59 protein-coding genes (2 of these 59 running past the window's edge) are annotated in these 56381 nt (G+C 55.1%); 27 read left to right on the top strand and 32 right to left on the bottom strand.

Going from position 1 to position 56381, the window contains the following annotated elements; translation table 11 throughout:
- The 3 genes from BUC32_RS02330 to BUC32_RS02320 all read right to left on the bottom strand — a co-directional run.
- Positions 1-331, bottom strand: partial view of an ABC transporter permease gene (locus BUC32_RS02330; RefSeq protein WP_073248983.1) — the 5' end (the start) only. The gene continues 2033 nt to the left of window position 1, outside the view; only the first 331 of its 2364 coding nucleotides appear in the window; it begins with the start codon at positions 329-331; the stop codon falls past the left edge of the window.
- Between the two features lie 4 nt (positions 332-335).
- Positions 336-1052 (bottom strand): ABC transporter ATP-binding protein, encoded by a 717-nt coding sequence (locus tag BUC32_RS02325; protein WP_073248981.1) that lies wholly within the window; start codon positions 1050-1052, stop codon positions 336-338.
- A 150-nt stretch (positions 1053-1202) separates the two neighbouring features.
- Positions 1203-1442 carry an accessory factor UbiK family protein gene (locus tag BUC32_RS02320; RefSeq protein WP_073248979.1) on the bottom strand — a complete coding sequence of 80 codons (240 nt, stop codon included), beginning with the start codon at positions 1440-1442 and terminating at the stop codon, positions 1203-1205.
- 95 nt (positions 1443-1537) lie between these two features.
- Between BUC32_RS02320 and lgt the strand changes: the two genes are divergently transcribed.
- The 4 genes from lgt to BUC32_RS20570 all read left to right on the top strand — a co-directional run bounded on the left by lgt (position 1538) and on the right by BUC32_RS20570 (position 4519).
- A complete protein-coding gene (gene lgt, locus BUC32_RS02315; protein ID WP_073249251.1) occupies positions 1538-2422 on the top strand; it encodes a prolipoprotein diacylglyceryl transferase in 885 nt (294 codons plus the stop codon).
- A complete protein-coding gene (locus BUC32_RS02310) occupies positions 2415-3476 on the top strand; it encodes a class I SAM-dependent methyltransferase (RefSeq protein ID WP_073248977.1) in 1062 nt (353 codons plus the stop codon). Before lgt ends, BUC32_RS02310 begins: the two co-directional genes overlap by 8 nt.
- Positions 3473-4231, top strand: coding sequence for a peptidoglycan editing factor PgeF (pgeF, locus tag BUC32_RS02305; protein WP_073248975.1), 759 nt, complete (start codon positions 3473-3475; stop codon positions 4229-4231). The genes BUC32_RS02310 and pgeF overlap by 4 nt, the downstream gene beginning before the upstream one ends.
- A gap of 144 nt (positions 4232-4375) precedes the next feature.
- Positions 4376-4519, top strand: coding sequence for a hypothetical protein (locus tag BUC32_RS20570; RefSeq protein WP_175556875.1), 144 nt, complete (start codon positions 4376-4378; stop codon positions 4517-4519).
- A gap of 83 nt (positions 4520-4602) precedes the next feature.
- On the opposite strand, the gene BUC32_RS02300 is transcribed toward BUC32_RS20570, so the two are convergent.
- A complete protein-coding gene (locus BUC32_RS02300) occupies positions 4603-5103 on the bottom strand; it encodes an Lrp/AsnC family transcriptional regulator (RefSeq protein WP_073248973.1) in 501 nt (166 codons plus the stop codon).
- A gap of 211 nt (positions 5104-5314) precedes the next feature.
- On the opposite strand from BUC32_RS02300, the gene trxB reads away from it, so the two are divergent.
- The 3 genes from trxB to BUC32_RS02285 all read left to right on the top strand — a co-directional run bounded on the left by trxB (position 5315) and on the right by BUC32_RS02285 (position 10290).
- On the top strand, positions 5315-6256 hold the full coding sequence (trxB, locus tag BUC32_RS02295) for a thioredoxin-disulfide reductase (RefSeq protein WP_073248971.1): 942 nt from the start codon (positions 5315-5317) through the stop codon (positions 6254-6256).
- Between the two features lie 106 nt (positions 6257-6362).
- The gene (locus BUC32_RS02290) at positions 6363-8051 is read left to right on the top strand and encodes an adenylate/guanylate cyclase domain-containing protein (RefSeq protein WP_073248969.1); all 1689 of its coding nucleotides are present in this window, start codon (positions 6363-6365) and stop codon (positions 8049-8051) included.
- Positions 8052-8214: 163 nt separating this feature from the next.
- A complete protein-coding gene (locus BUC32_RS02285) occupies positions 8215-10290 on the top strand; it encodes a bifunctional sulfate adenylyltransferase/adenylylsulfate kinase (RefSeq protein ID WP_073248967.1) in 2076 nt (691 codons plus the stop codon).
- A gap of 49 nt (positions 10291-10339) precedes the next feature.
- Here the strand turns inward: BUC32_RS02285 and BUC32_RS02280 are convergent, their stop codons facing one another.
- The 3 genes from BUC32_RS02280 to BUC32_RS02270 form a co-directional block, all read right to left on the bottom strand.
- Positions 10340-11215, bottom strand: coding sequence for a glycosyltransferase family 10 domain-containing protein (locus BUC32_RS02280; protein ID WP_073249249.1), 876 nt, complete (start codon positions 11213-11215; stop codon positions 10340-10342).
- Between the two features lie 118 nt (positions 11216-11333).
- Complete coding sequence (locus tag BUC32_RS02275; protein WP_073248964.1) at positions 11334-11561, bottom strand: DUF1150 family protein; 228 nt, start codon at positions 11559-11561, stop codon at positions 11334-11336.
- Positions 11562-11564: 3 nt separating this feature from the next.
- The gene (locus BUC32_RS02270; RefSeq protein ID WP_073248962.1) at positions 11565-11978 is read right to left on the bottom strand and encodes an Hsp20 family protein; all 414 of its coding nucleotides are present in this window, start codon (positions 11976-11978) and stop codon (positions 11565-11567) included.
- Positions 11979-12138: 160 nt separating this feature from the next.
- Between BUC32_RS02270 and BUC32_RS02265 the strand changes: the two genes are divergently transcribed.
- From BUC32_RS02265 to BUC32_RS02255, 3 genes are read left to right on the top strand one after another with little or no spacing between them, the layout of a single operon-like run.
- A complete protein-coding gene (locus tag BUC32_RS02265; protein ID WP_073249248.1) occupies positions 12139-12363 on the top strand; it encodes a YdcH family protein in 225 nt (74 codons plus the stop codon).
- A 45-nt stretch (positions 12364-12408) separates the two neighbouring features.
- A complete protein-coding gene (gene purE, locus BUC32_RS02260; protein WP_073249246.1) occupies positions 12409-12897 on the top strand; it encodes a 5-(carboxyamino)imidazole ribonucleotide mutase in 489 nt (162 codons plus the stop codon).
- The gene (locus BUC32_RS02255) at positions 12890-13966 is read left to right on the top strand and encodes a 5-(carboxyamino)imidazole ribonucleotide synthase (RefSeq protein ID WP_073249244.1); all 1077 of its coding nucleotides are present in this window, start codon (positions 12890-12892) and stop codon (positions 13964-13966) included. The genes purE and BUC32_RS02255 overlap by 8 nt, the downstream gene beginning before the upstream one ends.
- A 99-nt stretch (positions 13967-14065) precedes the next feature.
- On the opposite strand, the gene BUC32_RS02250 is transcribed toward BUC32_RS02255, so the two are convergent.
- From BUC32_RS02250 to BUC32_RS02225, 6 genes are all read right to left on the bottom strand, one after another.
- A complete protein-coding gene (locus BUC32_RS02250) occupies positions 14066-14785 on the bottom strand; it encodes an alpha/beta fold hydrolase (protein ID WP_073249243.1) in 720 nt (239 codons plus the stop codon).
- A 140-nt stretch (positions 14786-14925) separates the two neighbouring features.
- On the bottom strand, positions 14926-15393 hold the full coding sequence (locus BUC32_RS02245; RefSeq protein WP_073248960.1) for a GNAT family N-acetyltransferase: 468 nt from the start codon (positions 15391-15393) through the stop codon (positions 14926-14928).
- Between the two features lie 36 nt (positions 15394-15429).
- Entirely contained in the window at positions 15430-16260 is an 831-nt protein-coding gene (locus BUC32_RS02240; protein WP_073248958.1) for a DMT family transporter, read from the bottom strand.
- Between the two features lie 59 nt (positions 16261-16319).
- Complete coding sequence (locus tag BUC32_RS21170) at positions 16320-16730, bottom strand: phage tail protein (protein WP_073248956.1); 411 nt, start codon at positions 16728-16730, stop codon at positions 16320-16322.
- 142 nt (positions 16731-16872) lie between these two features.
- Entirely contained in the window at positions 16873-18522 is a 1650-nt protein-coding gene (gene groL, locus BUC32_RS02230; protein WP_073248954.1) for a chaperonin GroEL, read from the bottom strand.
- A gap of 78 nt (positions 18523-18600) precedes the next feature.
- Positions 18601-18888 carry a co-chaperone GroES gene (locus tag BUC32_RS02225; protein WP_073248952.1) on the bottom strand — a complete coding sequence of 96 codons (288 nt, stop codon included), beginning with the start codon at positions 18886-18888 and terminating at the stop codon, positions 18601-18603.
- A 242-nt stretch (positions 18889-19130) separates the two neighbouring features.
- On the opposite strand from BUC32_RS02225, the gene BUC32_RS02220 reads away from it, so the two are divergent.
- Complete coding sequence (locus BUC32_RS02220) at positions 19131-20015, top strand: alpha/beta fold hydrolase (RefSeq protein WP_139280610.1); 885 nt, start codon at positions 19131-19133, stop codon at positions 20013-20015.
- Between the two features lie 17 nt (positions 20016-20032).
- Here BUC32_RS02220 and BUC32_RS02215 read toward each other — a convergent pair whose 3' ends face one another.
- The gene (locus BUC32_RS02215; RefSeq protein ID WP_245815123.1) at positions 20033-20686 is read right to left on the bottom strand and encodes a DUF2161 domain-containing phosphodiesterase; all 654 of its coding nucleotides are present in this window, start codon (positions 20684-20686) and stop codon (positions 20033-20035) included.
- Between the two features lie 116 nt (positions 20687-20802).
- On the opposite strand from BUC32_RS02215, the gene BUC32_RS02210 reads away from it, so the two are divergent.
- From BUC32_RS02210 to BUC32_RS02175, 8 genes are all read left to right on the top strand, one after another.
- Entirely contained in the window at positions 20803-21804 is a 1002-nt protein-coding gene (locus BUC32_RS02210; protein WP_073248948.1) for a TraB/GumN family protein, read from the top strand.
- Positions 21805-21955: 151 nt separating this feature from the next.
- Entirely contained in the window at positions 21956-22876 is a 921-nt protein-coding gene (locus tag BUC32_RS02205; RefSeq protein WP_073248946.1) for a manganese-dependent inorganic pyrophosphatase, read from the top strand.
- 112 nt (positions 22877-22988) lie between these two features.
- The gene (locus BUC32_RS02200) at positions 22989-23864 is read left to right on the top strand and encodes a TIGR01459 family HAD-type hydrolase (RefSeq protein WP_073249240.1); all 876 of its coding nucleotides are present in this window, start codon (positions 22989-22991) and stop codon (positions 23862-23864) included.
- A 103-nt stretch (positions 23865-23967) separates the two neighbouring features.
- Positions 23968-24411, top strand: coding sequence for a MaoC family dehydratase (locus BUC32_RS02195; protein WP_073248944.1), 444 nt, complete (start codon positions 23968-23970; stop codon positions 24409-24411).
- Between the two features lie 121 nt (positions 24412-24532).
- On the top strand, positions 24533-24721 hold the full coding sequence (locus BUC32_RS02190) for a hypothetical protein (protein WP_073248942.1): 189 nt from the start codon (positions 24533-24535) through the stop codon (positions 24719-24721).
- Positions 24722-24836: 115 nt separating this feature from the next.
- On the top strand, positions 24837-25769 hold the full coding sequence (locus tag BUC32_RS02185; RefSeq protein WP_073248941.1) for a bifunctional riboflavin kinase/FAD synthetase: 933 nt from the start codon (positions 24837-24839) through the stop codon (positions 25767-25769).
- The gene (locus BUC32_RS02180) at positions 25766-26242 is read left to right on the top strand and encodes a YcgN family cysteine cluster protein (protein WP_073248940.1); all 477 of its coding nucleotides are present in this window, start codon (positions 25766-25768) and stop codon (positions 26240-26242) included. Before BUC32_RS02185 ends, BUC32_RS02180 begins: the two co-directional genes overlap by 4 nt.
- Positions 26242-27288, top strand: a complete 1047-nt coding sequence (locus BUC32_RS02175; protein ID WP_073248939.1) for a threonine aldolase family protein — start codon at positions 26242-26244, stop codon at positions 27286-27288. The genes BUC32_RS02180 and BUC32_RS02175 overlap by 1 nt, the downstream gene beginning before the upstream one ends.
- A gap of 80 nt (positions 27289-27368) precedes the next feature.
- Here BUC32_RS02175 and BUC32_RS02170 read toward each other — a convergent pair whose 3' ends face one another.
- Both BUC32_RS02170 and BUC32_RS02165 read right to left on the bottom strand, forming a co-directional pair.
- Entirely contained in the window at positions 27369-28157 is a 789-nt protein-coding gene (locus BUC32_RS02170) for an alpha/beta fold hydrolase (RefSeq protein WP_073248938.1), read from the bottom strand.
- A gap of 1 nt (position 28158) precedes the next feature.
- Positions 28159-28758 carry a 2-hydroxychromene-2-carboxylate isomerase gene (locus BUC32_RS02165; protein ID WP_073248936.1) on the bottom strand — a complete coding sequence of 200 codons (600 nt, stop codon included), beginning with the start codon at positions 28756-28758 and terminating at the stop codon, positions 28159-28161.
- Positions 28759-28875: 117 nt separating this feature from the next.
- On the opposite strand from BUC32_RS02165, the gene BUC32_RS02160 reads away from it, so the two are divergent.
- Positions 28876-29895: a ribose-phosphate pyrophosphokinase gene (locus tag BUC32_RS02160; protein WP_073249238.1), complete on the top strand. Its 1020-nt coding sequence runs from the start codon at positions 28876-28878 to the stop codon at positions 29893-29895.
- Between the two features lie 134 nt (positions 29896-30029).
- Positions 30030-31700, top strand: a complete 1671-nt coding sequence (locus tag BUC32_RS02155; RefSeq protein ID WP_073249236.1) for an alkaline phosphatase family protein — start codon at positions 30030-30032, stop codon at positions 31698-31700.
- Positions 31701-31716: 16 nt separating this feature from the next.
- Here the strand turns inward: BUC32_RS02155 and BUC32_RS02150 are convergent, their stop codons facing one another.
- From BUC32_RS02150 to BUC32_RS02120, 7 genes are all read right to left on the bottom strand, one after another.
- Positions 31717-32067, bottom strand: coding sequence for an H-type lectin domain-containing protein (locus tag BUC32_RS02150; protein WP_073248934.1), 351 nt, complete (start codon positions 32065-32067; stop codon positions 31717-31719).
- 158 nt (positions 32068-32225) lie between these two features.
- Positions 32226-32624, bottom strand: a complete 399-nt coding sequence (locus tag BUC32_RS02145; RefSeq protein ID WP_073248932.1) for a F0F1 ATP synthase subunit epsilon — start codon at positions 32622-32624, stop codon at positions 32226-32228.
- 11 nt (positions 32625-32635) lie between these two features.
- On the bottom strand, positions 32636-34060 hold the full coding sequence (gene atpD / locus BUC32_RS02140; RefSeq protein WP_073248930.1) for a F0F1 ATP synthase subunit beta: 1425 nt from the start codon (positions 34058-34060) through the stop codon (positions 32636-32638).
- Between the two features lie 16 nt (positions 34061-34076).
- Positions 34077-34952 carry a F0F1 ATP synthase subunit gamma gene (locus BUC32_RS02135; protein ID WP_073248928.1) on the bottom strand — a complete coding sequence of 292 codons (876 nt, stop codon included), beginning with the start codon at positions 34950-34952 and terminating at the stop codon, positions 34077-34079.
- A gap of 12 nt (positions 34953-34964) precedes the next feature.
- Positions 34965-36503, bottom strand: a complete 1539-nt coding sequence (gene atpA / locus BUC32_RS02130) for a F0F1 ATP synthase subunit alpha (RefSeq protein WP_073248926.1) — start codon at positions 36501-36503, stop codon at positions 34965-34967.
- Complete coding sequence (locus BUC32_RS02125) at positions 36503-37063, bottom strand: F0F1 ATP synthase subunit delta (RefSeq protein WP_073249233.1); 561 nt, start codon at positions 37061-37063, stop codon at positions 36503-36505. Before BUC32_RS02125 ends, atpA begins: the two co-directional genes overlap by 1 nt.
- A gap of 380 nt (positions 37064-37443) precedes the next feature.
- On the bottom strand, positions 37444-38184 hold the full coding sequence (locus BUC32_RS02120) for a class I SAM-dependent methyltransferase (protein ID WP_073248924.1): 741 nt from the start codon (positions 38182-38184) through the stop codon (positions 37444-37446).
- A 61-nt stretch (positions 38185-38245) separates the two neighbouring features.
- On the opposite strand from BUC32_RS02120, the gene gloB reads away from it, so the two are divergent.
- The 4 genes from gloB to BUC32_RS02100 all read left to right on the top strand — a co-directional run bounded on the left by gloB (position 38246) and on the right by BUC32_RS02100 (position 43939).
- Positions 38246-39013, top strand: coding sequence for a hydroxyacylglutathione hydrolase (gloB, locus tag BUC32_RS02115; protein ID WP_083599227.1), 768 nt, complete (start codon positions 38246-38248; stop codon positions 39011-39013).
- A gap of 167 nt (positions 39014-39180) precedes the next feature.
- On the top strand, positions 39181-41502 hold the full coding sequence (gene clpA / locus BUC32_RS02110) for an ATP-dependent Clp protease ATP-binding subunit ClpA (RefSeq protein ID WP_073248920.1): 2322 nt from the start codon (positions 39181-39183) through the stop codon (positions 41500-41502).
- A gap of 86 nt (positions 41503-41588) precedes the next feature.
- Positions 41589-42467 carry a M23 family metallopeptidase gene (locus BUC32_RS02105; protein WP_245815122.1) on the top strand — a complete coding sequence of 293 codons (879 nt, stop codon included), beginning with the start codon at positions 41589-41591 and terminating at the stop codon, positions 42465-42467.
- Positions 42468-42529: 62 nt separating this feature from the next.
- Positions 42530-43939, top strand: coding sequence for an FAD-binding oxidoreductase (locus tag BUC32_RS02100; RefSeq protein WP_073248916.1), 1410 nt, complete (start codon positions 42530-42532; stop codon positions 43937-43939).
- Here BUC32_RS02100 and BUC32_RS02095 read toward each other — a convergent pair.
- From BUC32_RS02095 to BUC32_RS02085, 3 genes are all read right to left on the bottom strand, one after another.
- Positions 43936-45945 (bottom strand): peptidoglycan -binding protein, encoded by a 2010-nt coding sequence (locus tag BUC32_RS02095; protein ID WP_073248914.1) that lies wholly within the window; start codon positions 45943-45945, stop codon positions 43936-43938. The genes BUC32_RS02100 and BUC32_RS02095 overlap by 4 nt on opposite strands.
- Before the next feature lie 3 nt (positions 45946-45948).
- Positions 45949-47145, bottom strand: coding sequence for a biopolymer transporter ExbB (locus BUC32_RS02090; RefSeq protein WP_073248912.1), 1197 nt, complete (start codon positions 47143-47145; stop codon positions 45949-45951).
- A gap of 108 nt (positions 47146-47253) precedes the next feature.
- Positions 47254-47784, bottom strand: a complete 531-nt coding sequence (locus BUC32_RS02085; protein ID WP_073248910.1) for a gamma-glutamylcyclotransferase — start codon at positions 47782-47784, stop codon at positions 47254-47256.
- Positions 47785-47850: 66 nt separating this feature from the next.
- Between BUC32_RS02085 and BUC32_RS02080 the strand changes: the two genes are divergently transcribed.
- Complete coding sequence (locus tag BUC32_RS02080) at positions 47851-48846, top strand: DUF2125 domain-containing protein (protein WP_073248908.1); 996 nt, start codon at positions 47851-47853, stop codon at positions 48844-48846.
- Here the strand turns inward: BUC32_RS02080 and BUC32_RS02075 are convergent.
- From BUC32_RS02075 to hisC, 3 genes are read right to left on the bottom strand one after another with little or no spacing between them, the layout of a single operon-like run.
- The gene (locus BUC32_RS02075) at positions 48843-49715 is read right to left on the bottom strand and encodes an extensin-like domain-containing protein (RefSeq protein ID WP_245815121.1); all 873 of its coding nucleotides are present in this window, start codon (positions 49713-49715) and stop codon (positions 48843-48845) included. The genes BUC32_RS02080 and BUC32_RS02075 overlap by 4 nt on opposite strands.
- Positions 49712-50638: a prephenate/arogenate dehydrogenase family protein gene (locus tag BUC32_RS02070; protein ID WP_073248906.1), complete on the bottom strand. Its 927-nt coding sequence runs from the start codon at positions 50636-50638 to the stop codon at positions 49712-49714. Before BUC32_RS02070 ends, BUC32_RS02075 begins: the two co-directional genes overlap by 4 nt.
- A complete protein-coding gene (gene hisC / locus BUC32_RS02065; protein WP_073248904.1) occupies positions 50635-51720 on the bottom strand; it encodes a histidinol-phosphate transaminase in 1086 nt (361 codons plus the stop codon). Before hisC ends, BUC32_RS02070 begins: the two co-directional genes overlap by 4 nt.
- Before the next feature lie 277 nt (positions 51721-51997).
- Between hisC and BUC32_RS02060 the strand changes: the two genes are divergently transcribed.
- On the top strand, positions 51998-52750 hold the full coding sequence (locus BUC32_RS02060) for a L,D-transpeptidase (RefSeq protein ID WP_083599208.1): 753 nt from the start codon (positions 51998-52000) through the stop codon (positions 52748-52750).
- Positions 52751-52819: 69 nt separating this feature from the next.
- Here BUC32_RS02060 and rpsD read toward each other — a convergent pair whose 3' ends face one another.
- From rpsD to BUC32_RS02045, 3 genes are all read right to left on the bottom strand, one after another.
- Positions 52820-53440 (bottom strand): 30S ribosomal protein S4, encoded by a 621-nt coding sequence (rpsD, locus tag BUC32_RS02055; protein ID WP_073248902.1) that lies wholly within the window; start codon positions 53438-53440, stop codon positions 52820-52822.
- 368 nt (positions 53441-53808) lie between these two features.
- The gene (locus BUC32_RS02050) at positions 53809-56220 is read right to left on the bottom strand and encodes an FAD-dependent oxidoreductase (RefSeq protein WP_073248901.1); all 2412 of its coding nucleotides are present in this window, start codon (positions 56218-56220) and stop codon (positions 53809-53811) included.
- Between the two features lie 24 nt (positions 56221-56244).
- A protein-coding gene (locus BUC32_RS02045) for a trimethylamine methyltransferase family protein (protein ID WP_073248899.1) crosses the window boundary here: on the bottom strand, positions 56245-56381 show its 3' portion. The gene runs 1417 nt beyond the window's last position; only the last 137 of its 1554 coding nucleotides appear in the window; its start codon lies beyond the right edge, outside the window — the gene reads right to left on this strand; the stop codon is at positions 56245-56247.

The following is a 56381-nucleotide window of genomic DNA, read 5'->3' as shown; positions in this document are numbered from 1 at the left end:
GCGGCAAGGACAACGCCTGGGCACGCACCGGCAAAGCCTGGCCCTTAATATCCAAAAGCGCACCGCCCTGAATGCGTCCTTCGACAGAAGCCACGCCAGGGATAACGGCAAGTCTTTCCAGCATATTCAACGGCGCGCGGGTCACAGGTGCGAAAATGTCTGCCAATCGGTAGCGTTCGTAATAAGTGTCGCGCGTCTCAGTCAGCGATGTCAGCATGCCCGACATCATTACCAGCAAGGCCACACCAACCGCCACGACCAGCGCAATCGCCCCTGCCTGGCCTTTTATGCGCCAGAGGTCTCGCCAAAGTTTGCGGTCAAGCGGGCTCATGAACTCACCATGCAATCTCGTCCGGGCTGAGACGGGTCTCATTTGTCTCGACACGACGGATTGCGCCATCTGCAAAATGGATGACCCTGTGCGCCATCGCCGCTGTCGCTGCCGCGTGGGTCACGATCATCACCGTCGCACCCAGTTTGGCATTCACATCGTTCAAAACGTGCAAAACTGCGCGCCCGGTCTTGGAATCAAGCGCACCTGTGGGTTCGTCGCAGAACAGTACGGTTGGGTTTTTGGCCACGGCGCGGGCAATGGCAACGCGCTGTTGTTCACCACCCGACATCTGAGCCGGAAAGTGATCCATCCGTTCACCCAGCCCTACCAATCGCAGCGCCTCGTCCACGTCCATCGGATCATCTGCAATCTCTGTCACCAGTTCGACGTTTTCGCGCGCCGTCAAAGACGGCATCAGGTTGTAGAACTGAAACACAAAGCCAACATGATCGCGCCGATAGCGGGTTAAGGCCCGATCCGACATGGCGGTGAGGTCTTGATCTTCGAACAGGGCCACTCCGTCGCTAGCGCGATCCAGACCACCGATAATATTGAGAAGTGTAGATTTTCCCGACCCGGAAGGCCCTAGCAGCACGACGATTTCACCTCTGGGAATCTCTAGGTCAACACCCCGCAGCGCATGTACGGCTGCAGGCCCTTCACCATAAACTTTGGTCAGGCCCTTGGTAACGAAAGTGTTTGGAATATCTTCGTTCATAAACCTAACTCCACTGACGGCTCACACTATAGAGCCACAGGGGAACCAGTCCATGATGCGCATGAGGGGCATTGCCCCTCACGCTGTAAGGCGCTCACCCCGGGATATCTCGAGCCAGATAGAAAGGGGCGTGGCAACGCCCCTCAAGCTCTATTTGCCTTCCAGCGCCTCGATGCGCGCCTTCAGTGCTTCGTTTTCTTCGCGCGCTTTTTGCGCCATTGCCCGCACGGCGTCGAATTCTTCCCGAGTCACGAAATCGCGGTCCGCCAACCAGCGATCCATCAGCGATTTCATTGCATTTTCTGCTTCGTCTTTGGCACCCTGTGCCACGCCCATGGCGTTGGTCATCAGCTGCGAAACATCGTCCATAATTTTGTTGCGGGTCTGCATGGGTCTCTCCGGCGGTTTCTGTGGCCTTTATATGGGGTGCAATTGGTCGCGGCACAATGGTTGACTTTGCCCCAGCAGCGCGGCCATTTGGGACCATGCAAGCGATGATCCCATTTCCCGATGTTTCGCCTGAGATTTTCTCGGTTGATCTGTTCGGATTCGTATTTGCCCTGCGCTGGTATGCGTTGGCGTATATTGTTGGTATTGTGATTGGCTGGCGCATTGTCGTTGCAACGCTCAAGCGCCCCAAATTTTGGGGGCCAGCTGGCGCGCCAATGACTCCTCGTCAATGCGAAGACTTGCTGACCTGGGTCATCCTGGGCGTCATTTTGGGCGGGCGATTGGGCTATGTTCTGTTTTACAAGCCGGATGAATACCTCGCGAACCCCGCTGATGTCCTGAAGATCTGGCAAGGTGGCATGGCCTTTCATGGCGGCCTTTTGGGCGTCATCATCGCCGCTTGGCTAGTGGCCCGGAAGGAAAAACTGCCCAAACTGTCGACGGCCGACGCAATGGCGTTGGGGATATGGCCGGGCCTTTTGCTGGGACGTATTGCCAATTTCATCAATGCCGAACTGTGGGGCCGCCCAACCGACCTGCCATGGGGCGTTGTCTTTCCCGGCTATTATGCGCAGGAATGCGGGTTGGCGACCGATGCGTACTGCGCGCGCCACCCTTCGCAGCTTTATGAAGCGTTACTCGAAGGTGTGGTTCTTGGTGGTATTCTGCTGTGGATGGCCTGGAAGCGTGGCGATTTGAAGTATCCGGGGCGCGTTTCGGGCATGTTCTTTGCGGGCTATGGTCTTGCACGATTTGTGGTGGAATTTGCCCGCCAGCCAGACGCGCAATTTGTGACCGAAGGCAATCCGCTGGGGCTAGCGTATCACATCGGTGGATTTGGCCTCACTATGGGACAGGTTCTGTCACTGCCAATGATCATAGGTGGCCTGTGGTTGATGAAGCGTGCACGACATGTCTGATTTGACCGAGGTTCTGCTAACCCGCATTGCATCAGATGGCCCAATGACCATGGCCGACTATATGGCCGAGTGCCTGCTGAACCCAAGATTTGGCTACTACACGACCAAAGACCCGTTGGGGGCCACCGGGGACTTCACCACGGCACCGGAAATCTCGCAGATGTTTGGCGAAATGGTGGGGCTTGCGCTGGCGCAGGCGTGGATAGATCAGGGCGCGCCTTTTTCTTTTGTTTTGGCCGAGATCGGACCGGGACGCGGCACGCTAATGGCCGATATATTGCGAGCAACTCGGGCTGTGCCCGGCTTTGGTGACGCTGCAGAGGTGCATCTGGTTGAAGCTTCGCCAGTTCTGCGAGGCAAACAACACGACGCTTTAGGGAACCGTCCAGTGTGGCACGCCACCATTGATACTCTTCCAGAAGACAAACCGATGTATCTGGTGGCCAACGAATTCTTCGATGCGCTGCCAATCCGACAATTCCAACGCGAAGGCGACGGCTGGTGCGAGCGGTTGGTGAGCCAACAGGATCGCAGTTTACATGCTGGTCTTGGTGGCAACGCCCCGGTGCCGGTGCTTTCGCATCGCCTTGAGGACACCGAAGATGGCGATGTGGTCGAAATCTGTCCTGCCGCGGCCCCAATCGCATCCACCATCGGCCAGCGAATCGAACAGAACGGCGGCGTGGCTCTGATCATCGACTATGGCGATTGGCGATCCCAGGGTGACACTCTGCAGGCGTTAAAGGCCCACGAGCATGTGTCGCCGTTTGAGACTCCGGGCAAGGCAGACCTGACGGCCCATGTGGATTTTGAAGCCTTGGCGCTGGCGACTCCTTCAGCCCATAGCAAGCTGACCCCGCAGGGAGTTTTCCTTGAGCGCCTGGGCATCACAGGACGTGCACAAGCTTTGGCAACTGGGCTGATTGGCGACAGACTTGACTCGCACATCGCAGCACATCGCCGCTTGACGCATCCACGTGAAATGGGAAATCTGTTCAAAGTGCTGGCGTTGTTTCCAACTGACGCGCCCCCTCCACCGGGATGCGAGATATGACACTTGAGATACTCACTTCAGACATGCTTACCCCGTTTCGCCACGGTTTTTTTACGCGCAAGGGCGGGGCCTCTTCCGGAGTTTTTGAGGGTCTGAACTGCGGCACAGGGTCATCAGACCAAAGTGAAATCGTGCAAATCAACCGTGAGCGTGTGGCCGATGCGATGAACGCGCCAGTGTCACATTTGGTGAACGTGTATCAGGTACACTCACCGGACGTTGTCATTGTAGATGCCCCAATTCGAGGCGACCGCCCCAAAGCAGATGCTTTGGTCACGGCCACACCCGGGCTTGTGTTGTCGATCCTCACCGCCGATTGTCAGCCCGTATTGTTCGCCGATCGCGAGGCCGGCGTGGTGGCCGGAGCTCATGCCGGTTGGCGTGGTGCCCGTGATGGTGTGCTTGAGGCCACCCTTGATGCCATGGAGAGTATTGGCGCGCGCCGAGACCGCACAGTGGCGGTGATTGGACCGTCGATCAGCCAGCGGGCCTATGAGGTCGGACCAGAGTTTTTTGACGACTTTATTACGGACAACCCCGAAAACAGCCAATTCTTTGCAGGCGGCGAAGGCGACCGCATGATGTTTGACTTGCCATCCTATGGGCTGCATCGTTTGCGCCGTGCGGGGGTACGGGACGCAGAATGGGTCCGCCATTGCACTTACAACGATCCTGAGCGGTTTTTTTCCTATCGCAGGGCAACCCACGCTGGCGACGCCGACTATGGCCGCTTGATTTCAGCGATCCGCCTTTAAAGACATTTGCCCGAAAAAGATCAGAGTAATTTCCTGAAATCTGACGTTTCTTGCCCAACCCTCGCCCCAATTCAGGACGAGATTAGTTTCCAAGCAAGAAACAAAGTGTTCCGAAAACAGGACACAACATTCAGGAGAAAAACAATGTCGAGCAAACAGCGTTTCATCAAATCCGTCGTCGCCACTGCAAAAGCAGATGCACCAGCCATGCCATGGGCTCGTGGTGCACGCCGCGCGGCTTTTATTGCCAAGCGCAGCGGCGTCGAAATGGATAAAAAAGCCGCCTAAAGCTTAAGGCCATATGCCCAAGCAAACAGGGTCGCTCCGGTTACTCCAGAGCGGCCCTGTTGCATTTTTGGGAAACAATTACCTCAGGCGTCGCGGGTCAAACGGTCTTCAAGTACATCAAAAGGCACGCCTGGATCGTCTTTGGCACCACGGATCACCAGCGATGTCTTCACACTGGCAACATTGTCGGCCTTGAGCAATTCTTCGGTCAGGAAAGTTTGGAACGTCGACAGGTCCGGCGCGACGCACTTCAGGATAAAATCCACTTCGCCGTTCAGCATGTGACATTCGCGAACCAGCGACCAGCTGCGGCAACGCCCCTCAAAGATGGAAAGGTCGGCCTCTGCCTGACTAACCAACCCGACCATTGCAAAAACCTGCACTTCAAAACCCAACTCCCGGGCATCGACCTCGGCGTGATAACCGCGAATAAATCCTGATTCTTCCAGCGTACGAACGCGGCGCAAACAAGGAGGCGCAGAAATGCCGACTCGCTTAGCCAGTTCTACATTGGTCATACGACCGTCTGCCTGCAATTCGGCCAGAATTTTTCGGTCAATTGGATCGAGACGCGAGGCTGGCATAGCAATATTCCCTGTAGAATTTGCGGTTCTTATAGCATCACCCACTGGACGCGCAATAATATTTCGCGTTAGCGCAACATCATTTTGCGACAATTTCGGCCATTGCCCATTTCAATCACTGGATGTTTGCTGCGCGGGCGGGGTTTTCCCTCGTACAAGGGATGGCTATATCCCCTAACTGAAGAAAGCTCGCAACACGGAAGGTGCCCTAATGGCCGACACGAAACATACCAAGGTTCTGATCATCGGCTCCGGCCCCGCGGGTTACACTGCCGGCGTTTATGCCGCGCGCGCCATGCTGGAGCCTGTTCTGGTGCAGGGCATTGAACCCGGTGGGCAGTTGACCACCACAACCGAGGTCGAAAACTATCCGGGCTTCACCGAGGTGCAGGGCCCCGATCTGATGATCAAGATGCAGGAACATGCCGCCGCTATGGGCTGCGAAATCATTGGCGATATCATCACTGAATTGGACATGTCCAAGCGCCCGTTTGCTGCCAAAGGGGACAGTGGCACCCTCTATACGGCTGATGCTGTGATCCTTGCTACAGGCGCACGCGCCAAATGGTTGGGCCTTGAGAGCGAAGAGAAATTCAAAGGGTTTGGTGTGTCTGCCTGCGCCACATGCGACGGTTTCTTCTATCGTGGCCAAGAGATCGTAGTAATTGGCGGCGGTAACACGGCTGTTGAAGAAGCGTTGTTCCTGACCAACTTTGCCTCCAAAGTAACGTTAATCCATCGTCGTGATGAATTGCGCTCAGAAAAAATCCTTCAGGACCGCTTGTTCAAAAACCCAAAAATTGAACCTCTGTGGTTCCACACTTTGGAAGAAGTGATGGGCGACGAAAATCCACTGGGTGTAACGGGCGTTAAAGTCCGCAACGTCAAAACCGACGAGATCAGCGAAATTCCTTGCGCAGGTGTGTTCGTGGCTATCGGTCACTCACCTGCCAACGAATTGGTCAAAGACACGCTCGAGATGCACAACGGCGGCTATGTCGAAGTAAAACCTGGCAGCACCGAAACATCCGTTCCGGGCGTCTTTGCCGCTGGCGATCTGACCGACCACAAATATCGTCAGGCTGTGACCTCCGCAGGCATGGGCTGTATGGCCGCACTGGACGCTGAACGGTTCCTGGCCGAACAAGAGTAAAGCGGACCCACTCGAAACTAAGTGTGACAAGGCGCACATCCGCTGCGCCTTGACCCACCGTCTTCTGCCCCCCAGTCTGGTTCACAAGACGCGAACGGAGGCTTGAATGGCAAATACGCTTTGGCGAGGCAATCTGCGGACACGACTGCGCATTGCGTCGGGGCTGGTGCTGTTCACCTATGTGTTCTTCCACTTCGTGAATATCGCCCTTGGATTGCACTCCATCGAATTAATGGAGCGATTTCAGGATTGGCGTCAGGTTATCACCCGCAGCGGTCTGGGCGGGCTGCTGCTCTATTCGGCCTTACTGACTCATGCGGGGCTGGCGCTTTATCGGCTGGCGCGTCGACGCACCCTTAGAATGTCTTTTTGGGAAGGCCTTCAAATCTGCCTTGGGCTTACGATCCCATTGCTGCTGATGGTGCATTTCATTCATACCCGCGCCGCCTCGTCGATCTTTGGTGTAAATGATGAGATGGGCTATATCACCGCGCTGATCTGGAATACGATCAGCGGTTGGAATCAGGCGCTGTTGTTGTTGATCGTGTGGACGCACGGCTGTACGGGCCTGCATTTCTGGCTGCGAGGCCAAGGTTGGTGGCGAGCTACCCTGCCCTGGCTTATCGGGCTCGCCAGCCTTGTTCCTACGCTCGCGCTGGCTGGCTTCCTTGTGCAGGGACGAGCGCAAAGTGAAAAACTGTGGAACTCCGAGGCCGGGCCAGCATTGATGCAGGAATACGGATTTCCAACCCGCGCGATGTTTGCGCGCCTTGAAGAACTGACGAACGGCGGGCTTTGGGTTTATTGCGTTTTGCTGGGATCGACCGCGATCACGTTTCTGACCCGCCGTTTCCTGAGCTCCCGTGGTTCAGTGAGTATCCGCTATATTGATGGCCCGGAAATTCAGGGCAAGCAGGGTATGACTCTGCTCGAAATGTCGCGGGCTTCAAATGTACCGCATATGGCTTTGTGCGGAGGTCGCGGGCGCTGTACAACCTGTCGCGTCATTATTGAGGAAGGTGGCGATCTTCTGCATCCACCACTTCCTGAAGAACAGGCCAGCTTACAAGCCGTGAATGCGCCTCCCAACGCGCGCCTTGCCTGCCAGTTGCGCCCGACCAACACCGCCACCGTGTTGCGCGTTTTTCGGGCGGATGGTCGCCGTGCGCGCGCCCATGAAAGTCTGGGACAAGAACGCCGGCTGGCAATTCTGTTCCTAGACATGCGCAGCTTTACCGCGCGCACAACCGGCCAATTGCCCTATGATGTTGTGTTCCTTCTGAACCGATTCTTTGATGCCATTGTACCGTCCATCACCGGCGCGGGCGGCAGCGTGGATAAATACCTTGGCGATGGGCTTCTGGCGGTTTTTGAACTGGACAGCGAACGCTCCTCGGCCCGTGCCGCACTTGAGGCCGCAGCTGGCATCAGCTCAGCCCTTCAGGGTTTTAACAAAACGCTATTGGCTGAAAAAGCAGACCCGGTCCGCATTGGCATGGGAGTGCATCTGGGAGAATTGGTTTTGGGTGAAATTGGTGCGGCAGAAAACGCACCCCGTACGATCATCGGTGACACGGTGAATGCCACCAGCCGGCTCGAAGCTAAAACCAAGGAGCTGGGTGTGGAGGCGTTGATTTCGGCAGACCTACTGCGGGCAGCAGGCCATGACACCACAACTCTGGAATTGATCGCCCTCACCCTGCGTGGTGTTGCCCATGAGATCAATTCACTGTCCGTTTCGCAAGCGTCAGACTTACCTGTTCTACTCGGGTCTCCTTCCAAAGCGGACACGTAAATTCAAGAAACATTGTAGGCGGCCTAACACAGTAACGCTTTCTGTGCGTTGCGCCTTTGCAACGCGGGCGGAAATTGGCTTGACTGTATAGATTTTGCTTTCCAAAGCAGGTTTTTCGTGAAAAGCGTTCACCCGTGAACACACCTATAGAGTCTTTTGGTTTATGTCTTTGCCCGCACCCAACCCAAATGCTGAAGAAGAAGACCTGCTTTTTCGTCTTCTGCGCCAGCTCGATACGGCGCCCGAGGCGTCGCAACGGGCCACCGCGTCAGCGTTGGGGGTTTCTCTGGGGCGGCTGAACGCTCAATTGCGCGCAACTGTTGCTGCAGGGCTGATCACCATCAGCGAGCGGTCCGGGCCCGATAAGCGCCAGCGCTTTGCTTATGGACTGACTTCTCGTGGAGCGACCGAAAAGACCCGTCTCACAGATCAATTCTTAACCCGCAAGTTCGCTGAATATGATGCGCTGCATGCGGAACTCACAGGTACCGCAAGCGGCCTAGCGCCGATCAAACACAGGACCCATCCAATGCAAAACAACCTGGCCCCCATCCCTGAACTTTATGTGTCTTATGAGAGTGCACAGAAGCTGAAAGTCGACGCTGCGGATCTTGTCAGCCACGATCTCACGCCGCGTCAGATTTGTGATCTTGAGCTGTTGATGAACGGCGGCTTCAACCCACTGAAGGGGTTCCTCAGCGAAGCCGACTACAATGGCGTGGTCAACGAAATGCGGCTGGCGGATGGATCGCTCTGGCCGATGCCGATCACGCTGGATGTGGGCGAAGATTTTGCTGCCGCGCTGGAACTGGGTCAGGATATTGCCCTGCGCGACCAGGAAGGTGTGATCCTTGCCACCATGACCGTGACCGACCGCTGGGAGCCCAACAAAGCGCATGAGGCCGAGAAAGTATTTGGCGCCGATGATGACACGCATCCGGCGGTGAACTACCTGCACAACCACGCGGGCAAAATCTATCTGGGTGGTCCGATTGTCGGCATCCAGCAGCCGGTGCACTATGATTTCCGTGGTCGCCGCGACACGCCAAACGAGCTGCGCGCCTATTTCCGCAAACTGGGTTGGCGCAAAGTGGTGGCGTTCCAGACCCGCAACCCGCTGCACCGCGCGCACCAGGAGCTGACCTTTCGTGCCGCCAAAGAAGCGCAGGCCAACCTGTTGATCCACCCGGTTGTCGGCATGACCAAACCCGGCGACGTTGACCATTTCACCCGCGTGCGCTGTTACGAGGCGGTGCTGGACAAATACCCGGCCTCGACCACCTCGATGTCGCTATTGAACCTGGCCATGCGCATGGCTGGCCCGCGCGAGGCGGTCTGGCACGGGCTGATCCGCGCCAACCACGGCTGCACCCACTTTATCGTGGGTCGCGATCACGCCGGCCCCGGCAAGAACTCGGCTGGTGACGATTTCTATGGCCCCTACGATGCACAGGATCTGTTCCGCGAACATCAGGAAGAAATGGGCATCGAAATGGTCGATTTCAAACATATGGTCTGGGTGCAGGAGCGCGCCCAGTACGAGCCTATGGATGAAATCAAAGACAAAGACGACGTGACCATCCTGAATATCTCGGGCACCGAATTGCGCCGCCGTCTGGCCGAAGGTCTGGAAATCCCTGAATGGTTCTCGTTTCCCGAGGTGGTTAAAGAACTGCGCAAAACCAAGCCACAGCGCTCAAAGCAGGGCTTTACCGTGTTCTTCACCGGGTTCTCGGGGTCAGGCAAATCGACCATTGCCAACGCGCTGATGGTCAAGCTGATGGAGATGGGCGGTCGTCCCGTGACGCTGCTGGATGGCGATATTGTGCGCAAAAACCTGTCGTCCGAGCTGGGCTTCTCCAAAGAGCACCGCGATCTGAACATCCGTCGCATCGGCTATGTAGCATCCGAGATCACAAAGAACGGCGGCATTGCGATATGTGCGCCGATCGCACCCTATGCCACAACCCGCCGGGCAGTGCGCGAAGACGTCGAGCAGTTCGGTGCCTTTATCGAAGTACATGTGGCAACGTCGATCGAGGAATGCGAACGCCGCGACCGCAAAGGGCTTTATAAGCTGGCGCGCGAAGGCAAGATCAAAGAGTTCACAGGCATCTCAGATCCCTACGACGTGCCCGCCGACCCGGAACTCAGCGTCGAGACCGAAAACGTCGATGTCGACAACTGCGCCCACCAGGTCCTCCTCAAACTCGAATCCATGGGACTCATCGCAGGGTAAGGGTAATCAAGTCTCGTTATTAATAAGGCCGCCCTTCGGGGTGGCCTTTTTACAGCTTTCCAACGCTGTCTATGACTGCCTTAGCCGCGCGTTGTTCAAGGTTCCCCCAATAGGCGGCCTTCTCCTTGATCGCGCGCAATGCCGGTAGGCGCCTCTCGAATTCCTCCTCCGAGGCATTCCGGATCGCGGCCTGCAAATCTTCTGCAGAATTGCAAATCACCATGCCATCGGTATTCAGGAACCTGCCAATATTGGGACAACCCCAATAAATTGGAACGGTTTCGCACAGAATTGCATCCAGTAGTTTTTCCGTGAAGTAATTCGGTTCCTGAACGTTCTCTATCACCACCGAAAATCGATAGGGTGCCAATCCGTCAGATTTAGTTTCAAATGACCTGTATCCTCGGCCCATCACGTCCATGTCAATATCATTGTCTGCGGCCCATTCAACGGTGGAATGGCGCAAAACATGCCCCTTCAGATCTCGTTTTGACGAGGCGATCAACGACAGCATCCGCGATTTGGTGACATCCGCTTCCCTCCATTCAGGAACCCAGGTTGTTCCAAATGGCAAAAACAGACCATTTGGCACTGCCGTCAGGAAATCCTCATTCGCATTCAGGACCCGGCAGAACTTGCGGTGAGAACGTTTCAATTTCTCAAGATGTTTACGGTGCAATGCCGTGGGTTCGACAACCATCATTGAAACCTTGGCTTTGGTGCCAAAAGACGGACGAATGTGGGCCGTGCCAGATGGATAGATTAAGAGGTGATCTTCTGGAGCCAGCTCTCGCAGCGCCCTGCCCTTCAGGCGATCAGGTTGGCCAAGCGGCCAAGCCATCTGATCCAGCGGCAATTGTCCCGGACGAAAACCTAACTTCATTCCATAGGGCAGCACAACAACGGCGGGGGATTTGTCGGACATTCTTCTCACCTTTTGACCGACGTCTTTCATACGCTCGTTGCCCTGAAACGACAACAGAGCCCAAATAGGGCTCTGCTTGGACTTTCTATGTCATATTCCAGACTGCATTCAAGAAAGTCTAGTGAACCGTCACTGGCGCAAAATCGTTCTGACGGGCCAGGATGAACGCCAAAGAGCGTTCTTTGACCAACGCTAACCTTTCACCATCGGCAGAATGCACAGCATATAGCACCTCTGCCCCCTCGGCTTGTTCCCGAACTTCTTCGGGCAGATCGTCAACCGCAACTTCGCGCACATAGACAATGCGCGATTGTTCGTCCTGATCAAACTCAAATTTCTCATACATGGCTTACCCTTTCTTGATCCGGATTGTTTGCACTACAGTTTCAGGCCGTGCGCGTGTCAGGTCGACATGCAACAAACCATTCTCCATAGCCGCCTCGCCGACCTCAACACCATCAGCCAGTACAAACGAGCGCTGAAACTGACGCGCGGCAATCCCGCGATGCAAAAATACTCGATCTGCACTGTCATCGTGTTGGCGCCCACGGATCACTAGCTGGCGATCTTCAACCGTGATCGACAGGTCCTCTTCACGAAACCCAGCCACGGCCAAAGTGATCCGATAAGAATGGTCCGAAGTCTGTTCGATATTAAAAGGAGGATAGCCTTCGTTGCCCGATTTCGCGGTGCGTTCCAACAGGCGTTCCAATTGCTCAAAACCCAACATGTGGGGATACGAGCCCAGCGTATGTTTTGTCATCGACACGTCCTTAGCTTAAGCGACAGTCCAAATGTTGGGCCCCGTTCTGGCGACCCAGTCTCTTTTGAATATGGGAAACCTCACGCCAGACTGCAAGGGCTTTGCACAACGCCCGCAAACCGCTATTCTTTCCCGACGACTCCTCAAGGACACCTCGCTTATGAATGCTCCCCATGACCTGTCCATGAAAACTGATGATGTGTTGCAGGTCGAGCTTGAAGTTTTCAAACAAGAGCACCGCGATCTGGACGAAGCGATTCACGCACTGATTGAGCGTGGCAAGTCAGATCAGCTGACGATCCAACGTCTGAAAAAGCAGAAACTGCGACTAAAAGACTTGATCGCCCTGATAGAAGACCGCCTGACACCGGATATCATTGCCTAGGAACACGATCCGGCTATAGTGCCCGCTCTTTCGAACGAGGCCAAAATGACAGATATCAAAGTGGGAATCATTATGGGCAGCCAATCTGATTGGCCGACCATGAAAGAAGCAGCCCTTATTCTAGAAGAGCTGGGTATTGCCTATGAGAAAAAAATCGTCTCGGCACATCGCACACCTGACCGCCTTTGGGCTTATGGCAAAAAGGCTGCGGGCCGCGGATTGCAGGTCATCATTGCTGGTGCCGGGGGGGCTGCGCATTTGCCCGGAATGATGGCTTCCAAAACCCGCGTTCCTGTGGTGGGGGTTCCGGTTCAAACTCGTGCTTTGTCCGGCGTTGACAGCCTTTATTCGATTGTTCAGATGCCCAAGGGTTTCCCTGTTGCCACTATGGCGATTGGCGCGGCAGGTGCCGCCAACGCGGGCCTGATGGCCGCTGGTATCCTGGCATTGCAAGACGCCACATTGGCCGAAAAACTCGACGCCTGGCGCGATGCCCTTTCGGCCTCAATTCCGGATGAACCCCAAGATGATTGATCCCCTTTTACCCGGCGCAACCATTGGCATCCTTGGCGGAGGCCAGTTGGGGCGGATGCTGTCCGTCGCGGCCGCTCGTCTTGGATATCAAACCCATATCTTTGAGCCCGACGCCAACCCGCCTGCCGCACATGTCGCTCACCTAGTGACCACAGCCTCTTATGAGGATGCAGAGGCACTCAGGAGTTTTGCCGAACAGGTCGACGTCATCACCTATGAGTTCGAAAACATCCCAACATCGGCGCTCGACATTCTCGAAACCCTTCGTCCGATCCGCCCCGGTCGCGAAGCTCTGCGTGTCAGTCAGGACCGCCTGACGGAAAAAGAGTTTCTGCAGCGCCTCAACCTGAAAACGGCCCCGTTTGCGGTAGTAGACACGCGTGAAGATCTGTCCGCAGCTTTAGACAGTATCGGCGCCCCGGCCATCCTCAAGACCCGCAGATTTGGGTATGATGGTAAGGGCCAGGCTCGCCTGAAGTCGGCGGACGATATTGACAATGCCATTGCAGACATGGCGGGGGCTCCGGCCCTGCTGGAAGGGTTCGTCGATTTTTCTCGCGAAGTCTCGGTAATTGCAGCGCGGGGTGCCACTGGTGAAGTTGCCTGCTTTGATCCCGGAGAAAACGTGCATCGCGATGGCATTTTGCACACGACAACCGTCCCTGCCACCTTGTCTGCCGGGCAGCGTATGGACGCCGTCTTACTGGCGACACGTATTCTCAGCGAACTTGAGTATGTTGGCGTGATGGGGGTTGAGCTTTTTGTAACGGCTCAGGGGCTCATAGTGAATGAAATTGCGCCGCGCGTACATAATTCCGGTCACTGGACTCAAAACGGCTGTGCAGTGGATCAATTCGAACAGCACATCCGGGCGGTTGCTGGCCTGCCACTTTGCGACGGCCAGCGCTACAATGATGTGGTGATGGAAAACTTGATCGGCGATGATGTCGACAACATCCCTCAAATCCTGCGCGAAACCCAAAGTGCGTTACATCTTTATGGCAAGACCGAAGTCAAGCCTGGTCGCAAGATGGGGCACGTAAACCGGGTTCAGATCAAACCCAGCTAAACACATCATCTGGTTCAAAATATCCCGAGGGTGAATTGCGGCCATGGCGCAAGGGGGCTCGCAGCCCCCCCAACCCCTATAAGGTTCCGGCTTCCGACCTCATCGCAGAGGCTCAACCGAGTGAATGATGTCCCCCAAGGACATATCACCATGAAACTCACCCTGTTTCAGAAAATGCAGCGACTCAGCGATGACTTCAGGGTTATTCATCATAAATGTATGCGTGACGGGCAATACCAGATGATCGGCCATGCCTTCGACTTTTGTGGATGCGACTGATACTTTTCCGTCATCCGGCCCCTCGATCAGAGCGGAGTAGAAAGGATTTAGCGACCGGTTCCCGGCGATCACGCCAAGTTCGAATTTCACGGCGGGCAAATGGCTTGGCACCCCCTCGGTGCCCAATTGCGCCCCCGCAGGGCCATTGATCCATCCAAACGCCTCGATCTGCCCCAAAACATCGACCAATTCGCTGCCTTGGTTCGGTGGCCCCAACATCACAACCCGCCCCAAATCCTTTGGTTTGTTATCCATCAGATAGAGGCGCAACAGAATGCCCCCCATTGAATGGGTGATAAAATGCGTTTTTTTTCCTGCGCAAGCTTCCACAGCCCTGGGCAGTGTCAGGTCGGCAAGATTTTCCACCTGATCTTTGGTCGACGCATATCCCGGTCGCACAACGCTGTAGCCTTCGGTTTCTAATGCGGCTTCCATAATCAAGAACGACACCTGCGAACGCGCCAATCCATGCAAAAGCACCACGCACTCTGCCTGAGCAATGCCGGGAAAAAATATCAAAAAAGCAAACCACAACCGCATACCCAGCACATAAGCACAAAGCAGCCCAGTGAAAAGGCGCGCTGATGCCGCAATCCAACAAACCGGCGAGAGGGCGTCGTCAGTTGCCCCCTTCTTTGGCACTGAAAATCAGCTTAAATCCATAGCCCTGTGGTAGGAGCCTAGGTCTCAAATGCCGATGCATATTTGAGCGTAGCATTGGGATGCAGATCATCCAGATCGGGGGCAAACAGACCGGTGTAATTTACCGGGTATGGAGTTTTGAAACATAATGAGCGCTCAAAATCGAACCCGATCCGTTCATAAAATTCAGGTTCTCCCAGAACCACGACTGGAGCATTGGCGTATTGAATGGCCATCTGACACAAAGTGCTGCCAATGCCACGACGGGCCATCTTCGGATCTGTACTCAAAGGTGCCAGCGCCAACCAGCCAACCGGAGAAACCATGCGCGATAACGCGACATGCCCAACAATTTTCTTCTTGTGCTCGGCGACCAGCTCCAGCGCCATGTCCCCCGACGCCCGTAAAGCATCACATAGGTCGGCCTCGTCTGTTTGCCCAAAGGCGCGGATGATGAGGTCACGGACTGAGGCCGCTTCTGAGGGAATAATGGCACGGATAATCATGGCGCGACCCTATGCGTCCGACACCGCAACCACAAGTCAGCGCGGGCGCAAAGACAAGACAACGCCACTAATCACTAGGACTGCCGCCAAGGCAAACCGCGCGGTAAGTTCTTCGCCCAAAAACATCATGCCTCCTGCCAGAGCAATCACGGGAACACTCAGCTGTGCAACTGCGGCACGACTGGCCCCAAGATCCGGCAAAATCTGATACCAAAGCGCATATCCCAACCCCGAAGTTAAAACACCCGAAACGATCGCCCAAGTTACGCCAGCTGTAGGAAGAGAGACTTCTTGGGGGCCCAACAACAAAACAAAGCCCATTGGTGCCGCCAGCAAGAAATTCATCGCGGTGGCCTGCAAAGGATCACCCGAGGCGCGGCCAAATAGCGAATACACCCCCCAACCCAAGCCTGCCAACGTCATGGACGCAACATGCGTCCAAGAAGGCTCCACCTCGCCAATCGGCCACAAAAGCCAGACAAGTCCTGCCATTGCCAGCGCCGCTCCGGTCCACCGGGTTAATGGCATCTGCTCGCGCGACAAAACCGCTCCTGCAAACATTGTCACCTGAACCACGCCAAACAGGATCAACGCTCCAAATCCAGGGTCCAACACTTCGTAGGCCAGCGAAAATCCAAAGAGATAGGCCAGTAAAGCGACAACCGCCCAGAGGCGTGAAAGCCCACCTAAAGTAAAGCCACGCCCTTGGTAAGCTACCAACGCGGACAGGGCCACGGCACCACTCACAAGGCGAACAACGCCAAAGGATACGGCATCCATGTCGCCCGGCGCCAGGGCCATTCGGTTCAGCACCGAATTGGCGGCAAAAGCAATCATGGCCAGCAGAGTAAGAAGAACGAGTTTCATCTAAAGGGCCTTAACTTGACCACCAGCTTTGCGCCACTCACGTTTGTGGGGGTCGTTGGTCAGTTGCGCGACGGGTACAAGCCCTCAATCGCAATACAATAACGCATTCCGATAAAGGCCGGGGAGTCTCCGCGTTGGAACAGGTTTTCAACTGCCCCGCCCGTTGTACCCTCGTGAATTGTCACGGCCTCGGCATCGCCAACACCCACAGGCACTCGGCCACGCAAATCCGGCAGAGCAAATGTCGTGCGTCCATCGCCGCCATAGGTGGCTCCCAGCAGCGAAAATAGCGCCTGATACTGATTGATTGACAAAATCTGCCCATCCGCACTCAAATATCCACGCGGACAAAAAGTGCCTGCGAACATCATCACTTCACCCAAGTACGGATCCATCCCAGCCTTAACTGGAGCCGCTGACACCTGTAACGATGCGGCACAAAGCACGGCCCCAAAAACCCTTTTCAACATTGGATTCCCCTTTTCAGATTGAGCTAAACTGGCTGTCCGTGAGGTTAACCGCCCAAGCAGCACAACGCATCGGTTTTCTTCACCCAACGAAAAAGGGGTCGCCCGAAGGCGACCCCAATATCTTCCGGTTGGAAGGCTTGACTTACATCATGCCGCCCATGCCGCCCATGCCGCCCATGTCAGGCATGCCGCCACCGGCACCACCATCTTTGGCAGGCTTGTCAGCGACCATAGCTTCGGTTGTGATCAACAGACCAGCGATCGAAGCTGCGTCTTCCAGAGCGGTGCGAACCACTTTGGCAGGGTCAATCACACCGTATGCGAACATGTCACCATATTCTTCGGTCTGAGCGTTAAAGCCGAATGCAGCGTCTTCGCTTTCGCGAACTTTGCCAGCAACAACCGCACCGTCAACACCGGAGTTCTCAGCAATCTGACGCAGAGGCGCTTCGATGGCTTTTTGCACAATCACGATACCAGCGTTCTGGTCAGAGTTAGCGCCTTCGAGGTTAGCAAGTGCCTTACCGGCCTGAACCAGAGCAACACCACCACCAACGACAACACCTTCTTGAACAGCTGCACGGGTTGCGTTCAGAGCATCGTCAACACGATCTTTGCGCTCTTTCACTTCAACTTCGGTCATGCCGCCAACACGGATCACAGCAACACCGCCTGCCAGTTTGGCAACGCGCTCTTGCAGCTTCTCACGGTCGTAATCGGATGTGGTTTCTTCGATCTGCGTACGGATCTGAGCAACACGGGCTTCGATCTCAGCTTTTTCGCCAGCACCGTCAACGATGGTTGTTTCGTCTTTGGTGATCTCGATTTTCTTAGCAGTGCCGAGCATGTCCATTGTGACCGACTCGAGCTTCATGCCCAGATCTTCCGAGATAACCTGACCACCGGTCAGGATTGCGATGTCTTGCAACATGGCTTTGCGGCGATCGCCGAAACCAGGTGCTTTGACAGCTGCGATTTTCAGACCGCCGCGCAGTTTGTTCACAACCAGAGTTGCAAGCGCTTCGCCTTCAACATCTTCAGCGATGATCAGCAGTGGTTTTTGCGACTGAATCACGGCTTCGAGCAGTGGCACCATCGATTGCAGCGACGAGAGCTTTTTCTCGTGCAGCAGAACCAGACAGTCGTCCAGATCAGCGATCATTTTGTCAGCGTTGGTGACAAAGTAAGGCGACAGGTAACCGCGGTCGAACTGCATGCCTTCGACAACATCAGTCTCAGTTTCCAGACCTTTGTTCTCTTCAACGGTGATAACACCTTCGTTGCCGACTTTTTGCATCGCACCAGCGATTTGCTCGCCAATATCTGCTTCGCCGTTAGCCGAGATCGTGCCAACTTGTGCAACTTCAGCGGAGTCTTTGACTTCGCGTGCCGCACCTTTGACACCTTCAACAACTTTGGCAGTTGCCAAGTCGATGCCGCGCTTCAGATCCATTGGGTTCAGGCCAGCAGCAACTTGCTTCAGACCTTCGCGAACAATCGCTTGTGCCAGAACGGTTGCAGTGGTTGTGCCGTCGCCAGCTTCGTCATTGGTGCGCGAAGCCACTTCTTTGACCATCTGCGCGCCCATGTTTTCGAACTTGTCTTCCAGCTCGATTTCTTTGGCAACAGAAACACCATCTTTGGTGATACGTGGTGCGCCAAACGACTTGTCCAGAACCACGTTACGGCCTTTGGGGCCCAGGGTTACTTTGACGGCGTCAGCCAGAATGTTTACGCCACGCAGCATTGCATTGCGGGCATCGGTATCGAACTTTACGTCCTTAGCAGCCATTGTGCTTACCTCTTCAATATATCTTGGAAATCATGCGGCTGGGCTGGAGTTCAGCCCGTTATTGGCAAACCTTTCGGTTTATCCAATAATGCCCATGATGTCGGTTTCTTTCATGATCATCAGTTCTTCACCGTCAACGGTGACTTCCTGACCAGCCCATTTGCCAAACAGAACTTTGTCGCCTGCCTTGACGTCCAGCTCGATACGTGCACCAGCTTCGTTGCGCAGACCTGCGCCAACGGAGATGATTTCGCCTTCAGCGGGTTTTTCTTTTGCGCTTTCGGGGATGATAAGTCCGCCAGCGGTCTTTTCGTCGCCTTCAACGCGACGGACCAGCACGCGGTCATGTAGAGGTGTAAATGCCATTGTCTAGGTTTCCCTAACTAGAGTGTCTCCCTGACTCCATCAGCGGAGTCGTTATCACTCCCTATCGGCGAGTGCTAACAGCGCATAGCTAGGGTCGTCATCAAGGCGAGTCAACACAAAGGCCCAGAAAATTTTCACATCTTAGGTAATCAATTTGCCGGACATCGACGAGATTGGGTCGCCAATCGCAATTTACAAGCCCGTTCAAACGCCTAAGCTGGGGTGACAATCTCGAGGGCAAAATGCAAATCACGGCAAACGGCATCACACTTGAAGTTGAGGTTCATGGTCCAGATCAGGGCACCCCATTGGTGCTGATCCGCGGGCTTGGGTCCCAGCTGATCCACTGGCCTCAGAATCTGGTGCAGGGGCTTGTCGACCGAGGATATCGCACCGTGATCTTTGACAATCGCGATGTTGGCAAATCACAGCGTTGCCCGGACAATCAGGTCAGTGACGACCCAGATGTGATTATTGAATGCCTCGCAAATAAGACCCCTTTTCCATTGGCCTACACATTGTCAGACATGGCCCAAGATGTGATCGGACTTATGGATGCTCTTGGGATCGCCGCGGCACATGTATTTGGAGTGTCTATGGGCGGAGCCATTGCCCAACTGTTGTGCCTCAACCATCCAGAGCGCCTGTTATCCGCCACGATTGTGATGACGGCAGCATCTTTTGCCGCCGACAGCAACGATACCCCAACCTTGTTGTCGCTGCTGCTTTCACGTCCGGTGGATCGAGACACCTATATCGACGGCTGGGTACAGGAGCATTCCAACCACGGTAGCCCCGGTTATCCAATGCCCGAAGCTGATATCCGTGCCGAGGCCGCTTTGGCATGGTCGCGCGGAGTCGACGCCGATGGAATCAATCGCCAGCTTATGGCACTTATGAGATCGCAAGATACGCGCACCAGCCTCACAGAAGTTGACCTGCCGTGCCAGGTCATACACGGTGTTGAAGACGCTTTGATTCCGGTTGCACGGGGTGCTGAGATCGCTGGTTTGATCCCAAATTGCGACTATCACGCACTAGAAGGAATGGGTCACATCATCACCCCGGCATTGGCGCCACAGATCGTTGACACAGTTGATGGCTTCATCCGTCGCCGTGGGCTCTGAGGTAATCGCCCCTGTCGTCACACTCTGACCGCAACGCGCCCGGCATCGCTTAGATCATAGACCCCTGTCGCCACCTTATCGAACCAACCAAAATAATTCTCCCGCATCATGCGCGTTGCCTGCGCAGCGCCTGTGGCCTTGGCAACATCGGCCCCTTTTGAAGGACCATTGCTGGCCAGAAAAAGCGCACAGCGCATCATTTCTTGTTTATAAGCTGTGGTGATCTTGCCTCTGGTGCCGCCAGTGTTAGGATCCCCGTCACGACGATCAAATTCTTTTAGTAGCGCTCCCTTACGAGGGCGAGATTTGCGCGGGCGAAACTCAACAGGATCGCAATGCGCCTGAACGTGCCCGTCCTCAATGCGCACCGACAGAACACCAACCCCCAGCCGTTTGCACAGGCCAACATTGGCCTTAAATGTCCGCCACCCGGTACGTCCAGCCCAGCGCGGCACCGCGACATAAACCCAGTCAGAGACAGATTGCCGGGCAACCGCCTGTTGCAGCAAAGTCAGGGAAAACCCGATCTTAAGCTCGACAATAACAGGATCATCGTCGCCCCGCCGGGCCACTACATCTGCCGCTCCGACCTCGGATTTCACCTCGAACCCCTTGCCTTCAAGCCACGCCTTCACCGGCGGGTACAAATCCGTTTCGCGCATTTTTGCCATACTCAATGCTTAGCGTGTTCCGGCCGGGCTGCCAATTCCTGCTGGCAGGCGCAAATCACCTTGTCGGTCCCTCGCGAACCTCTACCCTAAGGCGTCTGGAGCAAAGGGCTATCCCAATGATTCGTACGCTGCTGGCATTCTTGTCCCTCTGTCTTCCCGCCTTAGGGTACGCGTCCTGCGACGGTCCTTCACAGTTTGACAGCCTGCCTATCGAAGAGCGCGCGGTACTGCGCGAAAAGGCACACACAGCGCCGTTCTCACAGGGGTTGCTTTGGCAAATTGAAAAGGGCGGGGTCCGGTCCTTTATTGTCGGAACGATGCATCTACCTCACCCTGCCCACGCACGGACCTTGGATGCCCTTGCCCCCCTGATGCATACGACAGAAACGCTGTTTCTAGAATTAAGCACGCCCGACGAAGCCGCCTTTATGAAAGAATTGACGGCAGACTCCTCTTTGTACCTGATTACCGAGGGGCCGAGCCTGATTGACCGGCTTGGAGACGAGATTTGGCAAAAACTGAATCGTGAGTTGAAGGTACGCGGAATTCCAGGTGTAGTCGCCGCTCAATATCAACCTTGGTTTCTGGGTTTGACCTTGTCCGTCGCTCCATGCGCGCTGAAAGCTCTGCAATCGGGTGAACTGGGATTGGACAGGATGGTGGAAAACGCGGCCCTTGAACGCGGCCTGGCCATTCGGTCGCTGGATACGCCCGAAAGCATGATCGCGTTGTTTACCTCAGAATCAATCGAAACCCAAACCGATGATCTCAGAATTGCGATTGATGCAGGCCTTCTCAAAGAAACCAACACCGAAGCCCTGATCAAGCATTACCTCGAAGAAGAAACCCGACTTGCATGGGGATTTTCTGTGCATCAATCCCTGAAAAGAGCACGAGAGAATGGCGTTGTCGGAATGGAAAACCAACTGGCAAAGATGGAGCAGGACATGTTGAACAATCGAAACATTGCCTGGGCCGGTGTTCTTAAGGACGCGTTGTCCCAATCACCCGCCACTGTGGCCGTTGGCGCATTACATCTGCCCGGCAATAATGGCCTTCTTGCGGTACTGAACGACGCGGGCTTCAAGGTGACTCGCTTGGAGTTCGCCGCGGAATAAGCTATCGAACACGTGAATTACTGCAATGCAGCAACAGTACCTAAAGGCATCTCAGACTCCTCGTCGCAGGGCTGCGTGTGGGCGTGACAAGCCAGGCTCTTGCCCCTATAAGGCCCGCAAATTCGACAGCTTTGACTAAGGAACCGCTTTCATGACCACCTTCGTATTTGGCCACAAATCTCCCGATACCGATTCGACTGGCTCTCCCATCATCTGGGCTTGGTATCTGAATGAAGTGAAAGGTGTTGCCGCCGAGCCCAAACTGCTGGGTGAACCCAACACCGAAGCCTTGTTCATGCTGGACCGCTGGAACCTCGACAAACCGGCAATCATTGGCGACGTTGCAGACGATCAGCCGTGCGTCATCGTTGACACCAACAACCCCGCTGAGTTGCCCGCCAATATCAATGGCGCTGACGTTCAGGCCATCATCGACCACCACAAGCTGGTTGGCGGTCTGGAAACCAAAAGCCCGATTGATATCACCATCCGTCCCGTCGCCTGTACCGCCACCATCATGTATGATCTGATCGGTGACGACATGGCCAAAATGCCAAACGCCGTCAAAGGCGCAATGCTGACCTGCATCCTGTCCGACACTCTTGAGTACCGCTCGCCTACAACTACCCAACACGACAAAGACGTTGCCGAAAAGCTGGCCGCTGATCTGGGCGTGAACGTGACTGAGTACGCCAGCGAAATGTTTGCTGCAAAATCCGACGTTTCATCCTTCTCGGATGCCGAGCTGTTGCGCATGGATTCGAAAGAATACACCGTGGATGGCAAAGGTTTCCGCGTCTCGGTTCTGGAAACCACCGCCCCTAAAACCGTGCTGGACCGCAAAGACAGCCTGATGGCGTCGATGGTCGACGTTGCAAACGAGGACGGAGCCGATCAGGTTCTGTTGTTCGTGGTCGACATCCTGAACGAAGAAGCCACGCTGATGGTACCTAACGATCTGGTGAAAACCGTCGCTGAGAAATCATTTGGTGCGACAGTGTCCGGCGATCTGGTGGTTCTGCCCGGCATCATGAGCCGCAAAAAGCAGATCATCCCGAACCTCAAGGTCTGATCTGCCACCGAAACATTGACAAAAGGGCGTCCGCTTGGGCGCCCTTTTTGCTGGCGTCCCCCTATCCTCTTTGCCATACCCACCCCAAAGACAGTGCTTGCAGGACACAACCATGACCCAGATCGTCACGACCCTTTCCGAAGTTTCAGGCCGTTACAAAGCCTTGTTTGTGGATCTCTGGGGATGCGTCCACAACGGCATCACCGCCTTTCCCAACGCGGTGGCGGCCTTGCAAGCCTATCGCCAACGGGGTGGAATTGTTGTGCTGGTCACGAACTCACCCAAACCCCGGGTCGGTGTTGCGGAACAGCTGGAAATATTCAACGTCCCTGCCGACGCCTATGACACGATCGCGACCTCGGGCGACAGCGCTCGGGCGGCAATGTTCACCGGGGCGGTGGGCGAAAAAGTCTACTTCATGGGGGAATGGCGCCGGGATGAAGATTTTTTCAAACCTCTGGATGTCATCCACAACCCTGTCGAAATCACCCGTGTCCCACTGACCGAGGCAGAGGGCATTGTTTGCTGCGGGCCATTTGACCCGATGGCTGATCCGTCGGTAAACCGCGCGGATTTCCTTTATGCCAAGCAAAAAGGTCTGAAGCTGCTTTGCGCCAACCCCGACATCGTCGTCGATCGCGGTGAGAACCGAGAGTGGTGTGCTGGGTCCTTGGCCAAACTGTATACTGAAATGGGCGGCGAGAGCCTTTATTTCGGAAAGCCCTACCCTCCCATCTATGATCTGGCGCGCCGACGGTTGGCCGCGATTGACCCAAATATCGCTGATTCTGCGATTCTGGCCATTGGAGACGGGGTTCTGACGGACATTGCTGGCGCCATGGGAGAGGACATTGATTCTTTGTTTATCTCTGGTGGCCTTGCAGCATCAGAAACAAAAACCGCACATCAACCGGATCCAGAGGCTCTAAGCTCTTATCTTTCCAAAGAAAATTCGTCCCCTACCTTCTCAATTGGCCAATTGCGCTGATACGATTAGGGCTTGATTTTCTGCGCTTGCAAAGTAATAAAGTTGCGAAACCGCCCGTCAGGGTGTCGTATTATTACTCAACCAGCGCATACCGGAGGGTGGAATGTTGGATAACCTGCCACGCGGAACAATCTGCATCGAAGACATCGAGATGGGCATGTCTCGCCATTTGCGCAAGGTGGTGACGGATGAAGATATCCGCATGTTTGCCACGGTCTCAACGGACCACAACCCGGTGCATATGGATGACGATTACGCCAATGACACCATTTTTCAAGGTCGTATCGCGCATGGTATGCTGACGGCTGGGTTGATCTCGGCAGTGATTGGCGAACAGCTTCCGGGTCATGGCACGGTCTATATGGGCCAAACTCTGAAATTCCTCGCGCCGGTCCGTCCCGGTGACACGGTTTACGCTGAGGTTAAAGTCGTCGACATCGATCACTCAAAACGCCGCGTTAAGCTCGATTGTCACTGTGCGGTCGATGGCAAAAAGGTCTTGATCGGCGAAGCCACTGTTCTGGCACCGTCACGCAAATTCGACTGATCTCACCTTATCAGAATTGCGAAAAGGCCGCCAAATGGCGGCCTTTTGTTTTGATGGCACACTGTCAGAACTTTCCATTCTCATGCGCCATCTCAGCAGGGATAGCGGAAATCGTGTCACAATGTTCGACAATATTGCCGTCCTGCACCCGGAGCAGATCAAAGAAGGCCGTTGGCGCGCGCCATCACCCCTTCTGCGCCTGCTAAAACTTGAACCCGTTGGGCATCTGTCGCACGCGGCCTATCCCGGTCTGCAAATTGCTGTGTCCTACATCTTAACTGAACAAGGCTTGTTCTGCTCAGGGCTCTAATACCACTCGTAATCTGGGTCGCGCAAAGCTTTGACGCGGCAAAAGCTTCAGGCGATGCACAAGACCCGGTCTGACACACTTGCACCCGCCTGCGCTTGGGGCTAACCCTGCGTCCATGCGGATCATTCGAGATTATCAATACGTGGATACCAAGGACCGGGGCGCCAGCGCCGTGATTGGCAATTTCGACGGTGTCCATCTAGGGCACCAATCGGTGATTGATCTAGCCCGCGAGGCCGGTGGCAACGCTCCTCTTGGGATCGTGACTTTTGAACCGCACCCCCGTGAATTCTTTGCGCCCGATGCCCCCCCCTTTCGGCTGTCCAGCTCGGAAACCCGGGCCCATCGATTGGAAAAATTGGGCGTTGAACGCCTTTATGAACTGCCGTTCAACGCAACGTTGTCTGCACTATCCCCCGAAGAATTTGCCCGCGATGTCATCAAAGATGGGCTCGGGCTTTCGCACATAGTCATCGGAGCCGACTTTTGTTTCGGCAAGGGCCGGGTTGGCACCGCCGAAGACCTCAAAAAATTTGGAGATGAAATGGGGTTTGGTGTCTCCATCGCTCCATTGGTTAAAGGCGGCGATCAACAGGTGTCTTCTACCGCAATCCGCAACGCCCTTAGCGAGGGCCAGCCGCGCGATGCAGCGGCAATGCTAGGCCATTGGCACCGGGTGGACGGACCAGTGATTGGCGGCGACCAACGTGGTCGCGATCTGGGCTTCCCGACCGCCAACATGTCCATCGACGGGCTGCACCCACCCAAATTTGGTGTCTACGCGGTGTTGGTCGACGTCCTCGAGGGGCCTCACCAAGGCAGTTATCAGGGGGCCGCCTCGGTCGGCGTGCGCCCAATGTTTGGCGTCAACAAAGCCAATATTGAAACCTTCATCTTTGACTTTTCCGGCGATCTTTATGGTACGGAGCTTTCCATCGCTTTGGTCGAATTCTTGCGCCCTGAGTGGAAATTCGATGGCCTTGAGGAATTGATTGCACAGATTGACGCCGACTGTGCCCAATGCCGCACCATTCTGGAGGACCTATGAGTCCTCGTGATCCTATTGAGCGCAAAGGCTTTGCATCCCGGTTTTGGGAAAAGAAAGCGCTGACAAATCTAAATCCTCAAGAGTGGGAAGCTTTGTGTGATGGATGTGGCAAATGTTGTCTGAATAAACTGGAAGACGGTGACACCGGCGAAGTTGCTTTAACTCGCGTGGCCTGCCGCATGCTGGACGACGAAAACTGTCGCTGCTCGCAATATGATATTCGCCATCAGTTCGTGCCGGAATGCATTGTTCTGAAGCCCTCAAACATCGATAGCCACGCTTATTGGATGCCACAAACCTGTGCCTACCGCCTGTTGTGGGAGGGCAAGCCTCTGTTTGACTGGCATCCGCTGATTTCCGGCACACCGCAGTCGGTGCATGACGTCGGCGTTTCGGTTCAGGGCTGGACAGTCTCCGAATTTGAAACCCCTGAAGATGAGTGGGAAGACCACATTATTGAGGAACCCGTTTAATGTTTTTTGCTTCTGACAATTCCGGCCCGGTGCACGGCGCCATCATGGATGCGCTGGCGCAGGCCAACCAAGGTTATGCCATGGCCTATGGGGCGGACGCCATCATGGACAATGTGCGTGACCAAATTCGCACTGCCTTTGAAGCACCCGAAGCTGCGGTTTTTCTGGTCGCTACTGGCACGGCGGCCAATTCTCTTGCTCTGGCCAGCCATTGCCAACCCTACGAGACCGTCTTTTGCTCTCCTGTGTCCCATATCCACGAAGACGAATGCAACGCGCCAGAGTTCTACACAGGCGGCGCTAAGCTCACGCTTGTTGGGCACAGTGACAAAATGACTCCGGAAGACCTACGCAGCGCTGTCGCCAAGGAAGAAACCCGTGGCGTACATGGCCCCCAGCGCGGCCCAGTGTCTATCACTCAAGTCACTGAGCGCGGAACTATCTACTCACTGGATGAATTAAAGGCCCTCACCACAGTTGCCAAAGAATTTGACTTGCCGATTCATCTGGACGGTGCGCGCTTTGCCAACGCATTGGTGGTCTTGGGCTGCACACCAGCAGAAATGACCTGGAAAGCCGGTATCGACGTGGTCAGCTTTGGCGGCACCAAAAACGGCTGTATGGGCGTTGAGGCCGTGATCTTGTTTGACCCTAAGAAAGCTTGGGAGTTTGAGCTTCGCCGCAAACGCGGGGCGCACCTTTTCTCTAAACACCGTTACCTTTCAGCCCAGATGAATGCCTATCTAAACGATGATCTCTGGCTCACCAGCGCAAAGCAGGCCAATGCCAACTGCGCGCGTCTGATCAAAGGTTTACGCGCGATTGACGGCGTGAGTTTTGTTCACGAACCTCAGGCCAACATCATCTTCTGCGCCTTCCCGCGATCTGCCCATCAGCGCCTGCACGACGCGGGCGCGCAGTATCATGTCTGGTCCGGCTCTCTTGAGGGTGAAAACCCGGATGAACTCCTCCAGGCCCGACTGGTCTGTGATTGGTCGATCAACGCGGCCGACATCGACCGCTTCGTCGCGCTTGTCAAAGGCTGACCCCCAACTTCGCATTTTCAAAAAGAGACCGAGGTTCACCTTGTCTTTGCGCCGCACAGGCAAGGTGAGGAGTAGCGCCTCTACCCTGCCACTGTGGCCTCAGCCAAAGTTCTGCGGATTTCATCTGCCACCAAATGCGGATGCGTGATTGGTCCCATATGTGCCAATCCGTCAAAAGTCACCCGTCGCGCATTTCCAAGTCGACGGGCGATACCATCCTGAACCACCTTCATCAGGGAAGGCGACTGGGCGCCATCCATCACCACAGCTGGCACCGACACCGCTTGCAGACGTGGGATCAAACCCCGATTGTCCTGATCAATTGCCGGGCGACTGCTACCAATGAACCCAATCCGGCGTGCTGATCCTTTTCGCAATTCCCGGGGCAGATCGGCCCATCGACGGCCATCCCCCCAAACCCGCATAAATAGTCGCGCGGCCGCTTCGGCATCTCCCTTGGTCAGTTCCGCGTCAATCTCAGCCATGAGACCCTCGTTCCAGGCGGCTTCGTCTGGATTATCAAGGCTGGACACTGCCATCAAAACCGGTTCAAACAACGACAGGCTACGCACTTTCTCGGGGTGCTCAATCGCAAGGCGCAGCGCCACGACGCCGCCATAGCTGTGCCCAATTAGATCAACAGGCTCGCCCAGAAAAGGCAAAACCGCCTCGACCACGGCATCCGTCAAATCCCCCTGCCCGTCCCAGTCCGGGCTTTGCCCGTGCCCCGGTAAATCCACTGCGGTGATCGTAAGGTCCCTATCAAGAACCGAAGCCAGCTGTTTCCACGCACCGGAATGAGCCAGCGAGCAATGTAAAGCCACAGCCTTGCGCGCGCCCTGTCCATACTGCCGGGAAAACAGCTTCACCTTACAAATTGCCTGCCAAATGCAAATCTATATCCTCCAGGCGATCCTGCCCCCAGAAACGCTCGGTGCCGTCCACAACATAAAACGGCGCACCAAAGGCGCCTGCTGCAACCGCTTCTTCCAAATTACGTTCATAGGTTTCGGCACCTGTAAACAGGCCCGTATCAGCCAGCGATGGGTCAAACCCTGCCCCTTCCAGACAGGCTTTGATCACGTCGTCTTGTGCAATGTCTTTGTTTTCAACCCAAACAGCCCGCATTAGAGATTGGATCAACCCGCCAAGTTCGCCACCGCCGGCATTTTGAGCCGCAATCACCGCATATGAGGATGGCGCCATATTGGTCGGCCAGTGTGCGGGCTGAAGGTTGAACTCCATGCCCAGTTTCTTGGCCTGACGCACCAATTCCTGCGCCCGGTATTCCTGACGCGAAACATGGCGATCTTTCGGAGACGTTCCGCCAGTGCGCGCAAACTGGGCCATAATATCCAGTGGCTTGTAGGTGATTGTCGCCCCATGTTTGGCAGCTATTTCCTCGAGACGGCCGCCAGCCAGATAGGCATAGGGCGAAATCGTCGAAAAATAGTAATCAATATGTGCCATTTGGTCTCTCCTCGCGCAAGCATCACTTTGCCGGACGTTAGGGCCATGTTAAGCGGTATGCAATGTCACGAATCTGTCATCTGCCGACACCGGACAATGCACCTGGGGACCACGTTCATGCCGACCATTCTCGAACCTAAACTGATCACGGGCACTTCCAACATTCCGTTGGCCACTGCCATCACACGTCGCATGTCTATGCATCGCGGCAAACCTATCGGATTGGTAGACGCCCGAGTTGAGCGCTTCAACGATCAGGAAATTTTCGTCGAAGTCTATGAAAACGTCCGTGGCGAAGACATGTTCATCATTCAGCCGACGTCAAACCCGGCCAATGACAACCTGATGGAGTTGTTGATTATGGCTGACGCGCTGCGCCGCTCTTCGGCCGCGCGCATCACCGCCATCATCCCTTATTTTGGCTATGCCCGGCAGGATCGTCGTACTAAAGCGCGGACACCCATTACGTCCAAACTGGTTGCCAATATGATCGTCGAATCTGGCATTGAACGGGTTCTGACCATGGACTTACACGCCGCACAGATCCAGGGCTTTTTCGACATCCCCGTAGACAACCTCTATGCCTCGCCCATTTTTGCGCTGGATATTCTGCATCACTTCAAAGGCGAAGACATGAAAGACGTGATGGTCATTTCGCCGGATGTCGGCGGCGTTGCTCGCGCACGCGAACTGGCCAAACGGATTAATGCCCCGTTGGCAATCGTCGACAAACGTCGCGAAAAGCCCGGTGAAATCGCGGAAATGACTGTGATCGGAAACGTTTCAGGCAAGAAATGCATCATCGTCGACGACATTTGCGACACGGCTGGCACGCTTTGCAAAGCGGCCGAAGTGTTGATGGAGCATGGTGCAACCGAAGTACACTCATACATCACACATGGCGTGCTGTCTGGTCCTGCTGTTGAGCGGATCACCAACTCGGTAATGAAATCTCTGGTCATCACTGACTCGATCGAGCCGACCGAACCCGTCGCCGCTGCGAAAAACATCCGCATTGTGCCCACGGCGCCGATGTTTGCGCAGGCAATCCTGAATATCTGGAACGGCACCAGTGTATCGTCTTTGTTTGAGACCGAAACACTCGAGCCTGCCTACGAAGGCCTATTCCACGGCTAACAGACGTGACTTTACACAGCAAATTCCGGGGCGCTCTTTTCAGGAGCGCCCTTTTTTGTTTTTCACGATCTTCAAGCTATTTGTAACGGTTGACCATGCACATTAGCATTCAGGAAAACGATGAGGACCGCACAATGACTCCGACAAGGTTCACAGCGACCACTGTCGCCGCCCTGCTTTTGGCCACCTCGCTACATGCTGAAACAACGCCGCCAAAGCTGATTGTTCAGATAACAGTAGACGGGTTGCGCGCCGATTTGTTGTCGCGCTATGAGGCCAGCTTTGTGGAAGGTGGCTTTCGACGGTTGATGGAACAGGGGGTGTGGTACACCAACGCCCACCACCAACATGCCAATACAGAAACCATTGTTGGCCATGCGACCCTGTCCACGGGTGCGCACCCGTCTGCTCACGGCATGATTGGCAATGCCTGGATGGATCGCGGGTCGGGCAAGCTGGCTTATAACATCGAAGACCAAGACTACCCTATGCTACCTGTCGCCGGCATGGAGGGTGATGGTGATCAGGTTGATCCTTCGCAAGACCTTGCCAGCAGCGATGGCCGTTCACCAAGAAACCTTCTGTCGACAACCTTTGCGGACGAGTTGGTCAAGAGTACCAATGGTCGTGCCAAGGTTTTTGGCATCTCGAGCAAGGACCGTTCAGCAGTTGCCATGGCGGGGCATGCGGGCAAAGCGTTCTGGATGTCGACCAGCACCGGCGCCTATGAATCCAGCGAATACTATTATGAAGCCTATCCCAAGTGGGTGCTAGACTGGAACGCAAAGCGTCCTGCAGATGTAGCTATCGGGACAGATTGGGCGCTGTCATCACCTCTTGATAGCTACTTGTTGGCTGAGAATGATGACCGACCCTATGAAGTTGACCTTAAAGGCTATGGCCGCACCTTTCCACATTCTTACGAGGCGCCCAAAGATGGATTGTATTATACCCAAGTCGTCGTTTCACCATTGGGCGATCAGCTAACGGCTGACTTTGCCAAAGCGGCCATTCTGAATGAAGGTCTGGGCCATGATGACACAACAGATTATCTGAGCGTCAGCTTTTCAGGTGTCGATGCAGTGAACCACTTTTTTGGGCCTTCGAGCCTTGAAAACGAAGAGGTTACGCGATCTTTGGACGCCGTGCTGGAACAATTCTTTGAGTTTGTTGATCTAACCGTCGGAGCGGAAAATGTGGTCTACGTTCTTTCCGCAGATCACGGCATGCCGGAACTGCCCGAGTTCGTCGGGCAACGCGGTTTCAAAGCCGAGCGTATGTTCGCCGAGGATTTGCAGGATGATCTGAATGCGTTACTGCTAAACACTTTTGGTATCGATAATGCGGTTAAGTACTTTTTCCGCCCCTACATCTATCTGGACCATGACGCCATACGCGAAGCAGCAGTAGACAAACGTGACGTTGAAAGGTTGATTGTGGATACGCTGACGGATCGCAGTGGTATTGCTGTCGCTATGCCCATTCCGCCGTTTGCCGATCAGGTCGGACACCCCCTCGAGGTCGCTATCCGCAACAACTACAATCAACAAAGATCCGGTGACATTTACGTCGCCCAGTCACCCTATGCCTTTCTCGTTAACAAAAGCACTCTGGCAGCGATGCATGGCTCACCATGGGCTTACGACACCCATGTCCCAATGATCTTTGCGGGCCCTGACATTACTCCACGGAAAATATCGCGCAGTGTTGCGACAACGGATGTAGCCGTAACGCTGAGCACCATGCTTGGCATCACCCTGCCAAGTGCTGCATCAGGAAACGCTCTGGAGGAAGTATTACGCTAAAAAATAGGGCTGACGCCTATCCGATGTCCCAATCGTCATCGCTTGAAAGCTCACCGATTGCCATCCAGTTCATCCGAACCCGGGCAACGCGGCTGTCGCCCCATGTGCGAAAAACTAGATCAAACGTGTGACGTGTGATGCGTTCAGCGGTGACTTCGACGCGCGTATTATGCGCAGAGTCCATATCAGACAAGCTAAGCCCGACCTGAACGGTCGGCGGTTTAAGATACGTTTCTTTGAAGCGCACTTTCTTACGGCGCTCGCGTGGACCTTTACCGGTCCACATCTCACCACCATCCTCGAAATCCGAGAACAAGAGCACATCACCCTGATCAATTCCTATGAGGTGGTTTTTGAGCCGCTTCATTTTTCCTACCGTCCATAGATGCGCTTAGCGGAGTTTGCGTACATTTTGCAACGAAAATAGGAGAAAAAGGTTGTTTCCAAACGGCACTGGCGCACAATTAACGCGCAAAAGGCCCCGCGAGATGCAGGGCCTTTTACATTTTAGAACAGATGACGATCCTAGACGTTCAGCGCAGCGCGCAGAGCTTCCAGATCGGCCAGAGTCTTGGCAGCTGCATCCTTAGCTTCAGGCGTCGCGTTCGTCGCGGCGTCTGTTGCCAAGGCAATCAGCGTATCCATATCAGCAGCGGTGACTTCCGATACCGGAATTGCTTTTTCAGCCAACACTGAAGTGCCTTCGGCCGAGATTTCAGCAAATCCACCGGTCACCGCATATTGCGAAGACCCATCGGGACCATCAACCGTTAGAACACCCGGGCGCAGTGTGGTGATCGTGGGTGCATGATCTGCCATGGCAGTCATGTCCCCATCCGCGCCAGGGATCTGGATCGCTGTCGCCTTGTGCGAAGCTAGGCTTCGCTCAGGGCTGACAAGATCGAATTGCATCGTGTTTGCCATGTGAGGCCTCCTTAGGCCGCGTCAGCAGCCATTTTCTCGGCTTTTGCGATCACGTCGTCGATGCCGCCAACCATATAGAAGGCGCCTTCGGGCAGGTGATCATATTCGCCAGCCACAACAGCTTTGAACGACGCGATTGTCTCTTCCAGCTGAACCTGAACACCATCAGAGCCAGTGAACACTTTGGCAACGTCGAAAGGTTGCGACAAGAAGCGTTCAATCTTACGAGCACGTGCGACGGCCAGTTTGTCTTCTTCTGACAGTTCGTCCATGCCCAGAATGGCAATGATGTCCTGCAAAGATTTGTAACGCTGCAAGATTTGCTGAACGTCAGACGCCACTTTGTAGTGCTCGTCGCCGATGATCAGCGGATCCAGAAGACGCGAAGTCGAACCCAGTGGGTCTACAGCAGGGTAGATACCCTTTTCTGAAATCGCACGATCCAGAACGGTTGTCGCATCAAGGTGCGCAAACGATGTCGCTGGTGCAGGGTCGGTAAGGTCATCTGCAGGCACGTAAACGGCTTGCACAGACGTAATCGAACCAGCTTTGGTTGATGTAATACGCTCTTGCATGGCACCCATGTCAGTCGCCAGTGTTGGCTGATAGCCCACCGCCGAAGGAATACGACCCAACAGAGCGGAAACTTCCGAACCAGCTTGGGTAAAGCGGAAGATGTTGTCCACGAAGAACAGAACGTCTGCACCGGTTTCGTCACGGAATTGTTCCGCAAGTGTCAGACCCGATAGGGCCACACGCATACGCGCACCGGGAGGCTCGTTCATCTGGCCATAGACCAGCGCAATTTTCGATTCAGGCAGGTTATCAGGAACGATAACACCAGATTCGATCATCTCATGGTACAGGTCGTTGCCTTCACGGGTCCGTTCACCCACACCCGCGAATACAGATACACCAGAGTGCACTTTCGCGATGTTGTTGATGAGTTCCATGATGAGAACAGTTTTGCCAACACCAGCACCACCGAACAAACCAATTTTACCACCTTTTGTGTAAGGCGCCAAAAGATCGATAACTTTAATACCAGTGGTCAGAATTTCAGTCGCGGTGGACTGTTCTTCGAATGCTGGTGCATCGCCGTGAATGGGGCGAGTACCGGTTGCGTCAACCGGACCTTTTTCGTCAACCGGGTCGCCGGTCACGTTCATGATCCGGCCCAAAGTACCTGTTCCGACTGGAACGGCGATTGGGACGCCAGTGTCTTCTACCGACTGTCCGCGAACCAAACCTTCGGTCGCGTCCATCGCGATTGTACGGACGATGTTTTCACCAAGGTGCTGGGCTACTTCCAGAACCAGTTTCTTACCGTTGTTTTCTGTGGTCAGTGCGTTGAGAATTTGTGGCAGATCATCCTCGAACTGCACGTCCACAACGGCGCCAATGACAGCAGTCACTTTGCCTTTTGCGTTTGCCATGTTTCGTCTCCGGTTCTTAGAGCGCTTCAGCGCCCGAGATAATTTCAATAAGCTCGTTGGTGATCACAGCCTGACGCGAGCGGTTATACTGGATGGTCAGTTTGTCGATCATGTCGCCAGCGTTGCGGGTCGCGTTGTCCATTGCAGACATCCGTGAGCCCTGCTCCGACGCACCATTTTCCAGCAGCGCTGCAAAAATCTGAGTAGCGACACCGCGCGGCAGCAGATCAGCCAGAATGGCCTCTTCGCTAGGCTCGTAGTCGTACAAAGTGCTTGCGCCATCGTCTTCGGCTTCGTCAAACGACGCCGGGATGATTTGCTGAGCGGTGGGGATCTGGGTCACAACGTTGACGAACTTCGAAAAGAAGATCGTACAAACATCAAACTCTTCACCGTCAAAGCGGGTTAGCAGATCGCGCGCTATGTCCTGCGCGTTTTCATAACCAACACGTTTCACTTCGGTCAGGTCAACGTGACCCACAAAGTTTTCGCCCAGATCACGTTTGATGCTGTCGCGGCCCTTTTTGCCAACTGTGATAACTTTCACTGTTTTGCCTTGTGCGAGCAACTCCTGAGCTCGTGCACGGCCAAGTTTGGCAATGTTCGAGTTGAAACCGCCACACAGACCGCGTTCCGCCGTCATTATGACCAGAAGATGTACGTCATCTTTGCCCGTACCGCCAAGCAGTTTGGGCGCAGAGGCCGATCCACCAACCGAAGAAGCCAGCCCACCCATCACGGCGTTGAACCGTTCAGTGTAGGGACGTGACTGCTCCGCAGCTTCTTGCGCGCGGCGAAGTTTCGCCGCGGCAACCATTTGCATGGCTTTTGTGATCTTTCGAGTGTTTTTGACACTCTCGATCCTGTTTTTTAGGTCCTTGAGATTTGGCATCTGTCAGACCCCTTACGCGAAATCAGCGGCGTATTCGTCGAGTGCTGCTTTCACTTTATCTGCGGCGTCGCCTTTGATCTTTGGATCTTCGTCTGTGATCCACTGAAGCAAGTCAGCGTGCTTGCCGCGCAGGTGCTGCAGCAGACCAGTTTCAAAACGGCCCACATCCGACACTTCGATTTTATCGAGGTAGCCGTTCACGCCAGCAAAGATAACGCAGACGATTTCCGAGTTGGTCAGCGGCGAGTATTGCGCCTGCTTCATCAGCTCGGTCAAACGTGCACCACGGTTCAGCAGCTGCTGAGTAGCGGCATCAAGATCGGACCCAAACTGAGCAAACGCAGCCATCTCGCGATACTGAGCCAACGACAGTTTCACCGGACCAGCCACCGACGACATCGCAGATGTCTGAGCCGAAGAGCCAACGCGCGACACCGACAGACCGGTGTTCACAGCAGGACGAATACCTTGGTAGAACAATTCGGTTTCCAGGAATATCTGGCCGTCGGTGATCGAAATCACGTTGGTTGGAATAAACGCGGAAACGTCACCACCTTGGGTTTCGATCACTGGCAGCGCTGTCAGCGAGCCTGCACCGTAATCTTCGTTCAGCTTGGCCGAACGCTCCAGAAGGCGCGAGTGGAGATAGAAAACGTCACCAGGATATGCTTCACGTCCGGGTGGACGACGCAACAACAGAGACATTTGACGATAAGACACAGCTTGCTTCGACAAATCATCATAGATGATCAAAGCGTGGCGGCCGTTGTCGCGGAAGAATTCTGCCATCGCGGTCGCGGCGTATGGTGCCAGGAACTGCATTGGGGCTGGCTCGGAAGCGGTCGCAGCAACAACGATCGAGTATTCGATGGCGCCAGATTCTTCGAGCTTTTTAACCAACTGAGCAACGGTCGAACGCTTTTGACCGATCGCAACGTACACACAGTACAGTTTCTTGCTCTCGTCGTCGCCAGCGGCTTCGTTGTAGGATTTCTGGTTCAGGATCGCGTCCAAAGCCACAGCGGTTTTACCGGTTTGACGGTCACCAATGATCAGCTCGCGCTGGCCACGGCCAATCGGGATCATCGCGTCAACTGATTTGAGGCCGGTTGCCATCGGTTCGTGAACCGATTTACGCGGGATGATGCCCGGTGCTTTCACGTCGGCGACACCGCGCTCGGTGGACTCGATAGGGCCTTTGCCGTCAATCGGGTTACCCAAGCCGTCCACAACGCGACCCAGCAGACCGTTGCCAATTGGCACATCCACGATCGAGTTGGTGCGCTTGACTGTGTCACCTTCTTTAATGTCGCGGTCAGACCCAAAGATAACAACACCCACGTTGTCGGCTTCGAGGTTCAGGGCCATGCCCTGGATACCACCAGGAAATTCGACCATTTCACCGGCTTGTACATTGTCCAGACCGTAGACGCGCGCGATACCGTCACCGACGCTAAGCACACGGCCAACCTCGGCCACTTCGGCGTCTTGGCCAAAGTTCTTGATCTGGTCCTTAAGGATCGCAGAAATTTCGGCTGCTTGGATACCCATTATCCGACCTCTTTCATTGCATTCTGGAGGGAAGAGAGCTTGGAGGCGATCGACGTATCGATCATCTTCGAGCCCACCTTAACGACAAGACCGCCGATGAGGGATTCATCAACGGTCGCATTGATTATGACATCTTTACCCACGCGGGCCGTCAATGTCTTTGAAAGCTTTTCGCTCTGAGTCTTGGTCAGGGCTTTGGCGGAAACCACATCTGCGGTGACCTCGCCCTTCTCTTCAGCGATCATTGCACGCAGCTGAACAACCAGCTGCGGCAGAACAAACAGGCGGCGCTTCTCAGCCATCAGGCTAAGAGTATTCTTCAGTATCACCTGAAGGCCCATTTTGTCTGCGATACCCGCAATGGCCTTTCCCTGAACTTCGCGGGTATAGACCGGCGAAGTAATCAGGTCGCGCAAATCTGCGCTGTCGGCCAGTGCGGAACTCAGGTCATCAAGACCACCTTCCAGATCGGAAAGCGTCTTGGTCTCTTTTGCGATCTCAAAGACCGCAGTGGCATAGCGTTCAGCAATGCCGGAGGAGATCGAAGCTGGTTCGGACACGTCCACCCTTCCGCGTTTTGGTCCCAAATTCGGCATACCATTGTATGCATCCATCAGGGACGTTTCATCGCCCCGCCGAAACGGAGCAGTAAAATCCGGTGTGGATGTAACAGAGGGAAGGCCACCTAGCAACATAGTTTGAACTTTTCCTCAAACTCTGAAAACCCCTTATTTCTAAGGTGTTGACGCAGGTGCGACCCTTTGCCTGCGATAGGGGCAGAAAAAAATGCCTGTGAAATCCATCATTTTCGCGATTCCCGGCTTGGAATCCGACACTAAAGGTGGCCCAATCGACCGGCTGATCGATCCAGTTCAGGCGCAAATGAATGGTTTTAGAAGATGGCTGGAAACTGCTTTCAGGTCGAACAGACAAAGCGAAATCATACCGGTGCGACTCCCGGCTTTGGAGCCAATACTCCCAACGGCTTCTTCACTGCGTCCCGCAAACCCGGCCCAGTTGGTGCATGTACGCGTTTGCTGGCCTCGACCATCAGGACGCCTCCAGCCATCACCGGTGATACAGTCTTACCGATACTTTCCCAGAACTGCCCGGTTTTGCGCCAAAACCGTTTGTGCGATGGCGGCTGAAACAACGTGGTGCGGTGGCGCTCTGGCATGAACCCGTGTTTACGCAACTGCGCCTCAAGTTGCCCTGTTGTGTAAGGGCGACCATACCCAAACGGGGTTTTATCGCTACTGGCCCACATGCCGGCGCGATGCGGCACTACAAACAACGCCCGGCCGCCCGGTCCAAGTGCGCGAAAAGCCTCGTCCAGCAAATCCGCCGGACGCTCGCAAGTCTCAAGCCCATGCATCATCACCAGTCGGTCTACACGTCCGGTTTCCAACGGCCAGATGGTCTCTTCGCTGAGCACCGAAACATTCGCCATCCCCGCAGGCCAGGGCATCACCCCTTGAGGCGCAGGCATCAGGCCGATCACACGGCGGGCTTCGGCCAGATAAGGGCGTAACAAGGGCACCGCAAAACCGTAACCCACGACAGTTTGCCCCTTGGCTTCGGGCCAGAGTTCCAGCATTTCGTTACGGACAGCCCTCTGAGCCGCGCGCCCCAAAGTGCTGCGATAATAGAAGTTTCGTAAATCCTGCACATCAAGATGCATTGCAACCGCCCGTATGATCGGCAAAGCTGATCCCAACATAACAACGAAAAAGCAAAAATCCATGCCTCTTGAGATCATCACCCTGCCCTGCCTGTCGGACAACTACAGTTTTCTCATTCACGATGGCGCCAGCGGCGAAACGGCGGTTGTCGATGTTCCTGAGGCCAGCGTGATTTCCGCCGCACTACAGCAAAGAGGCTGGACCCTTAGTCACGTCTTTCTGACACATCATCACTGGGACCATATTGATGGGCTCGGTGACCTTCTGGCAAACCATCCTGCGCAAGTGGTTGGCGCCAAGGCTGATGCCCACAGGCTGCCTCCGTTGGACCTCGAAGTGTCGGAGGGCGATCGTTTCTTCCTTGGAGGTGAAATCGTCGAAGTTCTGGACGTCTCAGGGCATACTGTCGGGCATATCGCGTTTTACCTTCCGGAAACTGGCGCAGTCTTCACTGCCGATAGCCTGATGGCCTTGGGCTGTGGACGCCTGTTTGAAGGCGACCCGGACATGATGTGGACCAGCCTTTCCAAACTTGCGGCCCTTCCTGCGAACACAATCGTATGTTCCGGCCATGAATACACCGAAGCCAATGCGCGGTTTGCTGTGACCATAGATCCGGACAATTCCGCCTTGCAAACCCGGATCGAAGATATCGCTGCAGCGCGCGCAGAAGATCGCCCGACTGTACCATCGATTCTGTCCGACGAACTGGCCACAAACCCGTTCTTGCGAGGCGCAGATCCTGCCATCCAGGCCCATCTGAACATGCAAGGCGCAGACCCAGCGCGCGTATTTGAAGAAATTCGCAAGCGCAAAGACAACTTCTAGGAGCTCCTTTTTCTCCAAAATCACACCTAATCCGGTAAAAGTGATGAGAAAAATGCAGAAAGTCCTTGAAGAGCGGCCAAGATAGACCAAACTTTAATACCAAGAGGCCATGGTTGTTTGGGGTCTCGTGCCCTCCGCAACCCAAAATCAGAAGGAGCACATGAGCAGTGCCTTCATTTTCAACGACTTTGGAACACGCAATCCATGCGGCATTGGCACAAGCCAATGAACGCCGACATGAATTCGCGACCCTGGAACATCTTCTTCTGGCTCTGCTCGAGGAACCTGATGCCGTGCGCGTGCTACGCGCCTGTAGTGTCGACTTAGACGTGCTGCGCGCGGAACTGGTGGGATTCATTGAAGACGATCTGTCAAACTTGGTGACTGACATCGAAGGGTCCGAGGCCGTTCCAACAGCTGCCTTCCAGCGGGTGATCCAACGCGCCGCAATCCATGTACAGTCGTCGGGTCGCAACGAGGTTACGGGCGCCAACGTTCTGGTGGCTATTTTCGCCGAGCGGGAATCCAATGCGGCCTATTTCCTGCAAGAGCAGGATATGACCCGCTATGACGCAGTTAACTATATCGCGCACGGTGTTGCCAAGGATCCCGCCTTTGGCGAGGCGCGTCCGGTATCTGGCGCAGAATTCGAAGACGAACAAACCGTCGATGCCACCGAAGCCGAAGCGAAGGAAACCGCGCTGGGTAAATACTGCGTCGACCTGAACGAAAAGGCGCGCAAGGGTGACATTGATCCGTTGATCGGGCGCGATTCCGAGGTTGAGCGCTGTATTCAAGTGCTATGCCGCCGACGTAAAAACAATCCGCTTTTGGTGGGCGACCCCGGTGTTGGTAAAACCGCCATCGCCGAAGGTCTCGCGCATCAAATCGTCAAGGGGGATACCCCCGAAGTTCTGGCCAATACCACGATCTTTTCTTTGGATATGGGCGCGCTTCTGGCCGGAACACGCTATCGCGGCGACTTTGAAGAGCGTCTGAAAGCCGTTGTCACCGAATTGGAAGAACATCCCGATGGCGTGCTGTTCATCGATGAAATCCACACGGTGATTGGCGCTGGCGCCACCTCGGGCGGTGCGATGGATGCGTCAAACCTGCTGAAACCTGCACTGCAAGGTGGCAAACTGCGCACCATGGGGTCAACCACCTACAAGGAATTCCGTCAGCACTTTGAAAAGGACCGCGCACTGTCACGCCGGTTCCAGAAGATCGACGTCAAAGAGCCGTCTGTCGAAGACACCATCAAGATCCTTAAAGGCCTGAAACCTTACTTCGAAGAACATCACAGCGTGAAATTCACGGCCGAGGCGATCAAGATCGCGGTCGAGCTGTCGGCGCGCTACATGAATGATCGCAAGCTGCCCGACAAAGCGATCGATGTGATAGATGAGGCTGGCGCAGCTCAGCATTTGGTTCCAATCTCGAAGCGCCGCAAAACCATCGGCGTGAAAGAGATCGAAGCCGTGGTGGCTAAGATTGCGCGGATTCCGCCGAAAAATGTCTCCAAAGGCGACGCGGAGGTTTTGAAAGACCTTGAACGTTCACTTAAGCGAGTGGTGTTTGGTCAGGATGATGCCATCGATGCGCTGTCCGGCGCGATCAAGCTGGCGCGGGCGGGCTTGCGAGAGCCCGAAAAGCCCATTGGCAACTATCTGTTTGCCGGACCAACCGGAGTCGGCAAGACCGAAGTCGCCAAACAGTTGGCAGACTCGCTTGGGGTTGAACTGCTGCGGTTCGACATGTCGGAATACATGGAGAAACACGCCGTTTCCCGCCTGATCGGTGCGCCTCCGGGCTATGTCGGGTTCGACCAAGGTGGACAGCTGACCGATGGTGTCGACCAGCATCCACACTGTGTGCTGTTGCTTGATGAAATGGAAAAGGCACACCCGGATGTCTACAACATCCTGTTGCAGGTGATGGACCACGGGTCTTTAACCGATCACAACGGTCGCACGGTAGATTTCCGTAACGTGATCCTGATCATGACCTCAAATGCCGGGGCCACAGAGCAGGCGAAATCTGCAATCGGATTTGGCCGCGACCGTCGTGAGGGAGAAGACACCGCCGCGATAGAACGCACTTTCACGCCAGAATTTCGCAACCGTCTCGATGCCGTGATTTCTTTCGCACCGCTGTCGAAAAAGGTCATCATGCGAGTGGTTGAAAAGTTCGTTTTGCAACTCGAAGCGCAGTTGATGGATCGAAATGTGACTATTGAACTGACCCCAAAGGCTGCTGCTTGGCTGGGAGATAAAGGATATGACGATAAAATGGGCGCTCGCCCTCTAGCCAGAGTCATTCAAGAACACATCAAAAAGCCTCTGGCTGAGGAGTTGCTGTTTGGCAAGCTCATCAAGGGCGGCGTCGTCAAAGTCGCGGTGAAGGATGGCGAACTTAAACTGGAACTCAGCGGTCCGGACAAACCGAGGATCACGGGCGACAAGCCACCGTTGCTTACAGCGGAATGATCCTTCGCATCTTAGGCCTGATTTTCGCGCTCGCAGCCTGTCCCGTTGCGAGCGCGCCAATTTTAGAACACCCCTTAGACTGTGTTTTGGGCGAAACCTGCTATATTCAGAACTATGTCGACGCGGACCCTTCGGCCGACTGGTTGGATTTTGCCTGTGGCAAACTTACCTACGAAGGCCACAAGGGTACCGATTTCACCCTGTATACTCTGAAAGACATGCAAAACGGCGTCAATGTTTTGGCTGCATCTGGTGGCATTGTGACAGGTGTCCGGGACGGGATGCCCGACGTCGCAATCACCAAGGACACTTTGGATTCGGTGAAAGGCCGCGAATGTGGCAACGGTGTTGCGATTGATCATGGGGAAGGTTGGGTCACCCAGTATTGCCACATGAAACTGGGCAGCATTGCCGTGCAAAAGGGGCAAAAGGTCAGAACCGGAGATCCCTTAGGGCGCGTAGGTCTCAGCGGTAAAACTCAGTTTCCGCACTTGCATATCTCGCTGCGTCACAAAGGTCAGGTGGTTGATCCCTTTACCCCAGCGGGCGCTGACGGAACCTGCAAAATCGTACCCGAAGACACTTTGTGGAAAAACCCACCCGCCTATGTTGCTGGTGGCATTCTACGATTGGGCTTCGACACCAAAGTCCCGGCCTTTGACGAGGTAAAATCAGGAGCGGCAGGAACTGTAACCTTGTCAAGTTCCGCTCCTGCCTTGGTACTTTATGTGCACGGCTTTGGCAGCCAGGCCGGAGATAAAATTCAGTTTACGATGTCCGGTCCAAATGGGTTTTCGCTTACCCATGAAACGGCGATCAGCAAACCCAAAGCTCTGTATATGCAGGCCGCGGGTAAAAAACGCCGAACCCCCACGTGGGCGGCAGGAGAGTATGTTGGGACTGTGACCATTGTACGGGATGACAAAATCTACGATCAAAGCCAGCTTAGCCTTACCGTAAATTGATGTCTTGACGGGGCCGCGTGGCTCGGAAACATTCAACAAATAACGACCACCTGGGTGCCCAAATGTCAGATTTCATTGCCAGCCTAGAAGCCATAGTAGGTGTCGACCATGTCTTGAGCGGAGATGCGGCACGTGAAAAATACGACCATGGATGGCTGCCGCAGTATAAAGGTCGCTCGCAAGCCGTCGTCCGCCCGGCCTCAACCGACGAAGTGTCGCGCATCCTGTCTCTGGCCAACACCGCAAAGGTCCCAGTGATCCCAATGGGCGGCAACACCGGTCTGACCGGTGCCACTATGGCAGTCCCGGATCTGAATGCGATCATTCTGACGGTTGAGCGCATGAATCGTATTCTTGAGATCAAACCTCAATCTCACGTCATCCGGGTTGAAGCCGGAGCCATTCTGGACGACATACGCGCCGCAGCCGAAGCTGAGGACTTGTGCTTTCCACTGGTTTTTGGCGCACGGGGCAGTTGCCGGATTGGCGGAAATCTGGCAACCAATGCCGGTGGATCGAACGTTTTAAAATATGGTAATACACGCGACCTTTGCCTCGGACTTGAGGTCGTTTTGGCGGACGGACGCGTCATGAACCTGATGAGCGAATTGCATAAAGACAACACAGGGTATGATCTGAAAAACCTATTCATCGGTGCCGAAGGCACGTTGGGCGTTATCACAGCAGCGGTGCTGAAACTGGTCCCACTACCGGTGGAATATGCCACAGCCATGATCGCCATGGATCACGTTGAAGATGCCCTTGGATTGCTGAACACTCTTGATCGGCTTAGTGGGGGCGCTGTTGAAGCCTTTGAGTTCATGCCCAAATCCTATTGCGATTTATTGCCCTCGGCCTTGCCAAATCTGCAACCGGTCTTTGATCCTGTGCCCGAAGTTACCATTCTGGTGGAACTTGGCGCGACATCCGAGCGCGATCGCCGGTTCCTGACCGAGATGTTGGAAAACGCCCTAATGGGCTTGATACAAGAAGGTCGAGTGACAGATGCGGTGGTGGCCCAAAATGAATCCCAGCGCGCTGAGATGTGGTTGCGGCGTGAGTCGACCTTTGAGGTCGCTGGACAAAAGGGCCGGACATTGGACACCGATGTCGCTTTGCCTTTGGAAAAGCTCCCCCTTTTCCTGTCGCGCGCCAATGCAGAAACCGCACAGGCTGCACCGGGGTCCGAGCCAATTTACATAGCCCATTTGGGGGATGGGAACGTGCATTACTCACTTTGGATGGACAATCATGACCCCGCTTCACACGACCGTATAGTCGAAGTCATCGAGGACATCGTTGACGATCTTGGCGGCAGCTTTAGTGCGGAACATGGCATTGGGCTGATGAAGCTGCCAACCATGGCGCGACGCAAAGACCCTGTGGCGCTTGAAGTTATGCGCGGGATAAAGCGCCAGCTTGATCCCAATGCCATTATGAACCCCGGTAAACTTTTACCAGACGAGACCTAGCGTTCAGTCAGTTTGATCTCAATACGGCGATTCTTGGCACGCGCTTCGGGTGTGTCGGCCGGGTCAAGCGGTTGGAACTCGCCGAAGCCGTTGGCCGAAAGTCGGCCTGGCGGGATGCCCAATGGGCCTGACATATAACGTACAACGGACAGGGCGCGCCCTTGGCTCAATTCCCAATTGTCGGAATATTTCCCCGCACTGAAAAACGCCTGATTGTCGGTGTGTCCGTCAACACGAATAATCCAGTCGATGCTGTCCGGAATATCGTTGGAAACACGTTTCAGGATATCGGCCACTTTGGCAATCTCGCCCTGACCTTGCGCGGAAAGATCGGCGCGACCTACGTCAAACAGTACCTCTGACGAAAACACAAACCGATCGCCGACAATGCGAACGCCGTCCTGATCGGCCAGCACCTCGCGCAAACGCCCAAAAAACTCGGACCGGAACTTCTGTAAATCTTTGGCCTCTGCCTCAAGTCGAATCCGCTCGGCCTCTTCGAGCTCGCGGCGCTTTCGTTCTTCTACGGCTGCTCGCGCCAAGGCGGTGTTCAAATCACTGCCAAGACTCTGAAGTTGCACCTGCGCAGCCGCATCGCGTTCCTTGGCATCATCCAATATCGCCTGCAAACCCGAAAGCTGAGTGCGCAAGGCCCCGACCTGTTGGTTGAGCAATGCCACTTCACGCAAGCTTTCCGCAGATTTTGCCTGCTCTTCGGACAGCGCCGTGTTGGCTGCCGCCAAAAGCGCCTCTCGTTCATCGGCCGCCGTGAGCGCCGTATCTGCATCTTGCTCGGCCGCAAGCTTGGCGGCCAAAGCAGCGGCAAGCGCTTCTCGAACTTGTTCGGCGTCTCCGATCTGGGCCTCGGCGGCAATGCGCGCCGCGATTGCCGCAGCCAGTTGCTCTTCCACTGCTTGAATGGTCGCCTGCAGGCGTTCTTTGTCATCCGTAATCTCGGCCAAGTCACCTTGCGCGCCCAGCAACATGGCCTGCGCCGCGTCCAATTCTGCTTGCGTGCTCTGCAAGGTAGTCTGGTTGCCAGCCAATTTCGTTTGCGTACCTTCCAGAGCTGTCCGAGCGGCTTCAAGCGCTGCGGCAGTTCGTGCCAAATCAGCTTGTGAAGCTTCGCCAGACAAAAGTGCCGCGGCCAGTTTCGCGGTCAAATCATCCCTTGCCGTTTCGGCTGCCGCCAACATGGTCAACGTATCTTCGGCGCGCTGACGTTGCTCTTCAAGCGCCAGTGTCATCGCCGTCAGTTCCGCATCCGCATCCTGAAGACGGGCGCGCAAAGCCTCGGCAGCAGCGGCTTCGGCAAGACGGGCCATCTCCTCATCCGACAGTTCATTTTCTAGATCGGTAACCCGGGTGTTCAACGCAGAATTTGCCGCATTCTGTTCGGCCGCTTGCAGGTTCAAGTCAGCGATCAGTGCCTCAAGCGCTTCGCGTTTGGCCGCAGAAAGCCGCGCCACTTCACTTTGAGCGTCAATCTCTCCGCGTGCGGTTGCCAGTGCCAGATTGAGCGCCTCTTGTTGACTCAACAACTCTTCGCGGACGGCTTCCAACCCGGTGATCGCGTTCAAAGCCCTTGATTTTTCAGACAACAAAGTCGCGACTTGCGCCTCAAAACTGGTGATCCTTGTGCGTGCGGCGGCCAAGTCACCTTCGCGCGTGGCCAAGTCCGAAGTTAGTGTTGCAATGATAGCCGACTGGCGTTCAGCCTCGGCATGCTCATCGTCCAACGTGGCACGCAGCCCGCCCACTTGGGTCTCCAGATTTGCTGTTTTGTCCTGTTCGAGCCCAAGAGCCTGCGCTAATGCAGCCACCTCAGACGACAGCGTATCCAGCTCGCTTTCCTGTCCGGTGATGGTTTCGCGCAGGACGAATTGCACCACCATAAAAATGGTCAAAACGAACATCAGCACCAACAAAAGACCCGTCATCGCGTCCACGAAACCAGGCCAGATCGATGCCTGAAACCTTTGGCCTGTGCGCCGTGACAGGGCCATGGGTCAGCCCTCCCCGCCCATGTCCGCGGGATTGGTCGAGGGGGCAGACAATTGACGCAATTGCTTGGTCAATGCGGCAAGGTCCGTGCGCAATTCAGCCATACTTTCCTGACGGCCTGCGGAAATTTCTTCCAGAATGCGCAGCATTTGGACGTCGATGGACCGCAGACGCATTCGGCTTTCCGCGTCGATACCGCCTTCGCTTTCCTGACGCATTTCCAGCGCATGGATCAACCGCTCTTGCCCTTCCGCCACCCGCAACAAGGCTTGGGTTGTCGGGGCTTGGGCTTCCATACGATCGGTCATGGTTTCAAGCGCGTCAGCAAGCCGACCTAGCTTGTCGTCCACTACCGCCCGGCTGTCGGCATTCTGAACGAACATCGTATGCAAGGCTTCCATCTGCTGGGTCATATGATCCAGCACATTGGCAATGGCGGATTGCTCGATCCCGACGTCGCTGTCTCCGGACGAAAAACTGACCCGTGTGATGGTGCTGAGCCATTCTTCCAGTTCGCGGTAGAACCGGTTTTGGCCATGACCAGCGAACAGCTCAAGCAGGCCGACAATCAATGATCCGGCCAAACCCAAAAGTGACGACGCAAACGCTACGCCCATGCCGCCTAACTGGGCCTCAAGCCCAGTCATCAACCGCGTAAAGACGTCGATCCCGCCTTCGCCTTCCTGGGGGGCAAGGCTGCGGATGGTGTCAATAAGCGCGGGAACAGTGGTGGCGAGGCCATAGAATGTTCCCAAAAGTCCCAGAAAAATCAACAAGTTGACAAGGTATCGAGTGATTTCACGTCCCTCATCGATACGGGTTGCCACTGAATCCAAAATGGATCGTGTCGAAGTTGTACCAATTTGGCTACGTGCAGCGCGCGACCCCAACAGCGCAGCCAAGGGCGCCAGCAGAGAGGGGGCAGTCGACATGTCGATGCCGTCGCGTTCCATCGCGAAATTTTCGATCCATTTCACTGATGAAATTAGAGAGAACACCTGTCCAAAACAGGCCAGAACACCAATCAGGAAAACGAAAACAATAAACCCATTCAAATACGGGTTTGCCTGAAACACCGGCAGCACGCTGGGCAGGGCGAAATAGCACAGCACCCCGGTCAGCCCCAACACGATCAGCATCAGCAGAATCTGGCGGACCGGGTGAGAGAAATACGGCTCGACTTTGCGGTCTGGCTCGTCCATCTGGACAGCTCCTGACACATTGTTTTTTCTGTGCTTACCCTACTGGGTCATATCGCATGTGCCAAGGCCCTATGACCGCACAGAACGAGCGCTTTGGGAAACAGGCCTTCAGCCAGTTGTCAGCGCCTTAACCCGCGCCGAAAGCCAATCAAGGTCATCATCCTCAATTCCCAACTCCCACAGGTGTGACGCTGTGTTGTGCAGATAGTCTGTGTTGGGCCCTCGCCCGCCGACGGCAGTGGCAATAATCCGGGCCTGTTCTTCCAGATCAAGATGGCAATATTGCACGTGCTGCGGATCGATCACATAGGTCACCGCCTCGACCCGGCGGCCATCAGCAAGATCAATATCCAGCATTTTTTCGAGGTAGGCGGAAGAAATCAATTCGCGTTCCCGCAAATAATCCAGCGTTTTCGCCTCGTGGCCCTCTTCGACCAACAACGCCACGCCCTGACAATGGGCATCGCTTTGGGCGTCCAGCGCTAACACCAGTCCAGGGTCGTTCTCTGTCCCGCGATGATGGATCGAGCGCATACAAAAGCTGCGATGCCAACCGGGCAAAGTCGCCACGCTTTGTTCACGATACTCAAAGCCCGGATTCCACAGCAGCGAGCCGTAGCCAAATACCCACATTGTCATGTCTCTGGTCCTTGCGGTTTTGCGCCGTTAAACACCAATCACGACTTAGGGAAAAGGGCCCAGCCGATGAAACGTCTTCTTATTGTCATTCTGGTCGCTGCCTTTGGCTGGTCGGCCTATTGGTTCGTCGGGGCAACGGGTGCAAAGTCCGGGTTTGTGGCATGGTTTGACGCTCGCCAATCCGAAGGCTGGCAGGCTGAAGTTTCCGATATTTCCGTAAACGGCTTTCCCAATCGGTTTGACACCACATTCTCAGACCTGGCACTGGCCGATCCGGAAACGGGCGTGGCCTGGCAATCCCCGTTCTTTCAGCTATTTGCGCTCAGCTACAAACCCAACCACGTAATTGCGGTTTGGCCCCACGAACAAACCCTCGCCTTTCCCGATCAGACTTTGCAGATCGCCAGCAGCGATATGAAGGCGTCATTGGTTTTGGGCGCAGATACATCCTTGCCGTTAGAGCGTGCAAACCTCGCAATCGAAAAGCTGGCTGTTCAGTCTACGATAGATTGGCAATTGGCGGCAGACACGCTGCGGCTGGCTCTGCACAAACAACCCGAAGAAAAAAACATCTATCGTCTTGCCTTGGTTGCCGAAGGTTTCGCGCCGCCCATTTCTTACAATTTGCTGTCAGGACAATCTTTACCCCAAACCCTCAAAACCGTTCAGGCGGACCTGCTGGTAGGGTTCGATGCCTCCTGGGACCGCCATGCGCTGGAAGATGCGCGCCCTCAGCCAACTTCCGTCGAGATCACCAATGCACAAATCGCCTGGGGCAATCTTGATCTGCAGGCCACGGGCCATGTGAGCGTCGACAACACAGGATATCCCACCGGGGAAATCACTATACGAGCCACCAATTGGCGCGAGATTATCTCGGTGGCCCGTAGTTCGGATCAAATACCAGCAAGTGTGCTTGATGCGATTGAACAGGGTTTGGAATTGCTGGCCGGTATTTCGGGCAACCCCAGAACCCTCGATATTCCGCTCAATTTCAAAAGTGGTACAATCCGGATTGGCCCAATCCCCATCGCACCCGCACCTCGCCTGGTTTTACGCTAGCGGCAGTAAGAACCGCCGCGATGTTTGGCGACATCAAAGTGGAAATGATCTTTGTGATAGCGATCAGCCTTGGGGCCGAGAACTGTTCCAAACGGTCCGCAGGCTTCTTTGTGCATCTTTTTGAGGATGCGCCCCTTTTTTCCGCGGCTCCAGTCATTCAGGACCGAGATGGTGTTGCCATTTTTGAGTTCAAAGCCAGAGATATCGATGGCGCGCCCCTTGCCGTGCTCCGAAATCTTGGCACCGGGACGTGAATTGCGGGTCCGGCAAGAATAGCCTGCCGCCACTTTCAGCTCAACAACGCCACCACCATACCGACCAACGGATTTATCCATCCCGCCTTCGACCCATTTTTTCAAAGCTTTGGCGGTGTCGCATTCCATCACCACAGGCTGACTTAGTGTGACCCCCGACACAGAATAGAGTTTGATGGCGCCTTTTTTGATCCCGCAACCGTTCAGCTTTCCCGGAACCTTACCGACTTTGGCCCCCTTAAGCTTGCGGTCTTTGCAGACTTTGCCGATGCCTGAGTCTTTGGTGCCTTTGCGCCGGGCTGAAACGATGGGTTCAGCGTCTCGCGCGGGAGCCACAGCAGAGCGCGCTGAATTCATCTGGGGTTGGGCTGCGGGTTTAGGCGCCGTTTGTTTTGGCGTTGCGACGACCGCAGTGGTAGCGGCGCCGGCCATTTGCGCCCGACGCTGCACAGCATAAGAGCGTTTCTTGGGGCGTAACGATCTTTCAGGGGCGAGGCTGGGCAGTGCTGCGGGAAATACATCTTCGCGCGCGACGGGTCGCCGTGAAGACGCTGGCGCGTTGGCCTGCGCAACAGAGGTCAGCAGCAAAACTACAATACCAGCCCAGCGGATCACGGCTTCTTCGCACCGCGCCCAAAATCTGGCGCGTCGGTGTCCTGTCCGGCCTCAATGATACCGCGACGGATTGCACGTGTGTGGGTGAAGTAGTCAAACAAGTGATCGCCATCACCAGTCCGAATGGCGCGCTGCAGGGCAAACAATTCTTCGGTAAACCGCCCAAGAATTTCCAACGTGGCCTCTTTGTTATTCAAGAACACGTCTCGCCACATCGTCGGGTCAGAGGCCGCGATACGGGTAAAGTCGCGAAATCCCGCAGCCGAGTATTTGATAACTTCACTGTCAGTCACCCGGCGCAGATCATCGGCGACGCCAACCATCGTATAGGCAATCAGGTGAGGCGCATGTGATGTAACAGCCAACACCAGATCATGGTGATCGGCATCCATCTGGTCGACATTGGCCCCCATGCCCTCCCAAAGAGAGCGCAACCGCGCCACCGCTTCAGCATCTGTGTCGTCATCCGCCGGAACCACAATACACCAACGGTTGTCATAAAGTTCGGCAAACCCGGATTGCGGCCCCGAATGCTCAGTCCCTGCCAGTGGGTGCGCAGGTACAAAATGCACAGCCTCAGGCAAATGCGGTGCAACGGCATCAATCACTGCGCGTTTGACCGAGCCCACGTCAGATACGGTTGCACCGGGCTTCAAGACCGGTGAGATCTCTTGCGCCACACCGCCCATTGCGCCGACCGGCACGCAGAGAACCACCAGATCAGCGCCTTCAGCAGCCTCGGCGGCACTTTCGCAAACCCGATCACAAAGGCCGATTTTGCGCGCGGTGTCGCGGGTCTCCTGCGACCGAGCATAACCCGTAACTTCCCCTGCCAGACCAGCCCGTTTGATCGCCCAGAACATGGACGACGCGATCAGGCCCAGCCCAATCAGTGCAACGCGCCCGTAGACAGGTTTTGTCATCGTGCACCACCTTTAAACTGTCCGACGGCATGGGCCACCCGGCGACAGCTTGCCTCGTCGCCCACAGTAATCCGCAGACAATTGGGTAGACCGTATCCGGTTACACGCCGAACCAGCAGCCCTTGAGATTTTAGGTAATCATCGCAGGCCTCCGCTTCGGCCTGATCCACAAAGCGCGCCAGAATGAAGTTCGCACAAGACGTATCCGATGGCACACCCAATTCAGCCAAAGCTTCGGCCAACCAGGCGCGCATTCGTGCGTTGTCAGCGCGGCATTTCGCAACAAATGCCTGATCGCGCATGGCCGCTTCTGCTACGGAAAGCTGAACAGTCGATAAATTGAACGGCTGACGCACTCGGTTGAGCACATCAATCATCGCTTGCGGGCCATAGCCCCAGCCGATGCGCAAACCGCCCAATCCGTATATTTTTGAGAAAGTCCGGGTCATGACCACATTGTCACGGGATTCAATCAGTGACGCGCCGCCGTCAAAGCCATCCACAAACTCAGCATAAGCCCCATCCTGCACCAAAATGCACCCATCCGGCAGACTGTCAGCAAGGCGAGCCATTTCATTACCTCCCACCATCGTCCCTGTCGGGTTCGCCGGATTGGCGATAAAGACGATTTTGGTCTTCTTTGTGCAGGCAGCCAAAATAGCATCTACATCCACAACCCGCTCGCGCTCGGCCACTTTGACGGGTTTTGCGCCCACCATTCTGGCGAGGATCGGATACATGGAGAACCCATGTTCGGTATAGACAACCTCATCGCCCACACCGGCGTAACACTGCGTGATGAACTGTAGGATTTCATCAGAACCCGCACCACAGATGATCCGGCTCGCATCTAGCCCATGCACTTCACCAATCACTACGCGCAAGTCACTGTGATCGGTGCTTGGATAGCGATGCAAGTTGTGCCCCGATTTGGCATGCACTGCTTTGGCAGCATCCGAACAGCCATAGGGGTTTTCGTTGGACGACAGTTTAACAACGTCCGACACGCCTTCGACTGTGGCTTTGCCACCGACATAAAGCTCAATATCCATGATCCCAGGTTGTGGGGTAATGCGAGACATACTAAAAACTCCTGCTTCGCTTGGGTTCTAGCGTCGCGCCCCTTGCTTTGAAAGATTGTAAAATCGTCAGAGGAGCGATTTGCGCTTTTGGGGTCACGCCTTTTCGCACAGTTCGCAGGCAATGGGCTTGGAAACCCAGCCGTTAAGGCCAGTATATCGCAACCATTACGCACACAACACTTGCTGCCGCTTCAAAGATGCACGTAACCTGAAATTGACGCAGCGGCACCGGGGGAGGTGACCGCCACCTTGCCACAAAGTTTCCGGAGCTGTTTTTATGACAAGAAGTTTAATCCGAGGGTTCTTCGCCTGTTGCTGCCTGACATTGATCGCCGCCTGCGCGACACCACCATCTGAAACAGCGGGCATTTATGCCGCTCAGACCGACGGTGACATTACTCTACCGGAAGTACCCGCCAGCTTTCTCGAAGCCCCCAACCGACGCGCAGATGTCGTGTATGTCGGCGAAGAGGCCCCCGGCACCATCGTTGTCGATCCATTTGCCAAATTTCTCTACCTAGTCGAGGAAGGCGGCAAGGCCACGCGATATCCGGTCGCCGTAGGGCGCGAGGGGCGCGGTTTTCGTGGGAACGCAACGATCCGGCGCAAAGAACAGTGGCCCGGTTGGACACCCACTAAGAACATGCTGCGCAGTGAACCCGAGGTTTACGGCCCATTTGCGGGTGGCATTCCAGGTGGCGTCGCCAGCCCGTTGGGCGCACGGGCGTTGTACCTTTATCGCGGCGGCAAAGACACAAGGTACCGCATCCACGGCACGAATGACATGGAGTCCATTGGCAATGCCAATTCAGCGGGATGTATCCGGATGTTTAATCAGGACGTGATCCATTTGGCCGACCAGATAGAGTTGGGCACAAATGTTGTTGTGCGAACCTATGACGAATCCGTTGCGATGGAAGGCGAAGAATTGGCGAACCGCGGAGTCGAGATGCCACCCAAAATCGTGGACCCCGAGGCTATCTATGCCGCAGTTGAAGCGGAAGAAAAGCGCAAATCCGAAAGCGAATAGCACCACCAAAGAAAAAACCCGCAGCGCGGCGGCTGCGGGTTTTCTGCAATTTTCAAGATCGGCGAAGATTTAGTTCTTCGCGTAGAATTCAACCACCAGGTTGGGCTCCATCAAGACCGGGTATGGCACATCGCCCAGGTTCGGGGTGCGCACGAAAGTGGCGGTCATTTTTGAGTGGTCAACGTCCATGTAATCCGGAACGTCACGCTCTGGCAGAGCGGCAGCTTCCAGAACAACTGCCAGCTGCTTAGAGCGGTCACGAACTTCAATAACGTCGCCTTCTTTGACGCGGTACGATGGAATGTTCACTTTCTTGCCGTTCACTTTGACGTGGCCGTGGTTCACGAACTGACGTGCAGCGAAGACTGTGGCAACAAATTTGGCACGATACACAACGGCGTCCAAACGACGCTCGAGCAGACCAATCAGGTTTTCACCGGTGTCGCCTTTAACACGCTCGGCTTCGCCATAGATGCGACGGAATTGTTTCTCGGTCAGGTCGCCGTAGTAACCTTTCAGCTTTTGCTTGGCGCGCAGCTGAATACCAAAGTCAGACAATTTGCCCTTGCGGCGCTGACCGTGCTGGCCGGGGCCATATTCACGACGGTTGACTGGGGATTTGGGGCGACCCCAAATGTTTTCGCCCATGCGGCGATCAATTTTATACTTGGCAGACGTACGCTTAGTCACGGCTGATATCCTTCTTTAGGTCGACGCTCAAACCGTGGCGGAATGGGCGACTATGAAGGGCGTTGTCCTCTTGTCTTGCGACATGACAGGAATCCTCTTGCGAGGGCCACCAACACCAATGAAGCCGCGCGTATATAGGAGTACGTCAGGGAGTCAAGTGAATAGCGAGCGAGTTTAGGGCAATGGAGTGCTCCACGGTACAAAGGTTGCTTTCTCTACGGGTGCGCCAATGACAGCGACCCGCACAAAGCCCATTACAGGAAACACATAAAAGGCGCTTCGAGAGGTGCACAAAGATAGAGACCGACCGTTTCCCTGTCAGCGATCAGAGCTAGTCCGCAAAAGCCAGGTTGCATCTTTGCCGGCGGTCACACTTTCTGGCGGGCGTTCGTAGGATCCCATGCGGGTTCGTCCAATAGCGTGAACGCACGGCGTTCGCCAAGAACTACGATTTCCAAACCTTCGGTCTCCTTAGGCTCCACATAGGCGAACGCAAGGCTTTTGCTGGTGGCATGACCGTAGCCACCCGACGTACAAACACCGACAACCTTGTCACCTTGCATGACAGCCTCGCCGCCATAGATGTCACAATCCGTCGCGGCGACCTCACCATAGACCAGTTTGGTAACGATGCCCTGCTGGCGCACCTTTTCAGTCGCGGCGCGACCGGTGAAATCACCCTTTTCCGGGGCGTAAAACCGTTCGCAATCTGCCTCTATCAAGGTGATCTCGTTGGTAAGCTCTGCCGCAAATCCACGATAGGCTTTTTCCATGCGCAGGCTGTTCACTGCCTGCACTCCGAAATCAGCAATGCCATACGTGGCACCTGACGCCCAGATCGCGTCATAGAGCGTGGCTAAATTCGCCATTGGCGCGTGCAGTTCCCAACCCAATTCGCCCACATAGTTCACCCGAAGCGCCCTTACAGGGATGCCTGCGATGGTGATTTCCTGGCCTGACAGCCATCGGAATGAAGCACTCGTCATATCAGACTCAGTGAGAGGACCAAGCACTTCGCGCGCCTTGGGTCCTGCCACAACCAGCATGCCATAATCATCGGTCACATTGGCTATGACCACATCATCCCCTGCGCCAAAGGCCAACTGATCAAGCGCCTGCCGCTCGGTGCCTGCACCGGACAGGACATAGAAATGACCATCGGCCAAGCGCGTGATGGTCCATTCACCCTCAATCCGACCACCTTCGGACAGAACGTGAGTTAGATTGATCCCCCCCACCTTTTTCGGCAATTTATTGGCCGTCAGACCGTCAAGCAGTGCCTCGGCCCCCGCACCAGAGACCTCAAACTTTGCGAAACTTGAAAGGTCCATAACACCGACACGCTCGCGCACCGCTTTGCACTCAGAAGCCACGATATCGAACAGGTTATTGCGGCGGTATTGCAGCGTTTCCTCGAACCCGTCGGGCGCAAAATACTTGGGGCGCTCCCAGCCATAGACCTCGGTATAGACCGCGCCCTTGGCCTTTAGTGGTTCAAAAAGCGGTGTCACACGGTTCGGGCGGCCTGCGTGTATCTCGCGGCCCGGCAGCGGTGTTTCAAACATGTTCTCATAGTCATCAAAGCTTTTGGCCCGGGTGTAATCTGGATCGGCATAGTCGCCGAAGCGACGCGGATCAATGCTGTGCATGTTGATCTCACTGTCGCCGTGCACCATCCATTGTGCCAGATATTTGCCCGTACCAGCCCCCTGCGCAATGCCAATGGCTGCACCGCAGCACTGCCAAAAATTTCGCAGTCCCGGCGCGGGGCCAACTAAGGGGTTGCCATCCGGCGTATGTGGAATAGCCCCGTTGATAATGCGCTTGATACCCGCATTCGCAAAAATCGGCATCCGTTCCAAGGCCGCCTCAAGCCACGGCGCGATGCGATCAATGTCACCCTCAAAAAGTTCGTTCTCGCTGTCCCATTCCGGGAACCCCCCACGTCCGGCCCAGGCCTCGCGGCTACCGTAATGCTCATAAATGCCGACAAGCCCGGCGTTTTGTTCCTGCCGGTAATATCCTGCGGTGGCCGGGTCGCGCATAACCGGCAGTTCAAAGTCTGCGTCTTTGAACTCTTCCAAGGGCTCAGTCACCAGATATTGGTGCTCCATATTTGTGATCGGCGTTTCGACCCCGACCCATTTACCGACTTCGCGGGCATAACAGCCTGCGGCATTCACCGCATGTTCGCAGGTGATGTTGCCCTTGTCGGTTTGCACTTCAAATTCACCTGATGGCAACACGGTGATGTTCGTCACGCGGGTGTGACGGATGATAGATGTCCCCATTTGGCGCGCACCGGCGGCCATAGCATTACAGGCGCTTGTCGGGTCCACGTGGCCATCCATATTGGTGTAAGCCCCGGCAAGAACACCTTCGGTTTCGATCCAAGGGTTAAGTTCTTTGATCCGATCAGGCCCGATAACCTCCATATGGAAGCCGACATTGGCCGAGAAACCAGCCACATGACGGAACCAGTCCACCTCTTTTTGCGTTGTCGCCAAACGAATGCCACCACATCCATGCCACCCAGCGGGTTGCCCGGTCAATTCTTCGAGGCGCGGGTAAAGCGTGTTTGAGTAATGGTGGATTTTGGCCATGTTGTAGTTGCTGATAAAGCTGGGGCATTGCCCCGCCGCGTGCCAGGTTGAGCCGCTGGTAAGCTCACCCTTTTCAATCAAAACAACATCTTTCCAACCTTCTTCGGCCAGATGGTACGCAAGGCCCACGCCCATCATGCCGCCGCCAACGATGACTACTTTCGCATGAGATTGCATCACAAAATCCTTTTCATCAGGGCGTCACCAGACGCCATTACCTGTCCGCATCCGCGCTTTTGGCAGGATGATATTGTAGTGATCACGCAGCTGCGTGTCGGTATTGTCGGGAATATGGCTGGGATAATGCTCTGCTAATACTTTGCGCACCTCGTCGCGCG

Origin of the sequence: Shimia gijangensis (assembly GCF_900142085.1) — a bacterium.
Lineage (GTDB): Bacteria > Pseudomonadota > Alphaproteobacteria > Rhodobacterales > Rhodobacteraceae > Shimia > Shimia gijangensis.
This window is presented reverse-complemented; position numbering and strand designations above follow the sequence as displayed.

Coding starts and splice junctions, on each gene's coding strand:
- atpD (WP_073248930.1), bottom strand. CDS start 34,060: ATGGCAAACGCAAAAGGCAAAGTGACTGCTGTCATTGGCGCCGTTGTG.
- BUC32_RS02205 (WP_073248946.1), top strand. CDS start 21,956: ATGACCACCTTCGTATTTGGCCACAAATCTCCCGATACCGATTCGACT.
- BUC32_RS02155 (WP_073249236.1), top strand. CDS start 30,030: ATGACTCCGACAAGGTTCACAGCGACCACTGTCGCCGCCCTGCTTTTG.
- BUC32_RS20570 (WP_175556875.1), top strand. CDS start 4,376: ATGTCGAGCAAACAGCGTTTCATCAAATCCGTCGTCGCCACTGCAAAA.
- BUC32_RS02100 (WP_073248916.1), top strand. CDS start 42,530: ATGTCAGATTTCATTGCCAGCCTAGAAGCCATAGTAGGTGTCGACCAT.
- BUC32_RS02290 (WP_073248969.1), top strand. CDS start 6,363: ATGGCAAATACGCTTTGGCGAGGCAATCTGCGGACACGACTGCGCATT.
- BUC32_RS02320 (WP_073248979.1), bottom strand. CDS start 1,442: ATGCAGACCCGCAACAAAATTATGGACGATGTTTCGCAGCTGATGACC.
- BUC32_RS02095 (WP_073248914.1), bottom strand. CDS start 45,945: ATGGCCCTGTCACGGCGCACAGGCCAAAGGTTTCAGGCATCGATCTGG.
- BUC32_RS02060 (WP_083599208.1), top strand. CDS start 51,998: ATGACAAGAAGTTTAATCCGAGGGTTCTTCGCCTGTTGCTGCCTGACA.
- BUC32_RS02160 (WP_073249238.1), top strand. CDS start 28,876: ATGCCGACCATTCTCGAACCTAAACTGATCACGGGCACTTCCAACATT.
- BUC32_RS02275 (WP_073248964.1), bottom strand. CDS start 11,561: ATGTATGAGAAATTTGAGTTTGATCAGGACGAACAATCGCGCATTGTC.
- BUC32_RS02185 (WP_073248941.1), top strand. CDS start 24,837: ATGCGGATCATTCGAGATTATCAATACGTGGATACCAAGGACCGGGGC.
- BUC32_RS02150 (WP_073248934.1), bottom strand. CDS start 32,067: ATGAAGCGGCTCAAAAACCACCTCATAGGAATTGATCAGGGTGATGTG.
- BUC32_RS21170 (WP_073248956.1), bottom strand. CDS start 16,730: ATGTTGAAAAGGGTTTTTGGGGCCGTGCTTTGTGCCGCATCGTTACAG.
- BUC32_RS02085 (WP_073248910.1), bottom strand. CDS start 47,784: ATGACAATGTGGGTATTTGGCTACGGCTCGCTGCTGTGGAATCCGGGC.
- BUC32_RS02245 (WP_073248960.1), bottom strand. CDS start 15,393: ATGATTATCCGTGCCATTATTCCCTCAGAAGCGGCCTCAGTCCGTGAC.
- BUC32_RS02190 (WP_073248942.1), top strand. CDS start 24,533: ATGTTCGACAATATTGCCGTCCTGCACCCGGAGCAGATCAAAGAAGGC.
- BUC32_RS02300 (WP_073248973.1), bottom strand. CDS start 5,103: ATGCCAGCCTCGCGTCTCGATCCAATTGACCGAAAAATTCTGGCCGAA.
- pgeF (WP_073248975.1), top strand. CDS start 3,473: ATGACACTTGAGATACTCACTTCAGACATGCTTACCCCGTTTCGCCAC.
- trxB (WP_073248971.1), top strand. CDS start 5,315: ATGGCCGACACGAAACATACCAAGGTTCTGATCATCGGCTCCGGCCCC.
- BUC32_RS02180 (WP_073248940.1), top strand. CDS start 25,766: ATGAGTCCTCGTGATCCTATTGAGCGCAAAGGCTTTGCATCCCGGTTT.
- BUC32_RS02310 (WP_073248977.1), top strand. CDS start 2,415: ATGTCTGATTTGACCGAGGTTCTGCTAACCCGCATTGCATCAGATGGC.
- BUC32_RS02090 (WP_073248912.1), bottom strand. CDS start 47,145: ATGGACGAGCCAGACCGCAAAGTCGAGCCGTATTTCTCTCACCCGGTC.
- BUC32_RS02265 (WP_073249248.1), top strand. CDS start 12,139: ATGAATGCTCCCCATGACCTGTCCATGAAAACTGATGATGTGTTGCAG.
- BUC32_RS02050 (WP_073248901.1), bottom strand. CDS start 56,220: ATGCAATCTCATGCGAAAGTAGTCATCGTTGGCGGCGGCATGATGGGC.
- BUC32_RS02120 (WP_073248924.1), bottom strand. CDS start 38,184: ATGCATCTTGATGTGCAGGATTTACGAAACTTCTATTATCGCAGCACT.
- BUC32_RS02135 (WP_073248928.1), bottom strand. CDS start 34,952: ATGCCAAATCTCAAGGACCTAAAAAACAGGATCGAGAGTGTCAAAAAC.
- BUC32_RS02250 (WP_073249243.1), bottom strand. CDS start 14,785: ATGCGGTTGTGGTTTGCTTTTTTGATATTTTTTCCCGGCATTGCTCAG.
- BUC32_RS02215 (WP_245815123.1), bottom strand. CDS start 20,686: ATGGCAAAAATGCGCGAAACGGATTTGTACCCGCCGGTGAAGGCGTGG.
- BUC32_RS02175 (WP_073248939.1), top strand. CDS start 26,242: ATGTTTTTTGCTTCTGACAATTCCGGCCCGGTGCACGGCGCCATCATG.
- purE (WP_073249246.1), top strand. CDS start 12,409: ATGACAGATATCAAAGTGGGAATCATTATGGGCAGCCAATCTGATTGG.
- lgt (WP_073249251.1), top strand. CDS start 1,538: ATGCAAGCGATGATCCCATTTCCCGATGTTTCGCCTGAGATTTTCTCG.
- BUC32_RS02220 (WP_139280610.1), top strand. CDS start 19,131: ATGCAAATCACGGCAAACGGCATCACACTTGAAGTTGAGGTTCATGGT.
- BUC32_RS02145 (WP_073248932.1), bottom strand. CDS start 32,624: ATGGCAAACACGATGCAATTCGATCTTGTCAGCCCTGAGCGAAGCCTA.
- BUC32_RS02285 (WP_073248967.1), top strand. CDS start 8,215: ATGTCTTTGCCCGCACCCAACCCAAATGCTGAAGAAGAAGACCTGCTT.
- BUC32_RS02280 (WP_073249249.1), bottom strand. CDS start 11,215: ATGTCCGACAAATCCCCCGCCGTTGTTGTGCTGCCCTATGGAATGAAG.
- atpA (WP_073248926.1), bottom strand. CDS start 36,503: ATGGGTATCCAAGCAGCCGAAATTTCTGCGATCCTTAAGGACCAGATC.
- BUC32_RS02225 (WP_073248952.1), bottom strand. CDS start 18,888: ATGGCATTTACACCTCTACATGACCGCGTGCTGGTCCGTCGCGTTGAA.
- hisC (WP_073248904.1), bottom strand. CDS start 51,720: ATGTCTCGCATTACCCCACAACCTGGGATCATGGATATTGAGCTTTAT.
- BUC32_RS02070 (WP_073248906.1), bottom strand. CDS start 50,638: ATGACAAAACCTGTCTACGGGCGCGTTGCACTGATTGGGCTGGGCCTG.
- BUC32_RS02200 (WP_073249240.1), top strand. CDS start 22,989: ATGACCCAGATCGTCACGACCCTTTCCGAAGTTTCAGGCCGTTACAAA.
- BUC32_RS02195 (WP_073248944.1), top strand. CDS start 23,968: ATGTTGGATAACCTGCCACGCGGAACAATCTGCATCGAAGACATCGAG.
- BUC32_RS02255 (WP_073249244.1), top strand. CDS start 12,890: ATGATTGATCCCCTTTTACCCGGCGCAACCATTGGCATCCTTGGCGGA.
- BUC32_RS02240 (WP_073248958.1), bottom strand. CDS start 16,260: ATGAAACTCGTTCTTCTTACTCTGCTGGCCATGATTGCTTTTGCCGCC.
- gloB (WP_083599227.1), top strand. CDS start 38,246: ATGCCTCTTGAGATCATCACCCTGCCCTGCCTGTCGGACAACTACAGT.
- groL (WP_073248954.1), bottom strand. CDS start 18,522: ATGGCTGCTAAGGACGTAAAGTTCGATACCGATGCCCGCAATGCAATG.
- BUC32_RS02080 (WP_073248908.1), top strand. CDS start 47,851: ATGAAACGTCTTCTTATTGTCATTCTGGTCGCTGCCTTTGGCTGGTCG.
- BUC32_RS02165 (WP_073248936.1), bottom strand. CDS start 28,758: ATGGCACATATTGATTACTATTTTTCGACGATTTCGCCCTATGCCTAT.
- BUC32_RS02210 (WP_073248948.1), top strand. CDS start 20,803: ATGATTCGTACGCTGCTGGCATTCTTGTCCCTCTGTCTTCCCGCCTTA.
- BUC32_RS02270 (WP_073248962.1), bottom strand. CDS start 11,978: ATGACAAAACATACGCTGGGCTCGTATCCCCACATGTTGGGTTTTGAG.
- BUC32_RS02325 (WP_073248981.1), bottom strand. CDS start 1,052: ATGAACGAAGATATTCCAAACACTTTCGTTACCAAGGGCCTGACCAAA.